Origin of the sequence: Saccharopolyspora sp. NPDC049357 (assembly GCF_040677225.1) — a bacterium.
Classification (GTDB): Bacteria; Actinomycetota; Actinomycetes; order Mycobacteriales; family Pseudonocardiaceae; genus Saccharopolyspora.
The window spans coordinates 1-55867 of the sequence record NZ_JBFAQJ010000029.1; the positions used below are offsets into that span (position 1 = coordinate 1).

Below are 55867 nucleotides of genomic sequence, written 5' to 3' on the forward strand. Positions count from 1 at the left end.
CCGAACGGATCGCCGAGGAATGCCGCCGGCTCAGCCGGGACATAGGCGAAAGCTGGGCGGCGACGTGGGCGCTGTGGGTGCTGGGGCTCATCGGCAGGAGGTGTCCTGCTCCGGGAGTTGTTTCGGCGGCGGTCGGCTTCGCCGTCTCGCCGCCGTTGCTCATCGATTGCCACGCCTGCGCGGTGAGCCCGTACTTCGCCTTCCCGTACAGGCCGGCGAAGGTGGCCAGCCGGAACAGGCGCCCGCCGATGCCGTTGACCGGCGCCGGGTCGAGCCGTTCGGCGAGCCGGAAGTACGTCTCGCGCGCCTTCCTCGGGGTGCGCCCCAGGCCGTCGGTCTCGTGCCGCTCGGCCGCCCACTGCGCGAAGTCCGGGAAGGTCTCCTCGAAACCGAGGGCGTACCTGCGCAGACCGTCGTGGTCGAGGTGGGTGTCGCCGAAGAGCATTCGAGCGCCTGCCCTCGGGGCATGGTCAACGCGAAACGGCGAATTCCGGGTTCCGCGAGCACATGGACACCGCTGACCTGCGCGGACGTCCACCTGAATTGGCCGTGGACAAAGGCCGGTGGCCGCGAACAACGGGTTCCGGTTGCTGGTCTTCTCCTCACTGGACAGTGTCGAATCCACCGGCGGTTCTCCGGTTTCGCCCGGCCGCCGGGCTCAATTCGACCTTCACCGAAAGCGAGTGTGCTCAGATGAGGAAGACCGCTACCGCGTTGATGATGACCGCTCTGTTGTCGGTGTTGTCGGCGAGTTTCTTCGCCGCTCCGGCGTCGGCCGCGACCTGCAAGAGCCGGACGAGCGGGTTCCCGGGCAAGTGGGGGCCGATCTCGAAGGAGTGCTCCTACACCAGCCCGGCCAGCGGCTGGGACGGCAAGCTGCGGATCACCTGGAACGTGCAGGAGAGCACCAACCAGTACGCGTGCGTCGCGGCGCGGATGAGCAAGGCGAAAAACCCCGACAAGTGGCAGTCGGTGGGGTGCGGAACCCTCGGCACGGGCGAGATCAAGTGGCCCAAGAACACCGCGTCGATGGTCGAGGTCCGGGTGCGCAGCGGGAACGCCCACATGGCCAACGTGGACTACTCGATCTGATGAGCACCGGCCGGTCGCCGATTCGCTCGGCGACCGGCCGGGCGACTAGTCCCCCTTGGGCCGGCTGTCGAGGACAGCTGCCTCTTCGGGGGTGGGGGCGGTGCCGCCGAGGTGCGCGGGGAGCCACCAGCGCTCGTCGGCGTCAGCGGGCTGCTCGGGGTAACCGGCCTGCAGTTCGTCGAGGATCACCGACATGCGCTTGCGGAGGTCTTCGGTGAGCACCTCCGGGTCGTCCTGCGGGGTGGGCCAGAACGGCTCGCCCGCGTGGATGTGGATCGGCACGTGGCGCTTGGTGAGCGTCTTCGGCCTGCCCTTCGTCCACAGCCGGTGCGTGCCCCACAACGACATCGGCACGACCGGGACGCCTGCCTCGGCGGCCATCCGGACCGCGCCCGACTTGATGGGCTTGACGGTGAATGATCGGCTGATGGTCGCCTCCGGGAACACGCCGACGACCTCGCCCGCGCGCAGCCTGCGCACCGCCTCGTCGTAGGAGTCCCGTCCCGCCGCGCGGTCGACCGGGATGTGGTGCATTCCGCGCATCAGCGGCCCGGCGATCTTGTTGTCGAAGACTTCCTTCTTGGCCATGAAGCGCACCAGCCGCTTGGCGGGCTGCGCGCCGAGCCCGCAGAAGATGAAGTCGAGGTAGCTGACGTGGTTGCAGGCGATCACCGCGCCTCCGGTGCGCGGGATGTGCTCGGTGCCTGTCACACGCAGCCGGTTGTCCAGCACGCGGAACATGGCCTTCGCCGCCAGGATGACGGGCGGATAGACGATTTCAGCCATTTGAGCAGGTTACGCACCCGTAGGTTCGCGCGGACCACCCGTGCGTCCACAGTCACATTTCCCGAGGCAGAGAACGTGCCTCCATTGGTGCGAACCCCGTCCGACCAAGATCCGCCATACGGGTGCGGCCGCCGCATTTCGCTTCCACGGCCCGGTGCTTCACGGGACCCTTGCCAGGACTTGATCTTCCTGGGGGGAGTTCCCGTTCCGGAGGCACGCGTCATGCATGACAGGACTCAGCAGAGCGATCGACCGGGCAGGAAGGTCCTCACGGGCCTCGCGATCGCCGCAGGCGGCGGCGTGATCGCGCTGCTCTTGGAGTACTTCGTGATCCAACCCTGGCTCGCCCCGGAGAAGCCGGCCCCGTGGCACAGCAACAAAGCTCCCAACGCGGTCGGCAGCGTCTCCGCTCACGGCGACGTCACGCACGCTGACGGGAGGCGCAACGTGACCGGGGTTTTGCAGGACAAAGGCGACGACGACAAGGGCGTGCTGCTCATCTTCACCGTGGATGGCAAGGAATTTCTACGCGTGGCCAATACCGACGGCGCGAACCAGTCGGTCTCCATCGACGGGCGCTTCCCGGACACGGCCAAGAACATCGCGGTCCGCGAATGCCTGACGCACCAGGAGAAGGCAGCCGACATCGAGAAGTGCAGCGACGAGCTGACGATCTGGCCTCAGAGCTCGCCGTAGACGGTTTCGCAGGGGATGCCGTCGGCGTCGTCGTCCATGTCCGAGGGCGCGCCGAGGGAGTACCAGTAGCCGGTGACCTCGGCGAAGGTCATGCCCTGGGATAGCAGCGTCGCGCAGTCGTGGGTGCCCGTCCGCCCAGCAGCGGGGGCGTTCTTCTCGCCGTAGACGGTTTCGCACGGGATGCCGTCGGCGTCGTCGTCCATGTCCGACGGTGCTCCGAGGCCGTACCAGTGGCCGACGACCTCGGTGAAGTCCATCCCCGAGTTCTGCAGCTCTCCGCAGTCGTGGGTGTTGCGCACCGGCTCGTGCTGCTCGACCACGGCGGGCGCCTTGACCGTCGTCGACTGCGCGGGAGCCGGTGGTGGCGGAGGGGACGGCGAGGAGCCCGGCGGCACGATGTTGATCGTGCACCCGCTCGCGGCCGCGATAAGCGCCGCGCAGCACAGGAATCGGACTGCCCCCAGGTTCACGAGATCCAGCATGAGCTGCGGCACCACGACTCACCACGGGCCGAAGTCCTGCCTTCCTCGCAGCTCACCGATGATCTTGCTCCCGCGTCGCCGAGGTGGCCTGCGTCACAGGCGGCACCCTGGATCTTGCGACGATTCTTCCTGGGAGATATCTTTCCGCGAAGAAAACGTCAGAGAAGAAAGCTCCTGGATAGACACTTCCACGTGAGGGTGTTTCTCCAGCTGGGGAGAGAGCCACTGCGAGAGGGGGAGGACGCGCGCCGGCGTCGGTCGTGGGGATGCCCGGCGTCGGCGCGCGTTCACCGAGACCACTCTGAGGGGGTGGGCACGGCGTCGGTGCCGACATGGGGATGTCCGGCACCGACGCCGTGGTGAACGACCCTCAGCGGCCCGCGAGGTAGGCGCGGAACTCCTCGGGCGGGATCGGCCGGGAGAAGTAGTAGCCCTGGTAGGCGTCGACGGAGACCGCGCGCAGCAGCTGGTGCTGCGTGGAGGTCTCCACGCCCTCGGCGATGCACATGCGTCCCAGCGTGCGGGCGAGTTCGGTCATGGCGCGGGCGATGCCCAGGTCGTCGGGGTCGGTTCCGACGCCGCAGACGAACATGCGGTCCAGCTTGATGATCTGCGTCGGCAGCTCCTTGAGCACCGACAACGACGAGTATCCGGTGCCGAAGTCGTCGACCGCGAACTGCACTCCATCGGCTACCAGGTCGTTCATCTCCTGGCGCTGCTCCGGTTCGAGCTGCGCGAACACCGTTTCCACCATCTCCAGCACCAGATCGCTGGGCTCGGCACCGGTTTCGCGGATCACCGAGCGCACGATGTCGGCGAAACCGGGCTGCTCGGGGCGGAGTCCGGAGAGGTTCACCGCCACCTTCACCGGAACGCCGTCACCGCGCTTCCAGTTCATCGACTCGCGCAGGGCGATGCGCAGCACGCACGTGTCGAGATCGGCGAGCATCCCGCCGCGCGAGGCCACCGCGAGCACCACGTCCGGTGTGAGCGGCCCCAGGTCCGGGTGGTGCCATCGCAGCAGCGCCTCGGCGATCACGACGTTGTCGTCGTTGTCGATGACGGGCTGGTAGTGCAGGTCGAGCTCGTCGCGGGCGATGGCCTCGCGCAGGTGCTGCTCCAGCGTGAGCTGGTCGTGGTCGATTCCCGACCGCGACTGGCCGCGCACCCGGGCGTCGAGCATCGCCGACTCCGCGGAGCGCAGCAGCGCCACGACCTCGGTGCCGCTGTCCTCGACCACCTTCACGCCGATCGACGCCGAGACCTGAACCTGCCTGCTGCGCAGCGGAACGGTCATCCGGAACAGCTCCGCGACGCTGTTGACGACGGAGTCCAGATCGTGGTTCCCCTCGAGGTCGCGCAGCAGGATCACGAACTCGTCGCCGTAGAAGCGGGCCACCTCGCAGCGCGGGGGCAGCCCGGCGAGCAGGCGTTCGGCGACCGCGGACAGGAGTTCGTCACCGGCTTCGTGGCCGAGGGCGTCGTTGACCCGCTTGAAGTTGTGCAGGTCGCAGAACAGCACCGCGACGCTGCCTGGCTTTTCCGGCGGCAGCAGCTCGGCGAGCCGCTCCTGGAAACCCCGGCGGTTCAGCAGCCCGGTGAGCTCGTCGTGGGTGGCCTGGTAGCGCAGGGTCATGGCGCGGGCGAGCTGCTCGGTGATGTCGTGGAAGGTGACCATCCAGCTGCGGCCGCCGTCGTCGCGGACGGACGCGGCGGCGTGCACCTCGCAGGGCACGGCAGAGCCGTCCGAGCGGGCCAGCACCCGGTGCGGGACCAGCAGTTCACCGGAGGAGCGGGTGAGACCGCCGACCAGACCGCCGCCGGAGTCGGTGGGGTCGAGGAACTCGACGTCGCGGCGGCCGACCAACTCGTCGAGCCGGTAACCGAGCAGGTCGCAGAACGCGCCGTTGGCATCGACGAAGCGACCGTCGTCGTCGAGCAGCGCGATGCCCGCGGGCGCGAGCTCGAACAGGTCGGCCATCCTGCGCTTGGTGCGCTCGACCCTAGCGGCGGACGCGGTCTCGTTGCGCACCACCTTGATGAACCCGTCGAGCGCGCCATCCGGAGTGCGCTGCGCGGCGATCACCACGTGCGCCCAGTACCGGGTGCCGTCCTTCCGGATGCGCCAGCCCCTGTCGATGTAGAACGCGTTCTCGGCGGCCTGCCGCAACTCCCAGTTCGGGTAGTCCGCGGCGATCTGCTCAGGTGGGTAGAACAGCGAGAAGTGGCGTCCGATGACCTCGTGCGAGTCGTAGCCCCCGAGCCGGGCCGCGCCCGGGTTCCAACTGGCCACGTGGCCCTCTGGATCCAGGGCGAAGATCGCGTAGTCCCGCATGTCCTCGGCCGCGAGGATCTTCTGCGCACCGACGTGCACCGCCCATGGCTCACGCTTCTCGTGGTCCATAACTGGTCCCGTCCCTCGGCGTGTCCGCAACGTACGGTCCCGAGACCAGACCACGCAACTGCTGCGCGCTTGATTGTTCTGGTCAACGGCGCAGGTGGGAGGACCTGAGGGGCCCCGACCCTTCGGCGCAGGTCCTACGGCGCCGGCGTCGGGGCCAAGATCGCCGGGGTCACCCAGCGGTGCAGGAACGCGCGCAGATCGGCCCCGTCTCGCCCCGGCAGCGGGTCGTTGGCGAACGACAGGAGCACGCGCAGCAGGAACTCCAGCAGTTCGGTGAGCTCGTCGCCGGAGAAACCCAGCTCGTCCCAGTCGACGTCGGTGCGGGCGAACGCGATCCTGCAGGCGTCGAAGGCGCGGACCGACGTGGCTCCGCGCGAGAACGCTTCCGGACGACCGAGATCCAGGAAGAGCCCCAGATAAGGGTCTTTGGGCACGTGCTCGATGGCGTAGGCCATGGCCTCGACCACGACGTCGGCGGGATCGCGGCGTCCGGCGAGGTGGGCGACGAGTCGTTCCAGGAAGCTGTTGAGCGCGGCGAACCCGACCGCGATGAACAGCTCCTCGGTGCTCGGGAAGTAGCGGTAGACGGTCTGGCGGATGACGCCCAGCTCGGCGGCGACGTCCGAGAGGCTCGTCTTGCCCGGCCCGTGCCGGTCGATGCACCGCATCGCCGCGTCGATGATGCGGGCCTTGGCCTCCTCGCCGTCACGCGGCGGCGCGCCGTTCCACGCCGGTCGTTTCATGGCTCAAGTATGGCCGAGCGGGCCCGCGACGCTGCCCATTGCCTCGTGACAATCATACATCTACGGTATGACTGTATGACGCGCTTCGGCAAGCCGGACCGCGATCAACCCCGCGATCCGCGAGGAGGCAACGGTGCCTGACCCGACGATCCCGGCCGGACTCGACTTCTCCGATCCAGAACTGTGGGCCCGACGGACCCCGGTCGAGGAGTTCACCTCGCTGCGCCAGACGGCGCCGGTCTGGTGGAACGCGCAAACCGACGGCATGGACGCGCCCTACGACGACGGCGGCTTCTGGGTGATCAGCAAGCACGCCGACATCCGGGAGATCTCCCGCGACCCCAAGCTCTACTCGTCCGAGGCCAACAACGCGATCATCCGGTTCCCCGGCTACACCACGCCGGAAGCGTTCGAGGCGATCCGCACGATGCTGATCAACATGGATCCGCCGAAGCACACCAAGATCCGCGGCATCATCAACAAGGGGTTCACCCCGCGCGCCGTGGAGAACCTGCGGGCGGCGCTGTCCGAACGCGCCGAAGCCATCGTGCGCGACGCGCGCGAGCAGGGCGGCGGCGACTTCGTCGAGCAGGTCGCCTGCGAACTCCCGCTGCAGGCCATCGCAGAACTGCTGGGCGTGCCGCAGGAGGACCGCAAGAGCCTCTTCGACTGGTCCAACCAGATGCTCAACTTCGACGACCCCGAGTTCGGCGACCCGGTCGCCGCGGCCGCCGAAGTGCTCGGCTACGCGATGACCATGGCCGAGACCAAGCGCGCCTGCCCGATGGACGACATCGTGTCCAAGCTGGTCACCGCCGACGTCGACGGGCAGTCGCTGAGCTCCGACGAGTTCGGGTTCTTCGTGATCCTGCTGTCGGTCGCGGGCAACGAGACGACCCGCAACGCCACCACGCACGGCATGAAGGCCTTCGTCGACAACCCCGAGCAGTGGGAGATCTACCGCGAGCGGCGGCCGTCCACCGCACCCGACGAGATCGTCCGCTGGGCCACACCGGTCACCTCGTTCCAGCGCACCGCCACCGAGGACGTCGAGGTCAGCGGCCAGCTGATCCGCCGGGGCGAGCGGGTCGCGCTGTTCTACAGCTCGGCGAACTTCGACGAGGACGTCTTCGACGACCCGTTCCGCTTCGACGTGCTGCGAGACCCGAACCCGCACTTGGGTTTCGGAGGGACCGGAGCGCACTACTGCGTGGGTGCCAACCTGGCACGCCTGCAACTGGACCTGATCTTCAACGCGATCGCCGACGTGCTGCCGAACATCCGGCAGGTCGCCGAGCCCGAGCGGCTTCGATCCAGCTTCATCAACGGCATCAAGCACTGGCAAGTCAGCTACGAGTAGAAGGAATCCCCATGGCTATCGTGCAGCCGCAGCCGACCGCGGAGGACGGGCGGCGTCGCATCCGCCTGGACAGCCCCGTGGACCGCCACCACCTCGGCGACCTGGAGATCAGCACCAAGGCCGAGGTCGACGCGGCGGTCGAACGCGCCCGCAAGGCCCAGCAGGACTGGGCGGCGCGCCCGGTCGCCGAACGCGCCCGCATCCTGCGCAACGCGGTCGACGTGCTGGTCCGGCGGCGCGACGAGATCGTCGACCAGGTGCGCGCCGAGACCGGCAAGCCCCGCGTCGAAGCACTGGCCATCGAGATCGTGCCCGCCTGCGACTTCGTCAACTTCTGGTGCAAGCGCGCCACCAAGGACCTGCGCGACGAGAAGCGCAGGCTGCACGGGTACCTGGCGCCGATGAAGAAGCTGCGCATCCGGTACCAGCCGCTCGGCGTGATCGGGGTGATCACGCCGTGGAACGCGCCCTTCGTGCTGTCGCTGAACCCGGTCGTGCAGGCGCTGCTGGCGGGGAACTCGGTGGTGCTCAAGCCTTCCGAGGTCACCCCGCGCTCCGGTGAGCTCGCGGTGAAGGTGCTGCACGAGGCGGGCGTGCCCGAAGACGTGGTGCAGGTGGTGCACGGCGACGGCGAAACCGGTGCGGCCCTGGTCGACGGCGACGTCGACAAGATCTCCTTCACCGGCAGCGTCACCACCGGCCGCAGCATCGCCTCGGCCTGCGCCAAGAAGCTCACGCCCTACACCCTCGAGCTCGGCGGCAAGGACGCGATGATCGTCTGCGCCGACGCCGATCTGGAACGCGCCGCGGCCGGTGCGGCGTACCTGTCGATGTTCAACACCGGCCAGGTGTGCCTGAGCGTCGAGCGGATCTACGTCGTGGAGTCGGTCGCCGAGGAGTTCATCCGGCTCCTCCGGGAGAAGGTCATCGACCTGCGCTACGGCTCCGAGGACGGCGACGTGGGCCCGCTGTTCTTCGACCGGCAGGTCGACGTGGTCAGCAGGCACCTGGAGGACGCGAAGAAGAAGGGCGCCCAGGTGCTGGTCGGTGGCTCCCCCGCCGACGGCGAGGGACTGTTCTTCCAGCCCACCGTGGTCGTCGACGCCAACCACGAGATGGAGCTGATGACCGAGGAAACCTTCGGCCCTGTCGCCACCGTGATGCGGGTCCGCGACGAGGAGGAAGCCGTCCGCATGGCCAACGACTGCCAGTACGGGCTCGGCGGCAGCGTCTTCACCCAGGACAAGGCCAAGGCCGAGCGCATCGCGGGCCGGCTCAACACGGGATCGGTGGTGCACAACGACGCCGCGGTCATCTACGGCGTCCCGGAGGCGCCCTTCGGCGGGCGCAAGAACAGCGGTGTCGGCCAGGTCAACGGCCTGCAGTCGCTGCGCGGGTTCACCCACCCGCAGCCGATCCTGCTCAGCCGCTTCTCCTCGAAGAAGGAGAGCATCTGGTACCCCTACAACGCCGACACCATCCGGAACCTCGACGGCCTCATCCGCTACGGCTTCGGCAACAAGCTCCTCCGCAAGCTCCTCTCCTGACCCAGCCCCCGAGGTGCCCCGGCTTCAGGGGTGACCCGAATACGGCGGTATTCCGCCCCCCGATTACGGCGGCATTCCGGGTGACCGACCGGATTACCGCCGCAATCCGGACACCGAAAACGGCAGTAATCCGGGTAACCGACGCTGGGTCGGGAGGGCGGGCGGACGGCGCGTCCGGACCGGCGGTGTCGGGCCGGTGATGGTTGGGTGGGCGGCATGTCCGGAGCTCAGCACCTGGTCCAGGCGGCGGCGACGCTCAAGCAGGTCGTCGCCGGGATCTCGCCAGCGCAGCTGTCGGCGCCGACTCCGTGCGCGGAGTTCGACGTGCGGGCGCTGATCAACCACCTGCTGTTCTGGGGACCGTCCTTCGAGGCGGCGGCCCGCGGTGAGCGCGTCGCTCCGCCTGCGGAGGCCGTCGACCGCACGGGCGGCGACTGGGCGAAGGCGCTGCTCTCCCAGCTCGACCGCACCTCGCGCGCCTGGGAGGCACCGGACGCCTGGACGGGCCGGACCCACATGGGCGGCCCGACGACCTACCCGTCCGAGCTGGTGGGCCACCTGATCACCATCGAGTACACGGTCCACTCCTGGGACCTCTCCCGCGCGACGGACACCGAGGTCACCTGGGACACCGATACCCTCGGCCAGACCCTCGCCGAGGTCACCAGAACCGCGGCCAAGGGCCGGGAGATGGGCGCCTACGCCGAGGAGGTCGCGGTGCCGGAGGACGCCCTGCTGCTCGACAAGATCGTCGCGAAGACCGGCCGCGACCCCCGCTGGCGCCCCTGAGCGCACCGAACGGGGGTCGTAGCGGTCAGTCTCACCAGGCCGGACGCGCTCCGGGCGAGGGACGCCGGCGGAACTGGCGCGACGGGACGACACGAGCCCGGTCCACCGCCAGGGCGAACACCAGGCCACCGGCCACGAGCCAGGCGACGAGCTGCAGCACCCCGCCGAGAGCACCGCCGCTGCCGGTGACGATCGCCGAAAGCGCCTGCACCGCACCCTGCGTCGGCAGCACCGCGCTGACGTCGCGGAGGAAGCCGGGCACGGTCGACACCACGCCCGTCGCGGCGGCCAGCACCAGCACCGCGATCGAGATGATCCGCCCGATGCTGCCGAACACCGCCACCAACGCCTGGTTGACCACCACGAACGCCAGCGCCGCCAGCGAGGTCACCGCGGTGAAGGCCAGCCAACCGCCGAAACCGAGCCCCAGGAACGGCGCGAGCACCGCGCTCACCAGCACCGCACCGATTCCGCCCACCGCGACACCGGGCACCACCGAACCGAGCACCAACCGCCAGGTGGAGCGGCGCGAGGTCGACGCATCCGCCGGAACCGCCCTGGTCACCGCGTAGACGCCCATCGCAGCGGTCCAGAACGCGATGGCCACCAGCAGCGCGATCAGCGACTTGCCGAACCCGGGCAGGCTCGTCTCCAGCGCGGCCGGGCTCGCGGCCACGGTCTTGAGGTGCGCGCGCTCGTCGTCGGAGTAGCTGGGGAGCTTGTCGCCCGCCGGAGCCATCTGGTCGGCGAACTGGCGATTGCCGTCGGCGACCTGCCTGCTGCCGTCGGCCAGCGCCTGCACACCCGTCCCGAGCTGCTGCGATGCCCCGTTGAACTGGTTGAGCCCGTCGGCGAGCTGCCGCGCTCCCCCGGCGAGCTGATGCGCACCGCCGTCGAGCTGTTGCCCGCCTTGGGCGAGCTGACCGACACCGGCGACGAGTTCACCCGACTTGTCGGCGAGCATCTGGTTGCCCTGCGCGACCTGCTCGGAACCGTAGGCCAGACCCTGCATGCCGTCGCGCATGTCGCGCGCCGGCTTCTGGATCCGCTCCTTGATGGAGTCCAGCGCACCCTCCTGCCGGCTCAGCCGGTCGACCTCGGCGCGCAACCCGGCGCACACGTCGACGGTGGTCCCTTCCGGCGGGCACTGGGCGAGGAGCTTCTGCAGGTTGGCGAGTGTGCTGGACTCCGTCGGGATCTGGTCGGTGACGGTCAGGATCTGATCGGCGAGCGGCGTGAAGGTGTTGGCCATCTGCCGGTTCCCGGCCGCGACCTGCTTCGCGCCGTCGGCCAGCTGCTGGGTCTGCGCCGGCATCTGCTGGATCTGCTGGTGCAGCTGGGTGAGACCGCCGGAGAGCTGCGAGACACCGCCCGCGAGCTGCCCGGTTCCGCCCGCGAGCTGGTTGCCGCCGTCGGCGAGCTGCCCGGTTCCGCCGGTCAGCTGACCGACCCCGGTGGACAGCTGGCCGATGCCGTCGGCGAGCTGCCCGCTGCCGTCGGCGAGCTTGTTGGCGCCGTCGGCGGCCGTGCCGAGCTGCTCGTGCATCTGCGTGAAGCCGCCGTAGAAGCCGTCGAGCAGCTGCTCCAGGATCTGCTTGTTGAACACCGACACGCTCTGCCGGGCCGCGGCCGACACCGCGGCGGCGTCGGCAGGTGCCGCGGCCGGGGATGTCTTGACCTGGATGCCGGCGCGGGTGGCGTCGAGGGGTTCACCGGTCATGACCGAGGCGGCGTTCTGCGAGAACCGCGGCGGGATGATGACCGCGGCCGAGTAGCGGCCTTCGCTGAGACCTTCGTCGGCGTCGTCGGTGTCGGTCATCTCCCACGAGTAGCCGGACTCGGTGTTGTTGACCAGCTTCGCGGCCATCTCGCGGCCGAGCGGGGCCATCTGCCCGTTGATGGTGGCGGGTTCGTCGTTGTTGACCACCGCGACCTTGGCGGCGCCGTGCTCGGACATCGGCGCCCAGAAGGCCCAGGCCAGCACTCCGACGATGAGCACCGGCACGAGCACCAAGCCGGTCCAGGTGCGCCAGCCGACCGAGCCGCCTGCGCGCCTGCTCGCGTGCGTGAACGGGTTCAGCATGTCCCTCACACCTCCAGGAGGCGGCCGGCGAACGCGGGGGCGTCCGGCCGCGTGGAAAGCCGCATCGTGCTCAGCCGGTGTTCCGGCAGCAGGCCGGAGACCAGGCTCGGGTTCTGGTGGGTGACCACGAAGGCCACCGGCTCACCGTCCGATGTGGACGCTTGCGCGAGCAGCCGGGCGATCTCGCGGCGCTGTTCGGTGTCGGCGACGGCGTCGAGCTCGTCGATGAGCACCAGCCGCACGCCGTCGGCCAGGGCCGAGGCGATCTCGGCGGCGGGCGCAACGCTCTCGCGGCAGCGCACCAGCGCGGTGGCGGACCGCACGGCGCGGGCGCGCTGCGGCAGCAGCAGGCCCATAACGCGCACGTCGCCGCGCACTCCGCTGAGCCGTCCGCCGAGCGCGTGCAGCATCGCCGAGGACAGGTCGTCGTCATCGCCCTGCACCGCCAGCACTCCGCCGGGCCGCAGCGCGATCCGCACGCCTTCGAAGACCGGCTCGTCGCGGTCGTCGTGCACGCCGAACCCGCGCGCGCTGACGACCTCGTCGTTGCCGGGCCAGTTGGCGAGCCGGATCTCGTGCTCCAGCGCCTCGCCTTCGACGTCGAGCGCGGGAAGCTTGCGCGACAGCCACTTCGGCAGCCACCAGGCCCGGTCGCCGAGCAGCGCCATCACCGCGGGCACGAGCGTCATGCGCACGATGAAGGCGTCGACGAACACGCCGACGGCGAGCCCGAAGGCGATGGGCTTGATGTTGGAGTCGCCGTGCGGGACGAACGCGGCGAACACCGAGATCATGATGACCGCGGCGGCCACCACGACGGGCGAGACGTTGGAGAACCCGGCTTCGATGGCGCGCTTGGCGTCGCGGTTGTGCGTGTAGTCCTCGCGCATCCGGGACACGAGGAACACCTCGTAGTCCATGGCCAGGCCGAACAGGATCGCCATCAGCAGCAGCGGCAGGAAGCTGATCACGCCGCCCACGTGGGTGATGTTGAGCTGCTCGGCGAGGTGGCCCTGGTTGAACACGAACGCCGTGGCGCCGAAGGTCGCACCGACCGACAGCAGGTAGCCCAAGGCCGCCTTGATCGGCACCCACACCGACCGGAACACCATGGCCAGCAGCACCAGCGTCAGCCCGACGACGATGACGCCGAAGGGCAGCAGCGCGTCGCTGAGCTTCTCCGACAGGTCGATGCCGATGGCGGTCATGCCGGTGACGGCGATGCCTGCGCCGTAGGTCTGCTCGAAGTGCGGGCTGAGGTCGCGCAGCCGGTGCACCAGGTCCTCGGTCTCCTGCGACTCACCGCCGGAGGTGGGGATGACCTGGATGATGCCGGTGTCGATGGTCTCGTTCGGGGTGGCCATCGGGACCGCGGCGACGCCGGGCAGCGCGCGGATCTCGTCGGCCATGCCGTTGACCTGGCCGAGCGGGTCCTTGGTGCCGATGACGTCGGTGGTGACGATCAGCGGCGCGTTGTAGCCGGGGCCGAACTGCTCGGCGACGGCGTCGTAGGTGTCGCGCGCCGGGGTCCCCACGGCCTGCGCTCCGGCGTCGGGCACCGAGAGCCGCAGGTCAGCGGCGGGGAGCGTGCAGATTCCCAGCGCGGCGATGACGATCACGATCGTCAGCAGCGGAGCCTTGGTGACCGCGCGAACCCAGCGCAGGCTGAACTTGGTGCGCGTGCGCGTGCGGGTGCGGGTCGTGCGCTTGGCGCGCTTGGGGCGCAGCCGCTCTCCGGCGAAGCTGAGCAGCGCGGGGATGACGGTCAGCGAGGCGGCGACGCCGACGGCGATCGACACGCCGGCGAGGATGCCCATGACGGTCAGGAACGGGATGCCGGGAACGGCCAGCGCCAGCAGCGCGATGATCACGGTGACGCCGGCGAAGATCACCGCGGATCCGGCGGTGGCCACCGAGCGCGCGATCGATTCGGGGACGTCGAGTCCAGCGGCGAGTTGTTCGCGATGGCGCGAGACGATGAAGAGCGAGTAGTCGATGCCGACGGCGAGCCCGAGCATCAGGCCGAGCATCGGCGCGGCCGAGGACACCGTGACGAAGGCGGTCGACAGCAGCACGATCGTCATCGACACGCCGACGCCGACCAGCGCGGTGATCAGCGGCATCACGGCGCCGACCAGCGAGCGCAGCATCAGCAGCAGCACGAGCAGCGCCACGATCACGCCGACCGCTTCGGTGGCGCCGACGGCGGGCATGTTGACGGCGAAGATCGAGCCGCCCGCGTGTACGTCGCTGCCGGGGCCGAGCTCGCGTTCGAGGGTGTCGGCTTCGGCGAGGAGATCGTTCTTGACCGAATCCGGCACGGAGGTCGCGGCGTAGCTGAGCTGCACCGTGATCAGCGCGGTGTCGCCGTCGGGCGTGACCTGGTTCTTGACCATGTCCGACAGCGGGTTCATCACCGCCGTCACACCCTCCTGGGCTTCGACGCGGTGGATCACGGCGTCGAGGGCCTCACGCCCCTGCGGCGAGTCGATGCGCTGGCCGGGCGGCATGGTGGCCACGAGCTGAGCGCTGGAGCCACTCATCTGGGGGAAAACGTTGTTGAGGTGGTCGAGCGTGTCCTGCGACTCGGAGCCGGGGATCGCGAGTTCGGTCTCCATGCCCTGCTGGAACAGCGCGGCACCGGTTCCGAGCACCGCGAGCAGGGCTAACCACGCGACCAGCACCCAGGCTCGACCGCGGACCACTGCCCGCCCCAGCCGGTAAAGCAACGAAGACAAGGGGAACACTCCCGGTATTTCGATACACGGTGTATGCGATACAGACTGTATATTTCCCGAGATCCACGTAGCTCGTGCCCGCAGGCAACTGTGAGGCGAAACACCAAGCAGGAGAATCCCGGTCATGACCGACCAGCCGCGCCAACGCGAAACCCGGCGACGGGCGCAGACACGTCGACGCCTGATCGACGCAGCACGCGAGGTGTTCTCCGAGCACAGCATTCGCGACACGCCCGTGGAGCTGATCTGCGAGACCGCAGGCTTCAGCCGCGGCGCCTTCTACTCGAACTTCGACACCAAGGAGGACCTGTTCCTCGCGGTGTACGAGGAGGAGATGAGCCTGCGCATCCAGAAGACGCGGGCGATCGTCGACGACGTGCTCGTCGAGGGCATCGCCGACCGGGAGTCGCTGCACGACGCGATCGTCAAGGTGGGCACGGCCTGCGCGGAGTCGCTGATCGCCGACCAGAACTGGTACATGTTGGTCACCGAGTTCCGCGCGCACGCACTGCGCCACCCGCACCTGCGCAAGCGCGCCGGCGAGTCCCTGGAGCACCTCACGGACTCGATCGCCGAGCTGCTGCACGAGGCCCTGGACCGGCTGAACCTGCGCCTGGTCGTCGACACCCGCGACGCCGTCCGCGCGCTGACCTCGGTCTACGAGGCCCAGCTGGAACACGCGGCGTTCACCGGCGCCTCGTCGACGTCGAAACCGCTCTTCACGCAGATCTTCCCCAGGATGGTCCAGTCGTTCATCGAACCCGGCGATCCCACGTGACGCGTTGCCGCATCATTCCTCTTCATAACCTAAAATGAGATCCGATGCAGGAAGATATGTACTCGGTTGAGCAGGTCGCGGCACTCCTCGGCCTGCACGTGCGCACGGTTCGCAGCTACATCCGCTCGGGCAGGCTCAACGCCGTCCGCATCGGCAAGCAGTACCGGATCTCCCGGACCGACCTCGAACAGCTCACCGGCAGACCGACCGAACCCGCCCACACCGCAGGCGCGGTGGAGGTCTCCAGCATCGTCCAGATCGACGGCGTCGACCGCTCAGCCGCAGACCGCCTCGGCACCCTCGTCCTCGCGGGCGTGGGCGCCGACCGCACCCTGCGCGTGCAAACCATCCACGACGAGGACCGCAAACGCCTCAAGATCATCGTCATCGGAGAGATGGCCGAAACAGCCGAGGTCCTGCAACTCCTCGACTCGGTCCTCAACAGCGAAAGCGGCCTCTTCACGACGGAGAACCCGTGATCCTGCCGGAGGTCCGCGACCCGCGCCTGATCACCGTCCGGCGCGGAGGAACGCTCACGGACTCCGATCACCACCTGCTGGCCCGGTGGGCCGCCGACTGCGCCGAGCACGTCCTGCACCTGTTCGAGCAGACCGAACCAGGCGATCCACGCCCGCGTCAGGCGATCGAGCAGATCCACGCCTGGACCCGCGGTGAGATCCGGATGTGGGATTCCCGCTCAGCGGGCGGACACGCGATGGCGGCGGCACGCCCGCTGTCCGGAGCACCGCGCTTCGCGGCGTTCGCCGCAGGCCAGGCCGCGGTGGTGGCGCACGTCGCGGAGCACGACCTCGGCGCGGCCGCCTACGCGATCAAGGCCGTCCGCGCAGCCGAGGACGAGGCGGCCGGGCGCGAGGAATGCCGCTGGCAACGCGCCCAACTCCCCGACCCGATCCGCACGCTCGTTCTGGAAGACCAGCAGCGGCGCAACGAGATCTGCTGGTCGGTCTTCGACTGACAGGCTCAGTCGAGGCAGAACTCGTTGCCCTCGACGTCCTGCATCACCTGACAGGACTCGTTGAACCCGTCGGCGACCAGGAGCGTGCCCCGGGTGGCCCCGAGCTCTTCGAGACGTGCGCACTCGGCCTCCAGAGCAGCGAGCCGCTCCTCCCCCACCAGACCCGTCCCGACCCGCACGTCGAGGTGCACCCGGTTCTTCACGACCTTGCCCTCAGGAACCCGCTGGAAGAACAACCGAGGCCCCACACCCGAGGGATCAACGCAGGCGAAGGCCGAACCCTGCTGCTCAGCGGGCAGAGACCGATCGAACTCACCCCAGGACCCGAACCCCGGCGGCGGAGGCGGCACCACGTACCCGAGCACCTCGCACCAGAACCGAGCAACCCGCTCCGGCTCCGCGCAATCAAAAGTGATCTGAACCTGCTTAACCGACCCCATCACCCCAGCGTAGCGACACCACGCGCAAAAACGGGCGCATTCGCAGCCGAAACTCTCGCCGCGCTTGGCCACCATCCCGCAGTGTCGCCAACGCGGTCCGGCTCGACGCTCGGGATGTCACGTGCGCCGTGGCTGGCGCACATCGCCGCCTACCCGTTCAAGCTCCGGGGACTGATCGACGAGTTCCACGCGAGCAGCACCGACGGGCTGCGAGCCGCAGAAGCGCAGGGGGACGATCCCACCCGAGCACGGCTGCTGTTCCACCTGGGCGAGGCACACCACTTCCACGACGAATTCGACGCGGGAAGCCACTACATGCGGCAATCCGCCGAACTCTTCTCCGCTCTGGGCGAGAGCTGGTGGGAGGCGCTGGCCCACAACGTGCAAGGCGAGACCTTCCTGGAGCAGGAGCTCTACGCAGAGGCGGCTGCCTCGGTACGGCGGGCGCTAGATCTTGCCAATGACCTCAAAGGCGCCCTGCCGTGCTGGGACTGGCCTTGGCCCACCTCGGTGATTTTCGACGAAGCGTTCTCCTACCTGCGCCACTCGCTCAGCACCAGCGGCAGCGACGGCTTCGCGACCGGTTACACGTTGCACGCCGTCGGAATCGCACATCTCCTCGCGGGCGACACCGAGAACGCGGTTGAGAACCTCCAACGCGCAGTGGAGCACCGTCACCACCTCGGCCAGCGGGTGAGCGAGGCCACGAGTCTCACGGCCCTCGGCAAGGCGCACCAGCCCCTCCCGGTTCAGGGTGTCGTCGTCCGCCGGTGCACCGCTCGCCCAACGATGATGCTGGTCCTCGGGCTCAGACTTGCCGGTCTCCTCGACTTCCTCCAAGGTCGGCTCATCCGTCTCGACGGTCGAGACTTCAGGGAGCAACTCAACGTCGCCACGCACGACGCTCGGCGGAGCCGGAGCCCCTTCCTCAGCAATGGACTTGTCCAGAGGCCACAGCTTGAAGACGGACTTCCCGCCGGTTCTTTTCGCGGTCCAGCGAGTGGCCGAGATACCAGGCAGCACCCACGTGCGTCTCAAACTCGCCGATGTACTCAACGTAAGCCGGGCGAACCTCACGAAATAGGTGGAGTCTTCGGCCTGGAGTCGCGAGCGCCTTGTTCCCAGCTGTGAGCTTCTGCGGCCCCTTTGTCCCCTCACCTGTGTAGTGAAAAGGCGCCGTTTGACCGCCAGCCGTCGTAGTCATAGCCGTACTGGCTACCGCCCTTGCCAGTGAAGATCAGGACGTGCTTGGCCTTGGCGATCGGTGCGATCCCGCTCTGCCGGTTGCCCCCGTACTTCGCCTGCACTTCGGTCCGGCGAAGGACCGTCCCCGGCTTGATGTCCCACCCGTCAACGTCAGTCGCCACGGCGCGACACCCTATTCGGCGTCCCTCCATGGCGTGATCAAAACTGCCGTTCACATGGCGAAATAGCTGATTCTCGCCTGAACGGAGTACCGAGGTTCAGGTGAGCCCACACCGTCTTTCAAAGCGTGCGGGGAGCCCTCAGGCAAACGGCTTGGGCTCACCAGGCTGTGACGAACGAGTGCCTCAACTGCCAGCTTCGATACGTTCGAAGTCGCCGGAAGACACCTCGTAGATGCAGGTGATGCCGTAGGAGTTCAGCAGGTCGACCAGATCCACGGGCGGCTTCTTGGGCACGAGAACGGCAAGCTGCTCGTGGTTGACATGGCGCGCATAGTCCTGGACCTGCCCCAACGCGTATCGGAGGCTGTGCCTCGAAACATTGCTCTTCGCCTCGATCAGCTCGCGGAGCTTCTCGTCGAACAGATCGACGTTCAGCGATGGAGCACCGGGCAAACAAGGGTGTTCACGGAGTTACCGACCGACGCAATCCCAGCCTGCCGGTTACCCCCATAGAGATCGTGAACCTCTTGTCGGCGCATCTCTGCGCCCGGCTCGATGTTCCAGTCCTCGTCGTTCAGTTCACGCGCAGCCACGGCTAGTAACACTAATGGGTGGTACCGACGGAGTGATTACTTCGTCAACGGCAACGTTCTTCCAATCCTCACCCGAGCTCACACGGGGAAGTCTCGGCTATCCCGAGCAGCGCTCTGATGTAGCTGTAGAAGTCGCCGGCATCGATGTCTTCAACAACCGTCGCGTTGGCTTCCAGGCCGTGGACTCCCCAGGACATGGCTGCGTATCCCCTGGTCAGTTCGCCTGCTGTTTCCACGTCGACGTGGTAGTTGGCCTTTCGCGTGATCAGCTCGGGATGCAGCAGCACCGCTGCTGCCAACGAATCCGGGTGGGTAGTTCCGTCGATGCCGACGCTTCGGTCGAAGTCGAGGGTTGCTGCGCAGACTCGGGTGAAGAAGTCGGAGAGCGGGGTTCCGAGGGCGGCGATCGCGTCGAGCTGCGCTTGGCCGAAGACTGCTTGTTCCAACGTGAGCGGTGCCCAGGGGATGACCGTGATGTCGAAGCCCGCTGCGAAGACCGCCTTCGCGGCTTCGGGGTCGACGTAGAAGTTGAATTCTGCTGCGGCTGTGATGTTTCCGCGGGCGTTGTTGCTGCCGCCCATCACGTAGAGGGCTTTGACGTTGTCGACGAACGTGGGGTCTTTGACCGTGGCTGTGGCGATGTTGGTCAGCGGGCCGATGCAGACGATCGTCAGTTCGCCTGGGGACTCCGCGGCTAGGCGGATGAGGGCGTCCACCGCGTGTTCCGGGTCGGCGTCGCAGCCGGTCATGTCCATGGTCATGCCGCCGACTCCGTCGCCGTGGACGTTCTCAGCGCTTTCCCACGGGCGGACCAGGGGGCGGCGGCAGCCGAGGTGGACCGGGACCTCGCCCAGCCTGCCTGCGACGTTGAGGGTGAGGAAGGCGTTGCGGATCTGCTGGTCGAAGCCGACGTTGCCGGCGACCATGGTGATCGCGCGCAGGTCTGCTCGGGGGTCGAGGAGGCCGACGAGCAGGGCGATGCAGTCGTCCTGCGCGGTGTCCGTGTCGATCACCAGAGGCACCTTCGGGGTCGTCATGTCGGCTCCTGTTCGGGCGGATGTCGGTCGCGACCGCAATACTCGCCCCGCGATCAACCGGCGCACCAGGGAGGCGACATGCCGACGCAGATCTCCACGTTCTTGATGTTCCAGAACGGCAAGGCCGAGGAGGCGATGAACTTCTACATCAGCCTGTTCGACGACGCCGAGGTGCTCACCATCAGCCGTTACGGCCCTGGTCAGCAGGGGGCTGAAGGATCCGTGCAGCACGCCACGTTCACCTTGTGCGGGCGGCAGTACATGTGCATCGACTCGCCCGTGTCGCACGCCTTCGACTTCACGCCGTCGGTGTCGCTGTACGTCGACTGCGTCGACGAGCAGCAGCGGGACCGGCTCCACCAGGCGCTTTCCGAGGACGGCGCGGTGCTGATGCCACCGGACGACTACGGGTTCTCGCGGAAGTTCAGCTGGGTCAACGATCGGTACGGGATTTCCTGGCAGCTCAACCTCCCGCACAGCTGAGCGATCTTGCAACGCTAAGGTCTGCGCATCCGTTCCGATTCGATTGGGAGCCGATGACGACCGTCAGCGATCACGCAGCAGAAACGCTCACCGTGCTTCGGCCGGACGTCCGGGAAGCCGCCGAGAACGCCGACGCCGCAGTTCTCCGCCCCGAAGACCAGTCCCAGCTGGGCCAGGCCGATCGGGCGCGGATCGCGCTGCGCGTCGCGCTGGTCAACGAGTCCCCCTCCTACGCCGACTCGGTAGCCGTCGCGCTCGACGACGCCGAGGTCGTGCGGAACGTCGAGCGCTGGGGTGAGCTGCCCGAGTCGACGCAGGCGCTGCTGGCGCACTGCGAGCAGGTCGCGCTCGACCCGGCGGACGTGGGCGCCGACGAGATCGCCGAACTGCGGGAGCACTTCAGCCCCGCTCAGGTCGTCACCGCCACGCAGGTCGCCGCCTACGCGAGCTTCCGGGTGCGGCTGGAGAGCGGGCTGCGGCTGGTGGCCGGCGCCGGGGACGGTCCCGCGTCCCAGGCCGGGATCACCATCGAGGCCGGTGCGGCCGCCGACGGGTTCGCGCTGTCGACGCCCGACCAGGCGTTCCCGTCGATGCGGTGGGCGTCGCGGGTCGTGTCCGGCGGTGACTTCGTGGAGACCCTCAAGCTCGACGCCGGGGTGCTGTCGGCGCAGACCCTGCTGCGCGAGGCGATCATGACCGGTCACGGCGCTCTGGGCCGGGCCGATCGCGAACTCGCCGCGCTGGCGACCTCGCTGATCAACGGGTGCGGCTACTGCACGGCCGTGCACGGCAAGCGGCAGGTGGAGCTGTCCGGGGACCCGCTGACCGCCGTGGTCCTCGCCGAGGCCGGTCCCGCCGCCATCGCCGACGAGCGGCTGCGGGCCGTCGTCGACGTCGCCGGGGCCCTCACCTACACGCCGGCCGCGCTCACCGCCGCCGATGTCCGACGGCTGCACGCCGCCGGGCTCGGCGCCGACGACGTGCACGACCTGGTCGCCGTGTCGTCCATGTTCGCCTGGGACAACCGGCTGATCATGACGCTCGGCAACGCCGTGCGTTCCTAGTTCCTCCTGCGGATCGGCCTCTCTCGGGTGACAGTGGGGTGACCTGCGGCGTGTCGTGGCGGACCCGTCGGGGTAGTCGTTGCGTGCGGAAACCGAGGGAGGCTCCCCATGGTTCAACTCACGACCGAGCCAATGATCGTCAAAACCCCTGCCGGAGAGCTCAAAGGGGACCTTGTGATGCCACCGCCTGCACGGGCGGTGGTTTTGTTCGCGCATGGTTCCGGCAGCTCACGGCGCAGTCCGCGCAACCGCGCGGTCGCCGAGTCCCTGCACAACGCGGGCTTCGGCACCCTGCTGCTGGACATGCTCACGCCTGACGAGGCGTCGATCGACCAGCGCACGCACGAGTACCGGTTCGACATCGACCTGCTGGCCGAGCGGCTCACGCCCGCCATCGACGCGCTCGGTTCCTGGCAGGCCACACGCGGCATGCCGGTCGGCCTGTTCGGCGCGAGCACGGGCGCGGCCGCGGCGATGAAGGCCGCCGCGCGTCGTCCGGACCGGGTCAACGCCGTGGTGTCGCGGGGTGGTCGTCCCGATCTCGGAGGCGACGGGCTGGCCGAGGTGCAGGCCCCGACGCTGCTGATCGTCGGCGGCGACGACCGCGAAGTGCTCAACCTCAACCGGCAAGCCGCCGAGCTGCTCACCTCATTGCCCCTGACCGACGTCAAGATCGAGATCGTGCCGCACGCCGGGCACCTCTTCGAGGAGCGCGGAGCCCTGGAGAAGGTCTCCGAACTCGCCGACCGGTGGTTCTGCAAGTACCTCGGTGCCGGGCACAGCAAGCAGACCGGCCCCGACGGCGGTCACTTCAAGCCGCCGGAACCCCGTCGCCGGCCACCGATGATGTAGTCCTGCACCGCCTGGTAGCCGGGCACGTCCGCCGCCGTGGCACCACCCGCGCGGATCTCCCGCGCCGTGGTGACCGCGGCGTGCAGGGCCGCTCGGTAGAGCAACGAGCCGGTGCTGATGCGCGCGACGCCCAGGGCGGCCAGCTCCTCGATGCTCTGGCCCGGCTTGTAGAGGACGTTGACCGGGACGTCAACCGCCTCGACCAGGGCTCGGACGTCGTCCTCGGCGCTGATGCCGGGGACGAAGACGCCGCTGGCTCCCGCCCCGGCGTAGCGGCGGGCTCGTTCCAGCGCGTCCGGCAGGGACGGGTTCGGGTTGAGCCAGTGGGTGTCGGTGCGGGCGTTGAGGAACAGGCCCGGAGCTCGGTCTCGGATCGCTGCGATGCGCTGCTCGTGGAGCTCCGGGTCGCAGAGCTCGTCCTCGATGTTGATGCCCGCGATGCCGAGATCGGCCAGTTCCGCGGCGAAATCGCCGATCTCGGCCGGGCTGAGGCGGAAACCGGCCTCGATGTCGACCGTGATCGGGACAGGCAGCCCGACGATCTTCTTCGCGAGGTCGAACGTCTCGTCCTGCGTTCCCCCGCTGCCGTCCGGCACGCCGTGAACCGCGGCGACGCCGAGACTCGTGGTGCCGATCGCGGCGAACCCCGCATCGGCCAGCGCGGCGGCGGAGGCGAAATCCCAGGCGTTGGGCAGCAGCAGCGGCTCGGCACCCTCGTGCAGCGCGTGGAAGTCCATGCCCGGCACCGTAGAGGCCGGGGCCGACACGCCGCGCCTTCACCCGTCGGGGTGAGGAAATTCGAATTTCGCGCGAAATTCGAATGGCCGACCCCGTCGGGACGCAGCCTTCGGAGCAAGGCCTGGTCAGGGCGGTGGTGTCTCAGGGCGGCTTCCCCCCAGAGCGCTTGCCCTTGGGACGGCGGTTCCTCGGGTGGCGTTCTCGTCAGCGGGGCATGCGGCGCCAGATGGGCTGGGGGACGTAGTGCATGGCGGCGAAGACCCAGCGGAGGATGCCGGGGACCCAGACGACCCTGCGGCCTCGGTGGAGGGCCTTGTCGGTTGCGTCGGCGACCTGGTCCGGCGTCGACGACCAGGGGGCCGGGTCCATGCCGGTGGTCATCCGGCCGATGACGAAGCCGGGCCGGACGATCAGCAGCGACACACCGCTGCCCACCAGGGCGTCGGAGAGGCCGTTGGCGAAGCCGTCGAGGCCGGCCTTGGCGGAGCCGTAGACGTAGTTGGCGCGGCGGACCCGGACACCGGCGACCGACGAGAACACCACGATCTGGCCGTGACCCTGCTCGCGCAGCAGGTTCGCCAGGTGCGTGAGGACGTTGACGTGGGCGACGTAGTCGATGTGCACGACGTCGACCGCGTGCGCGGCCTCGGACTCGGCGCGCTGCTGGTCGCCGAGGATCCCGAAGGAGATGACCGCGGTGCCGATCGGGCCGTGCTCCTCGCGGAGGTCGCGCAGCAGCGCTTCGTGGGTGTCCAGCCGGGCGGCGTCGAACTCTACCCGCACGACCTCGTCGGCACCCGCTTCGAGCAGCGCCGACTCCTGCTCGTCGAGGTCCTGCGAACGCCGGGCCGCGAGGATCACCTTGCCGTTCCCGCGCCGCACCAGGCGGTCCGCGACCGCCACGCCGATCTCGCTCCGGCCACCCAGGATCAGTACCGCTCCGCTCATCGCGGTCATCCTGCCACTACCCCGACAACACCCGGTGCACCCCCGGTGGCTTGCCGGGCAACGTTTTCCGGTTTCCCGCACGGGCGCGGCCGGTTCAGTCGCGCAAGTCACCCGCACCTCAAACGGAGGGCTGTTTACCGGCTGATGCCCCCGGCATACTCTTAGTACGAGATCGTTCCCCCACGAAGGCAACCGAGCGGATCCCTCTCATGGCTGACGCCCACCCGCAGATCGACACGACCAAGCCCAGCATCGCGCGCGTGTACGACGCGTTCGTCGGCGGCAAGGATAACTTCGAGGTCGATCGCGAGGTATTGCGGCAGATTCAGCAGCTCGCCCCGGAAGCCATCCAGGTCGGCAGGCAGTGCCGCGCTTGGCTGATCCGCGTCGTGCGCTTCATGGCGGGCAACGCCGGTGTCGACCAGTTCCTCGACCTGGGATCGGGCCTGCCGACCGCGGAGAACACCCACCAGGCGGCGCAGCGGATCAACCACGAGACGACGGTCATCTACGTCGACAACGACCCCTCGGTCGCGGCGCACGGCCGCGCGCTGCTGGAGGAGAACGAGTTCACCCACTTCGCGGTCGCCGACCTGCGCGATCCCGAGGAAGTGCTCAACCACGAGTCGGTCCGCAAGTACCTGGACCTGGAGCGCCCCGTGGGGTTGATCCACAGCAACACGCTGCACCACGTCACCAAGGACGAGAACCCCGCGGCGATCATGCGCACCTACCTCGACGCGCTGGCCTCCGGCTCGTACCTGGCGATCTCGCACCTGCACAACCCGGGCGACGGCAGCTCCCGCGCGCAGCTCGCCGAGGAGTCGCAGGTCAAGTTCAACTCGATGATGGGCAGCTGCTACTACCGCAGTCGCGAGGGCATCCAGGAGCTGTTCGCCGATCTGGAGATGATCGAGCCCGGCCTGGTCAACCTCTTCGACTGGTGGCCGGACGGCCCGCGCCTGACCGAGCCCTCGGACGGCGAGTACAACCTGCTCGGCGGCGTCGGCCGGAAGCGCTGACGCCGGAACTCGGCACGAAGGGCGCCTTTCCGGGGTTCGGTGGCGATTCCTCGGTCGGAAACCGCCACCCGTGACCGCAAAGGCGCCCGGTCGAGCTCACATGGCCTGGCGCGAAGTCCAGTGCCGCATCGCGTGTTCCACGAGCGCGATCAGGGTGCGCTTGGTGGATTCCCGGTCCCGGGCGTCCACCGGGCCGATCGGCACGTCAGGCCCGATCGCCATCGCTTCCCGCACCTGTTCGAGCGAGTGCAGCATCTGCCCGTCGAACATGTTCACGCCCACCAGGTAGGGCAGGCCGCGGTCCTCGAAGAAGTCGATCGCCGAGAACGAGTCCGCCAGCCGGCGGGTGTCGACCAGCACGACGGCGCCGATGGCACCGCGCACCAGGTCGTCCCACATGAACCAGAACCGCTGCTGCCCGGGAGTGCCGAACAGGTAGAGGATCAGGTCCGAGGCCAGCGAGATGCGGCCGAAGTCCATGGCGACCGTGGTGGTGGTCTTGTTCGGAGTCGCGTCGAGGTCGTCGACGCCCTTGGAAGCCTCCGTCATGACCGCTTCGGTGGTCAGCGGAACGATTTCCGAGACCGAACCGACGAACGTCGTTTTGCCCACACCGAACCCGCCCGCGACGACGATCTTCGCCGACGTCGAGCTGGTGCCACCCCGGTTGGCAGCCTCCGGCATCGAGCCGAGCTGGGGTGCGCTATAGCCGACGGAGTCCACTCAAAACCCTTTCCATCAACATCATGTGTGGTGCGCTACCGCTTTCGCTCACCGTGCTGTGCACGGTGATCAATCCGAGTTCGGCCATGTCGGCCAGCAGCACGCGGGCGACCCCGATCGGCACCGACAGCAGTGCCCCCACCTCGGCCACCGAACGCGGTTGCTGGCACAGCTCGGCGATCGACTGGTGCTCCAGCCGGACCGGTGCGCCGGGTCGGTAATTCTCGCCGACCGAAACCAGGGTCTCGATGGCCAGTTCGTAGTTCGACTTCGTCCGGCCGCCGGTCCAGGTGTAGGACCGGATGCTGGAGGCTACGGGAGCTTCGGGAACGGCGTCGGCAGGGTCCTGCGACACCGTCCTGGCACGCTGGTCCAGCTCGTGGTCCTGCGGTGATTCCGGCTCCTCGCGCCCCTTGCGCTTGTCCCGCTTGGGCTTGGCGCCGAACGTGAACGCGTTGACGACATCGGCGAAGCTGTCATCGCCCGAGTTCTGCCGTCTTCGGTCTCGACGTGGGTATTCCGAGCGTCTGCTCATCGCGTCCTCACACCAGTTGACCCGACACAGCGCCCGCGCTGTTCTGCAGCTGGGTGCGGATCTCCGGAGTGAGCATCTGGCCGACGCGCTCGACCAGCATGGTCATCTCGTACGCGATCAGCCCCATGTCGCACTGCGGAGCGGCGAGCACCGTCAGGCACGAACCGTCGCTGATGCCCATCTGCAGCAGGGTGCCCCGGTCCATCTCCACGATCGTCTGCACGACCCGGCCGGCCTCGAAGCACTTCGCCGATCCCTGCGTCAGGCTCAGCAGACCAGAGGCCACAGCGGCGAGCTGATCGGCACGATCCCTGGGCAGCGTCGCCGAAGCGGTCAGCACCAGTCCATCAGCCGAGACCACGATCGCGTGCGCCACTCCCTGCACGCGTTCGGTGAAGTCCGTGATCAGCCAGCCGAACCTGCGGGAAATAGTCTGTGCGCTCATGCAACCTCCTGTTCGTTGCCGAGATGATCACGTGTCTTCTCGCGTGTGTCCACCACTCAGCCCTCGTCGGTCATCCGGTGCCGGCCACGGCTGACTCCGCCTTGGAAGTCGGACAGCCTGCTGCGCAACGCGTTCGGGTCGCGCTGGAGCCGTCGTGGCTGGCTCGGCTGCTGCGACTGGTTGGACACGCTTCCCGGAACCAGGTTCGCCTTCGGCTTGCGCCGGGGCAGTCCGGCGCTGGTGAACGACGTCTCCTGCGGGTTCGCCGCGGCTTCCGCCGCCTCGCGGGCCTTGTCCGCGGCGAAGTCCCAGGCTTGCGCCTCCGGGGTCTGCGGGATCCAGGGCTGGGCCTGGGGCAGTTCGGGAGCCTGCTCCGAGGAGTCCGGGGGCCACGGCTTGAACGCCGACTCCGGGTCGGTGTGACCGAACTGGACCCCGTTGTGCGCCAGCTTCTTGCTGATGTCCTCGGCGCTGCGGCTCTTGGGAGCTTCCTCGGAGGCGGGTTCAGCGGCGGCCCGGTTGCGCGGCTTGCGCTGCGGCAGACCGGACGAGGTCAGCTGCGGCTCGTCGTCCTCGGCGGGCTTCCCGGAGGTGAACAGCGCGGAGTCGCCGTCCTTGGTCTCCGGCCAGTGGAACTCGCCGGTCTCCGAGATCGAGTCCGACGCCGCGGGCATGAACCACTGCCCCGCCAGGTCGTTCCGGGCCGGTTCCTCGGCGGGCTCCTCGGTCTCCTCGCGGGTCACGGGTCGGTCGTAGTCGAGCGAGGAACCGAAGAAGCTGTTGGTCTGCGAGTCCTCACCCCCGGCCGGGGAGAAGAAGTCGTTGGCCTGGCCGGAGCCGGAGTCGAAGAAACCGCTCCCGTCGAACTGGCCCGAGCGCTCGGCCTGATCGTGGGGGAAGACCGGCTCGAACAGGCTGGTCGGCGCGTTGGCGTTGTACTCCTCGTCGCCGTGCGCCCAGCCCTGTTCGTCGTCCTGGGCCAGGACCGGCTCGTGGGTCTGCCAACCGTCGTCCTCGGGCCGGTGCTGGTCGGGAACCCGCTGCGGCAGCGGCGAACCCGCACCCGGGAACGAGGTCTGCAATCCGGGCAGCGAGTGGCCGTTGACCTGCGCGGGCGGCGCTGACGGCGGCATCTGCGACTGGCCGCTCGGCTGGGCGGAGACCACGTGCTCGGCCGGGACCAGGACCGTGGCGCGCACGCCCTCGACGTCGGGACCGCCGTGCAGCTCGACGCTGATGCCGTGCCGCGCGGCCAGGCGTCCGGCCACGAACAGGCCCATCCGGCGCGACGTCGAGATGTCGTCCTCGGCGACGCGGGCGAGCCGCTGGTTGGCGGAGGCCAGGTCGTCGTCGCCCATGCCGATGCCGTTGTCGAGGACGTCGAGCACGACCGTTCCGTCGCCGGACTGGTAGCTGGAGACGGTCACGACGGTGTCGGGCGCGGAGAAGTTCGCGCCGTTGTCCATCAGCTCGGCGACCAGGCGCACCAGGTCGCTGGCGGTGTTGCCGCGCAGCTTCACCGACGGGGTCGGCTGCACCGCGACCCGCGGGTACTGCTCGATCTCCGAGACCGCCGAGCGCAGCACGTCGGCGAGGTCGGTGGGCTGGGTGAAGCGGCGGGCCAGGTCGCTGCCGGAGAGGACCATGAGGTTCTCGTTGTTCCGGCGCATCCGGGTCGCGAGGTTGTCGAGCTGGAAGAGCCTGGCCAGCTGGTCGGAGTCTTCCTCGTCCTGCTCCAGCTCCTCGAACAGGCGCAGCTGGCGTTCCAGCAGCGCCTGACTGCGGCGGGACACGCTGACGAACGCGTCGCTGTAGCCGCGGCGCAGGTCGGCCTGCTCGACCGCCAGGCGCAGCGCCTGCCGGTTGACCTCGTCGAAGGCCCGCGCCACCTGGCCGACCTCTTCGGTGGTGTTGACCGGCAGCGGCGGCACCTCGGCCTCCGCGCCCTTGCCCTCGCGGACCGCGGTGACCGCCGAGGGCAGGTCGTACTCGGCCGCGTCCAGCGCGCCGATCCGCAGTTCGCGCAGCGAGCCGAGCAGCTGGCGGGTGATCATGATGATCACGCCGGCGGCGGCGATCAGCGAGGCCAGCAGCATCACCGAGTCCCACCCAGCGCGGTCGCTGGCGTCGTCGGCCAGGCCCTGCGCGATGGTGCGAACCTCGTTCGCCAGCTCGCCGCGACCGCCTTCGATGGTCGCCGCGGAGCCGTCGCTGACGCTGTTCCACGCCTCGCGCTCGACGGAGAAGCCCCGGCTGGACTTGCTGTCGGTGCTCTCCAGAACGATCACACCGAGCATCTGGTTGCGCTGCACGATCGCCGGGACCTGGAGCTGCTCCGCGAGGCGCTGCTGCCAGTGCTTGGCCACACCGGAGCTCGCGTCGTTGATCTTCGACAGCAGTCGGGCGCGGGAACCGGAGAGGTTGTCGAGCGTGGGTGCGTCCAGCGAACCGTCCCGCAGCCCGGACAGCACCAGCGCCTGCTGGAGCCGGACCTCCTCGGTCAGGCTGAGCAGGTCGGTCAGCGCGGTCGCGGTGCTGGAGATCTGGGGGTCGGCGACGCTGGTGGTCAGCGCGCGGTCCAGCGCGAGCGCCGCGCGCACGGCCTGGCTGTAGGCGCCGACGGCCTGCATGGCGGTGACCCGCTTGGCCTGGACGCCGGCGCGCACCGCGGTCAGTCCGTCCAGCGCCTTGCGGGTCTCGGCGAAGCGCTCGTGGACGACGTCGGTGTAGACGTCGTTCTCGGTGAGGATGACCCGCAGGTTCTCGGCCGCCTTGTCGGTGGCTCCGACCTGCTCCGTGAAGGTGCCGATGTCGCCGCCACCGACGAGGTTCTCCACTGCGTGGTTTCGCTCCAGCTGCAGACCGCTGGTCAGCGGTTCCAGCTGGTCTTCGGCGTCGAGCACCTGCGCGACCCGGCCGTACTGATCGGCCTGGTCGACCTGCCACTGGATCTGACCGACACCGAGCGTGATCGCGAACAGCACGGGGACCAGCACGACGGCGGCCAGCTTCGTGGGCAGCGACCAGTTGCGCCACTGCAGGAAGCCGGCAGGCCGCCGGTCCCCGCTCACGAGCGATCTCCCTGTGCGTCTCCGCGCTGGTCAAGCAGGCGTGTCGAACAAAGCGTAGGCGAACGGCGCATGCGTGCGGTCCCGCAATCGTCGTGCTGATGGTCTGGGGTGAAAGGCAGGCCTGCCGGGAGGGCGCGGGGTCGGCGAACCAACGCGAGACTCCCTGCCTTCACGATCTCAACGATACTCAGCGTCACCAATGACTTCCCCGGCCGGTACATTCCGGACACTGGTATCGAACCGTGACCCTTCCCGTTCGCACGACTACCTCTCAGTGCCCAAGCACTATATGCCCCTGCCGCAAGGAAAGCACCGGGGGCTTTTTCGCAATGTGCTACGCCAAACAGGCGAGATCACGCCGAGTGTTCAATCAGTTCGGGAGCGCTTCACGCAATTTCACCCGTTCGGGCTAAAACGACCTCGGAACTCTTCCCCGAGAGAGGCTGTAACGCCTGGTCAGCGACTTTCGATCTTCAAGAGGCAGGTCCCTGACCTGGCCTTACCCGCCAGTAACCGAGAGTCGCCCACCCGTCGCGGACTCCCGGCTCCGGCCCTGCTCAGACGGGTGAAATGGAAGACCGCAGGTGGTGCTCCCCACAGTGTCGATAGCGGTAGAACAGTGGTAAGAATTGCCCGCCTCCGCCAGCTCGGCGACCCCGGCCGGCACACCCTGAAGCCCCAGGAAGGATGCATGAGCAACGCAACGCAATCCGCGCTGCGCGGTTCCCCCCGCGAGCCCGGAAATCAACGCGCGGCGTTCGGCGGAATCGAGAAGAGCGCGGTTCGCACAACCGCCGACCGGCCCGATTTCACCGCAATCCAGCAGAGCGCCGAATTCCGCAGCCTCCGCCGTCGACTTAAATGGTTCGTTTTCCCCGCGACGGCGTTTTTCCTCATCTGGTACTTGGGCTACGTGGTGGCCGCGGCGTACTTCCCCGAGGAGATGGCGAAGCCCGTCGTGGGCGACGTCAACGTCGGATTGCTGCTGGGAATCGGGCAGTTCGTGACCACCGTCGGGCTGACCACCCTCTACGTCAGGTTCGCCCGCCGCCACATCGACCCGCGCGTCGACGAAATCCGTGAGCAGGCCGGAGAGTTCGACCGATGAACCTTGCCCAACCCCACGTCATCCCCGACGACAGCGTCATCATCAACACCAGCGTCTTCGCGGCGTTCGTGCTGATCACGCTGTTCATCGTCTACCGCGTCAGCAACCGCGGCACGGCCAGCGACTACTTCGTCGCAGGCAGCGCCTTCAGCGGTGTGCAGAACGGCATCGCGCTGTCCGGTGACTACCTGTCGGCCGCGTCGTTCCTCGGCATCGCCGGCGCGATCGCCATCTACGGCTACGACGGCTTCCTCTACAGCATCGGCTTCCTGGTCGCATGGCTGGTCAACCTGCTGCTGCTGGCCGAACGCACCCGCAACACCGGCCGTTTCACCATGGGCGACGTGCTCAGCTTCCGGATGAAGCAGCGCCCCGTGCGCGCCGCGGCGGCGACGTCCACCCTGGCCATCACGATCATGTACATGATCGCCCAGATCGCCGGCGCCGGTGGTCTGGTGGCGCTGCTGCTCAACGTGCACGGCGACTTCGGCCAGATGCTGGTGATGGTCGGCGTGGGCGCCGTCATGATGGTCTACGTGCTGGTCGGCGGCATGAAAGGCACCACGTGGGTGCAGATCATCAAGGCCACCATGCTCGTGCTGTGCGCCGTGCTGATCACGATCTTCCTGCTCGGCAAGTTCAGCTACAGCATGTCCGAGCTGCTCCGCGCCGCCGCTGACAACAACCCGCACGGGCGCGCGATCTTCGCTCCCGGTGCGCAGTACGGCAAGTCCGACATGACCAAGCTGGACTTCATCTCGCTGTCGCTGGCGCTGGTGCTCGGCGTCGGTGGTCTGCCGCACGTGCTGATGCGCTTCTACACCGTTCCCAACGCGCGCGAGGCGCGGCGTTCGGTGGTGTGGGCGACCTGGACGATGGCGATCTTCTACCTGTGCACGCTGATCATCGGCTACGGAGCGAGCGCCCTGGTCGGCAGCGACGCGATCCTGGCCGCACCCGGTGCGGAGAACTCGGCGGCACCGCTGCTGGCCTACCAGATCGGCGGCACTGTCCTGCTGGGCGTGATCTCGGCCGTCGCCTTCGCCACCATCCTGGCGGTGGTCGCGGGCCTGACGCTGACCGCGTCGGCGTCGTTCGCGCACGACGTCTACGCCAGCGTGGTCCGCGGCGGTGAGGTCGACTCCGACCGAGTGGTGTGGGTGGCGCGGATGACGGCGCTGGTCATCGGCGTGGTCTCGATCGGCGGCGGTATCCTGGTGATGGGTCAGAACGTGGCGTTCCTGGTCGGACTGGCGTTCGCCTTCGCCGCCTCGGCCAACCTCTCCACGCTGCTGTACACGCTGTTCTGGAAGCGGTTCAACACCACCGGCACGCTCTGGGGCATCTACAGCGGGCTCATCTCCTGCCTGCTGCTGGTGGCCTTCTCGCCGGTCGTGTCGGGCTCTCCGGATTCGATCATCCCGAGCGTGGACTTCGCGTTCTTCCCGCTGAAGAACCCGGGCATCGTCTCGATCCCGATCTCGTTCCTGTTCGCCGCCATCGGCACCTTCGTGGGCAAGTCGGAGCAGGACGTCGAACGTCAGGCCGAGATGGAGGTCCGCTCCCTCACGGGAATCGGCTCGCGCAGCGGCTGACCTGCGCGAAAAGCGTTCGAAGGGCGCTGGCGGACCGAGCGGTCCGCCAGCGCCCTTCGTCGTCGCGGACCGGGTCGATGTTGGGCGTGGGCTCACTCACCCGAGGTGTTGCCGAGTGAGTTCCGACCGCTGCGCGTCACCGGTCTTCGTGCGTGCCCCGCACGAATTCGTCTTACCCGATCGGATACTGCTGGAATCGGGTTCCGGTCAATAAACTGGGAACCGTCCCGACCAACGCAGAACTTCGCCGAAAATCCGGTCGAGAAGCGAGCTGGTGGGCCAAGTGGGGGTTGTGATGCGCAAGCTTCGGAATGCCCTGTTAGGCATGGCGGTGGCCGCGATCGTGCCCATCTCCGGGCTCGGAACTCACATCGCGACCATCGCCCTCGAAATCAGAGATGTCCTGGTCCAGGCCGCGCACGCGGCTCCTGAGCAGGACACCACCGACTTCCTCGCCTTCGGCACCCGGATCCGCTCGGAACCCGGCACGACCGCCTCGGTGCGAGGAATCGGAAATCCCGGGGACACCGCGACGATTCACCGCAGGGTGATCGGCGAAACCATTGTCTGCGGGGACGGACGGGCCGTTTCGGAATGGCTCGACGTGACCAATGAGCGCAGCCAGATTTCAGGATTCGTGAGCGGCTGCTTCATTTGATTCCCTTTTTTCAGCCCACCGCCGCAGCTGCGGCCCTTCCGGCCTGCCTGCCCGAGAACAGGCAGCCACCGAGGAAGGTGCCTTCCAGGGCTCGGTATCCGTGCACGCCGCCGCCACCGAAGCCGGCGACCTCTCCGGCCGCGTAGAGCCCCTCCAGCGGCATCACCCCATCGGTGAGCACCCGGCCGTCCAGGTCGGTCTCCAGGCCGCCGAGGGTCTTGCGGGTCAGCAGGTTGAGCTTCACCGCGATGAGGGGCCCGGCCGCCGGGTCCAGCAGCCGGTGGGGCTCAGCCACCCGGATCAGCCGGTCCACCGCGTAGCGGCGGGCCTCCCGGATCGCGTTGATCTGCAGGTCCTTGCCGAGTCCTGAGGCGACCTGGCGGTCCCGCTCGACGATGGTGCGTTCGAGCTCGGCGGCGTCGATGTGACCGTCGCCGAGCTCGTTCATGCCCTCGGCGAGTGCGGCGACGCTGTTGCGGACGATGAAGTCCTCACCGCGCCGCACGAACTCCATCACCGGTCCGGGGGTCGCCCCGCCGCCGCGCTGCAGCAGCTGGCGGACGCTGCGGCCGGTGAGATCGGGGTTCTGCTCGGAGCCCGACAGGGCGAACTCGCGGCTGATGATGCGCCGGTTGAGCACGAACCACGTGTGCTCGTGGCCGGTGCCCACGATGTGCTGCAGCGTTCCCAAGGTGTCGAATCCGGGGAACAGCGGTGCGGGCAGCCGGTTGCCGTTCGCGTCCAGCCACAGCGACGAGGGGCCGGGCAGGATGCGGATGCCGTGCCTGGTCCACACGGGAGCGTAGTTGCGGATTCCCTCGGTGTAGTGCCACATCCGGTCCGGGTTGATGATCCGGCCACCGGTCTTGGCCACCACTTCGAGCATCCGCCCGTCGACGTGGTCGGGAACTCCGGCGATCATGTTCTTCGGCGGCTTGCCCAGGCGCTTGGGCCAGTTCTTGCGCACCAGCGGGAGGTTCCCGCCGATACCGCCGGAGGTGACGACCACCGCCTGCGAGGCGAGTTCGAACTCCCCCTTGGTCTTTCGGGGACTCGGCTGACCGCGTTCGGCGTCGCTGGGGATGAGCACCTTGCCGCGCACGCCGGTGACGGCTCCGCCGGTGGTGACCAGTTCGGTGACGCGGTGCCGGAACCGCAGCTCGACGAGGCCCTTGGCCTCGGCCTCGCGGACCCGGCGGAGGAACGGTTCGAGCACGCCGGGGCCGGTGCCCCAGGTGACGTGGAAGCGCGGTACGGAGTTGCCGTGGCCGCAGGCGAGGTAACCGCCGCGTTCGGCCCACTGCACGAGCGGGAAGAACTTGACGCCCTGCGCGGTCAGCCACGCGCGCTTCTCGCCGGAGGCGAAGTCGACGTACGCCTCGGCCCACCGGCGGGGCCAGTGGTCCTCATCGCGGTCGAAGGCCGCGGTGCCCATCCAGTCCTGGAGGGCGAGTTCGTGCGAGTCGCGCACGCCGAGCCTGCGCTGCTCCGGGGAGTCCACCAGGAACAACCCGCCGAAGGACCAGTGCGCCTGGCCTCCCAGGGAAGCCTCGGGTTCCTGGTCGACGAGCACCACGCGGCGACCGGCATCGGCCAGTTCCGCAGTGGCGACCAGGCCTGCCAGGCCCGCGCCCACCACGATCACATCAGCGTCCAGCGCCATCGCCGACCTCCGCTATTACCGACGGGTAGTGGTGGACTTTATACCTCAATCGTGGTGTATCCGGCAGGGATCGCGAGTCGATCTCCGGGTCCTCCGGAATTGCTCTCCACGCCTGAGGAACCACCCATAGGTGGTGTATCCGGCCAATTCGCTGGAAACGCTTCCGCGGTGCCGCCAATCTTGCTCCAACGCGGCGATCGACGCCGCACCCGGAACGAATCCCCCTCCAGCGAAAGGGTTTCCACCATGTCCTCCTACGTCCTCCCCCGGTCGGCCGCCGGTCGGCTCCGATCCCGCTGGCCGCTCGCGCTGGGGCTGGTGATGACGGCGGTGCTGTCGCTGGCCGCGCTGCTGGCCGGCCCACCGGCCGACGCCGAGGTGAGCCGGAACAGTTGTCCCGCAGGGTCTTTCTGCGTCTGGCCCGAGACCGGGTTCGGCGGTCAGTCGCGCGAACTCGCGCTGCGGGCCACCGGGGTCGAGCAGTGCGTCACGCTCGAAACCGGTTGGGAGGCGAAGTCCTTCGCCAACAACACCGGCCATCCGGTGACCGTCTACCAGGATCCGCACTGCGATGAGGAAGCCGACTTCGACACCCACCCATCAGGATCGCAGACCCCGCAGGCCGGTTACGTGGCTCGGGCCATCCAGGTCTGGAGTCACTGACCGCGGCCGGTCAGGCCCCGCACCAGGTCCAGGAGTCGTTCGGCGGAGTTCTGCCAGGTGAACTTCGCCGCCTGGGTCCGGGCCGCCGCGACCAGGTCGGCGCGGGCGTCGTCGTCCTCCAACATCCGCACGGCATCGGCGAAGTCCTTCGGCCTCCCCGTCTCGAAGAACTTCGCGTGCCCACCGGTGACCTCGTGGAAGATCTCCAGATCGCTGCAGACCACCGGCGTCCCCGCGTTCATCGCCTCGATGACCGGCAACCCGAAGCCCTCGTCCCGCGAGGCGGTGACCAGCGCGCTCGCCCGAGCCAGCAGCTGCTGGTACTCGTCCTCCCCGATCCCCCGCCAGAACACCACGTCCGCTCCCGGCGGCAGCCGCTCGCGCAGTTCGTCCTCGCGCTGCGGCGCGATCCGGCTGACCAGGTGCAGCCGGTGTCCAGGAAGGAAAGCCATGCCCGCCAACAACGTTTCCACGTCCTTGTACGGCATGAACGAACCCATGTACACCAGCTCGCGCGGGCCTCCACCCGGTCCTGGTGGTGCCGTCCGGACGGTCTGCGGCTGGGGTGCGTTGTGCACGACGGTGACCGGCCTGCGCGTCAGCCGGTACCGCTCGATCAACCGACGGGTGGTGTCGCTGACGGTCACCACGGCGTCGGCGCGGTTCAGCATCACGCGCTGCGGCCAGAACGCCTTGTGGTAGAGCCGCCAGGCGATCTTCACCGGCAGCGGCAGGAACCCCGGCGGCTCCGGGTGCCGGTAGTAGATGAGGTCGTGCAGCGTGAGCACCAGCCGGTAGTCGCGACGGAACCCGCCGATGATCTGCATCGGGCTGAACACCACGTCGGCGCCCAGCCGGTTCAGGGTGCGCGAGACCCACAGCTCGCGCGGCGAGAACGGGCTGTTGATCAGCACGTGCGGAACCCCGTCGGGCAGCAGGTCCAGCTGCCGCTCGTCGTGGACCAGCATCGTCACGGGATGGAGGTGGTGCAGTGCTTCGATGAGGCTCGCGCCGTAACGGCTGATGCCGTCGTGCTGATCGGTGCGCGTCCAGCGCGCGTCGACCACGAGGTTCATCGGCTCTGCTCCGGGATCGCGAACTTCTCGCGGTGGTCGCTGCGCCCCAGAAACCGCACGATCTCGGCCGACGCGGCATCCGGGGTCTCGTAGTGCACCAGGTGTCCCACGTCGGCGATGACCACGAGCTCGGCGTCGGGCAGTCGCGCAGCCAGCGCGCGCTGTCCCGCCAACGGCGCGATCTCGTCGTGCTCACCGGCCACCAGCAGCACCGGCATGGGCAGCTGCTCGGCGTAGTCGGTCACGGTGTGGGTCACCGAGGCCTGGAAGGACTGGTTGACCACGGTCGGTGAGTGGAACCGGCTGAAGTGCCGCAGGTGGTTGTCGTCGATGAACCCGCGCAGCTGCTTGTCCCGGGTCCGGGTCATCGCCCGGCTGGCCGCCAGCACCACCCACCGGTTGGTCAGCAACGACCGCCCTGCGCGGGAGGGCAACCGCTCCCCGAGCGTGTAGTAGGCAGCGGTCAGGCCCGCGAGGGCCGCGTGCGGACCGCGCAACGCGGACTGGGCGATGGGGTTGATCAGCACCAACCGGCGCACCAAGGACGGGTTCAACGCTGCCAGACGGGAGGCGATGATCGAACCGAACGAATGCCCGATCAGCACGAGCGGCCGCTCGGCGCCACCGAGCCGACCGATCAGCTCGGTGATCACCTCGGCATAGCCGGCGACGTCGTGCCGCGCGTTCATCGGCCCGGAATCCCCGAATCCGGGCAAGTCCGGGATCACGACGCGCCGACCGGTCAGGCCGGCGGCGATGAGCTCCAGGCCGTGGTGCGTGCCGCGCAGCCCGTGCACGATCAGCACCGTCTCGGCGGTGGGCCCGAGCTCCTCGCGGTAGACCCAGTAGTGCAGGTCGGAGCCGTTGATCCGAGCTACACGCTCCATTGGGTGCAGTTCCGGAACGATCATGGTCAGCTCGCCAGCTCGGTGCTGATCTCGTCGAGTTCCACGGCGCTGTCGGGGTCGATCACGTGGTGGTAGAGCGACTCGAAGCGACCCAGGACCTGGTCGATGTCGTGCCGGGAGACCAACCGCTGGCTGGCCTGGCCCATCCGGTCGATGGTGGTGCGGTCGGCGAGCACGTCGCCGATCGCACCCGCCAGCGCGTGCACGTCACGCGGCGGGTACAGCCAGCCGTTCTCGCCAGGGCGGACCAGGTGCGGCAGCGCCATCGCGTTGGCCAGCACCACCGGGGTTCCGGCCGACATGGCCTCCATGGTGGCCAGGCTCTGCAGCTCGGCGATGCTGGGCATGCAGAACAGGTCGGCGCGGGCGTAGGCCTCCAGGAGCTCCTCATCGCTGAGGAAACCGTGGAAGTGGACCCGATCGGCGATGCCGAGGTCGTCGGCCAGCTGCTCGAACGCCTCCCGGCGGGCGCCGTTGCCGACGATCTCCAAGCGGGTCCGGACCTCGGTGCGCAGCAACGACATGGCACGCAGCAGGTCGTCGATGTGCTTCTCCTCGTCGAGCCTGCCGACGAACAGCACGGTCCGCGTCTCCGGGTCCGGGTTCTGCTCGCGGTAGCGCGCGGCCGGGCGCCGGTAGCGGTCGACGTCGATGCCGCAGGACACCGGCAGCGCGGTGCGGTCAAAACCGTTGTCCTGCAGCAGTTGCACGGCGCGCGGCGTCGGCGCGGTGACCATCTGCGCCTTGCGGTAGTGCTTGACCAGGTTGTGCCAGAGCAGCCGTCCGGCGGCGTTCTGCAGGAACGGAGGGATCTTGAAGTAGCCGAAGATGTTCTCCGGCATGAAGTGGTTGGTGGCCACCACTCCGATGCCGCGCTTGCGAGCCGAGTCGATCAGCCCGCGGCAGATGAAGAAGTGCGACTGCACGTGCACGATGTCGGGCTGGATCTCCTCCAGCATCGCGTCGGCCTGCCGCGCCTGCCACGGCATCAGGCCGCGGATCGACGGGTGGAACGGCGAGCTGTAGGAGCCCACCCGGTGCACCAGAACACCGTCTTCGACCTCGGTGCGCGGCTCGCGGGTGTCGGAGTGGCACACCACGTGCACCTCGTGCCCGCGTGCGGACAGGCCGGTGGCGAGCCGGTGCCCGAAGTTGGCGGCCCCGTTGACGTGAGGCGGGTAGGTGGTCGCACCGACCACGATCCGCAGCGGGCGCCTGCGCGACGGTTGCGAAGTCAAGAGGAACTCCCGTTAGGACGAGGGGACGTGCGGTGTCCGGCGGTACCGGCGGGAACTTCTGTCGGGGACTGGTCGGCGTCCAGCCTGTCCGACGTGCGGTGTTCGGTGTTGTCCGGGTGGTGGCGTGCCAGGGCGAACACCCCGGCGCAGGCCACCAGCGCGCAGAGCGCTTCAGCGGCGGCGACCCAGCCGCTGACGTGGTCGGCCTCGCCTAGCAGGCCGATCCCCAGGCCGACGGCCACCAGCGGGTCGATGACGGTCAGGCAGGCCACGACCAGGTCGGGCGGGCCGCTGGCGTAGGCGTGCTGCAGCAGCCAGCCACCCGCGACCATCGCCACGGCGATGCCGAGCACGGACAGGAGGTTGATCGCCAGCAGGTCCCAGGTCCCGACCTGCTGAGCGACGGCGCGAGCCATCAGCGACACGTACCCGTAGGCCACCGCGCAGCCGGCGGCGAAGAGCACGCAGCGCACCTTCGAGCGGGTCGCGACCGCGACCACACCGAGCAGCAGGACCGCCACCGCGACGATCTGGGTGGCGGTGAACTGGTCGTCGTCGCCGACCGGCGTCGGCGTGGCGCTGCCCGCGGCCAGCAGGACGAACACGGCGAGGCCACCGGTCGCGGCCAGCACCGCCAGCACCATGCTCGGGTGGACGTCGCGCCGGCCGTAGCCCTGCTCGCGCAGGTTGAGCAGCACGGTGATCGGCAGCGCGAGGACGCCGATCGGCTGCACGACGCTCAGCGGGGCCAGCCCCAGCGCGCAGACGTGCAGCAGCGCGCCGCTGCCGAGCGCGGCGAGTCCGGCCAGCCAGCGCGGGTTGCGGACCAGCAGGGCCTGGTTGCGCAGGCCGAGCCCGCCACCGTCCATCGTGGCGTGCACGGCCGCGTGCTGCAGGCGCGCGCCCAGCGCGTATCCGCAGGCGCCCAGCGCCGCCAGCACCACCGCAAGTGCGGTCATCGCGCATCACGCCCTAGCGCGTGTTGCATGGGACTCTGTCCGTTCACACCGTTCAATCTCGCGTCTCGCGAGCCCGGCGCACATCCGGGGCCGGACCCCCAATTTCCCTGAGGCGATCCTCTCTCGCATTCCAGCGACGGCGGCCGGCCGCGAACCGCCGTCGTGCTGAGCTCCCGCTGCCTGGCTGCGGGGACGTGCTCCGGAGCCGCCCGGAGTGTTCCCGGGCCTACCCCGGGTGAACCCAGGGTGATCCCGTAGTGCCGGGGCCCCGGCGTCACAGCAGACCACGAATTGTCCGCCACCAGTTCGACGTCGAGTGGAATTCGCGGGAACCGATCCGGTGAACACTGCTCGACGGCCCGGCGAATCGCGCACGGGGGTAGCGCACTTCAGGTGCACAAGTGCGCTCGCCGCCGGAATCACGCCGCTGACTCTAGAACAACAACGCTGAGGACTTTGTCAGCAACACATCGCTCAACGGCATCGGCGACGCCGCAACAGGCCCGGGACAAATGGACCGGATTGGAATCATTCCACCGAACACGCCTTTGGAGCAGGAACATCCACGAAAATGAAGATCAACATATGCGGCGGGAAACGGTGATCCAAACGACATGGGGAGAACATCACGCCGTCCACCCGCCCTCGCGCTCAGGAACAATTCCGTCACGAGGCGTGATCTGAGGCGAGCCGTGTGCTCGCCGAACCACCTTCGGGTGAGACCATGCGGAACGTGGCTGTTCACGAAGCGGTGTCCGGGAGCGAGCAGACCGAGCAGAAGCGTCCGCGCAACGCCAGAGCGCTGGTCGTCGTGGCTCTGCTGGGTGCCGCGCTGCTGACAGCGCTGGCGGCCACGGCCTACACCGACGTCGGCACCATCCCCGGGCTGCCCGCGCTCCCTCCCGTGGTCCGCTTCGGCATCCCCGTGATGCGGGCGCTGCTGGACCTGGCGGCGCTGGCCACCGTCGGGCTCTCGATGCTGCCCAAGCTGCTCGGCTTCGACCAGCCCGCGCGCACCGAACCCGTGCTGGCCAAGGCCCGCCCGATCGCGGTGATCACCGCGCTGGTGTGGATGCTCAGCGCGTTGTTCTCGCTGGTCCTGCAGGCCATGGAAGCCAGCCCGGGAGCTCCGGCCACCACCTCGCTGGTGATCAGCTACGTCAACGACGTGCCCGCCGGCCCCGGCCTGCTGGCCAGCGCCGGCGGCGGACTGCTGTGCGCGGTCGTGGGCCTGCTCGCGGTGCGCTTCGGCGAGTCGGTGCCCACCGAGCTGCGCACCATCGTCGCGCTGCTCGGGCTGCTGCCGATGCCGCTGACCGGCCACGCCACTGACTGGCAGTACCACGACTTCAGCATGATCTCGATGGAGCTGCACGTGGTCGGCGCGGCCATGTGGGTCGGCGGCCTGGTCGCGGTGGCGCTGTTCGTCGCACCGCAGCGCGGCCTGCTCGCCGAAGCGCTGCCCCGCTTCTCCAAGCTCGCCGGGCTCGCGCTGCTCGTGGTCGGCGCATCGGGCCTGTTCAACGGCCTGATGGAGCTGGTCATCACGCCGAACGCGGGCCTGGTCGGCCTCGTCACCACCCAGTACGGCCAGATCCTCCTGGGCAAGGCGCTGTGCCTGGTGCTGCTGGCCGTGGTCGGCGCCCAGATGCGGTTCCGGCTCCTGCCGCGCATCGCACGTCACGAGCGGACCGCCCTGCTGACCTGGGTGACCTTCGAGGTCGCCGTCATGGGCGTGGCCTTCGGGCTCGGCGTCGTCCTCTCCCGCGCCCCCGTCATCGTCTGATTCAGCCGCGGACGCGCCAGTCGCGCACCGCGGCCAGGTGCTGCTCGATGCGGCGGACCCCGCCGGAGCCCAGGTGCTCGAACAAGCCCCACAACCCCGCCAGCAGCACCACCACGTACAGCGCGGAGGCGAAGTCCGACGGCGGCGCGGCGATGTAGGCGTGCTGCAACCACAGCGCCGCGTAGGCCGCGGCCGTCACCGCGGCCGCGCCGACCAGCGGCCGCATCCGCGTCACCAGCTGGCAGGACAGGTCGATGGCCAGCGCCCCCACCAGCAGGAAGAACGGCACGGTGGAGATCGGGAACCCGGCCGCGGCCAGCAGCACCCAGGCCACGCAGCGGAAGACCAGGTAGCCGACGGTGATCGTGGTGGCCGTCCAGCGACGCCCGACGAGGATCCGCGCGAGCAGCAGCGTGCCCAACCCGGTCAGCACCGCCCAGCTCGGGTACAGCCAGTCGGGCGTGGGCAGCGTGAAGTTCTCCACCGCGATGTAGTCCAGCGGCCGGTGCAGCTGATCGGCGGCGAACTGCAGCAGGCTGTCCTCGGCGTAGGGCGTTCCCCGCTCCCACGCGGCGAGCCCGAGCACGCCGTACTCCTGGTGCTGGTTGAGGAACATGAAGTTGTCCAGCACGGTGAACCACAGGAAGCAGGTGACCGGGTAGAAGTACCGGTCGGCACGGCCGTAGCGGTTCCAGCCCACCAGCAGGCCGATGCTCATCAGCCCGGTTCCCAGGTAGAGCAGGGCGTGCGACGGGCTCCACGCGGTGATGTCGAGCCCGTTGACCCGGTGGTTGATCACGTCGAGCGGCGCGGCGACCAGGAAGATCCCCAGCCCCCACTGCATCCAGCGCAGCGTGGCCTTGTCGACGCCGATGCCGGTGTAGCTGTGGATGACCACCAGCCCGATCACCATCACCGTGCCGATGGTGTTGAGCAGGTGCGGCGGCGCCAGGTCGTCCCGCAGCCACCGGAAGTGCCAGCAGATGTCCCACGTGGCGCCGAGGATCTTGAGCACCATCGCGACGACCCACCAGCGGTACAACGCCGTGACCAGTTCGCCCGGCGCGTCTCGGCCGGGGGCACCGCGGGTCCAGTGAGCCCGGACCAGCGCAGCGACGTCCGCCATCGCGTTCACCTCCACCTCGGGTGATGTTCACGAAAACGGTAACCCGTGTTGATCGAGGGAGAACCAGGAACCGGTTATTCCGGGCGAACCTTTTCCCAAAGGAAATGTGCGCCGGGCGGAAAGCGACTCCCGGCACCTGCTTTCGCGTTCCCTCTCGATTCAGCCACTCGCGCATCGTGATGGCCCGGGCGGCGCAACCACCCGGGCCACCGCGAGAACGTCGCTCTAGCGCGGAATCCTGAGGACCTGACCGACGTAGATGAGGTCGGGGTCGGCGATTCCGTTGACCCGCGCGATCTCCCGCCAGTCGACGCCGAGCTTGGTGCCGATGTCGGACAGGGTGTCGCCGGGCTGCACCACGTAGGTCTCCTGCGGCGGTGCGGGCGGCGGTGGCGGCGGAGCCCCGGCTCCGGTGAGCACCTCCAGCGGCACCAGCGAGACGTTGAGGTCGGTGTTGCCGCCGATACCGGGAACCTGCCCGTCGGACGCGTGCTGGTGGATCACGACGCGATCGGTCATGTAGCCGGGCTCGCCGGGGTTGCGCCCGTAGTGCGCGACCCACAGGAACACGCCCGGGTCCACCCAGGTCTCCGGGGCGATCTTGTCCTGGAACCAGGAGCTGGACGCGTAGACGACGATCTCGTTGCGCCCGGTGTGGGCGCGGAGCGCGTCGATGAAGCCCTTGATCCAGCCGCCGAGGTTGGGCGCGTCGGTCTCCATGTCCAAGCACGGCGGGAGGTTGCCGGGGCCTGCGGAGTTCGTCCGCGCCAGCTGCGCGGCGAAGTCGGCGGCCTCCTGCTGCGGCGTGTTGGTGTCCGGTCGCGCGAAGTGGTAGAGCCCGGTGACCATGCCGGCCGCGCGCGCCCCGTTGAGCTGGGCGTCGAGCGTGGGACTGACGTATCCGACGCCCTCGGTCGCCTTGATGTAGGTGAAGACGTATCCGGCGCCGCGCACCGCTCCCCAGTTCGGCTCCCCTTGGTATCGCGCTACGTCGATACCGGGAATGCGTTCGGCCATGTTTTTACCCCCTGAACTTCTGGCCTCTGCCGCTGCTCAAACTATCGAAGTCCAACAAACCGTCAGCTCCGCCATTCGGGTTAAGATCGCCGCCCGAAAGCGCCAGGAGATCGGCACGCAATGCGATTGGTGCGTATTTCCACTCACCTGTTCCAGTGAGTCACTGATCCTAGTCGCGAGTTTTCTTCACCAGATGCACAGTGGAAGCCGGGCCCGCGAACCACCGCCGTTTTTCCGGCGCGGGGCAACCATTTCCGCCGGAGGGCGTCTTTCCAACAGCAGAGCAATGACCGAACCAACCCGCTGGGGCGGCGGGAACGGGGGTGATGGCCGTGAACCGGCACATCGGAGCACGCATTCTGCGGACGTCCGCCGGACTGCTGGCCGCTGGAGCGCTGGTGGGCTCGGGCCTGCCCGCTCACGCGCAGGACGCACCGGACCAGCCGCGCGATCCGCGCTGCCACACCTCGCAGCTGACCGGCAGCATGTCGCCGGTCGACGCCGGGGCCGGCCAGCGCTACGCGGACGTGTCGCTGACCAACACCAGCGGTCAGTTCTGCACGATCTACGGCTACGGCGGAATGCAGCTGGTGGATGCCGCCGGGAACCCGCTGCCCACGAACGTCACCCGCGCGGCCGACCCGGGGCCCGCGCTCATCGGGCTCTCCCCCGGCCAGTCGACCGAGGCGACGCTGCACTGGAGCGCCGTCCCGCACGGCGACGAAGGCGACCCGTGCCAGCCCACACCGGTCGGCCTGCAGGTCATCCCGCCGGACGAGACGGATCCCCTTCCGGTCGAGTGGACCGGCGACGTCGTCTGCGGCACCGGCGCCATCGAGGAAACCGCCTACCACTAGCCGTCGAGGAACGCGGCGGAGCCGCTGCGTCAGGTGTGGGACTCGCACCGCCGCAGGTTCTACAGCGGCTTCGCTGTGAGCGCGCCGCGACGCCGGGCGCTGGCTCTTCCAGGGCGTGGCCGCAGCAGCGGAGGATCACACCAGGGGTGGTGGCCGGAACGGCGCCGGTGTGCTGGGGTGGCGACATGATCGAGTCAACGGACCGCGAGGTAGCGGGGAGCCTGGGAACCCTGGCAGTGCGCGAGTGGTCGGCGGACAACCCGGGCTGGATCGCGCTGATCGCGCACGGCTACGGCGAGCACTCCGGCCGCTACGAGTGGGTCGCGGAGCAGTTGGCCCACGCACGCGCCGTGGTCTGGGCACCGGACCACATCGGCCACGGACGCTCGCCGGGCGACCGCGTCCACTTCGAGGACGCCGAGGTCCTGGTCGCCGACCTGGAGGCGCTGCGCCGCGAAGTGACCGCGCAGCACCCGGACCTGCCGGTGGTGCTGATCGGGCATTCGATGGGCGGGATGCTCGCCGCGCGCTACGCCCAGGAGCACCAGCGCCGCCTGGCCGCAGTGGTGCTGTCCGGTCCGGTGCTGGGCACCTGGCACGTGCTCGACCTGCTGGAGCACGACGAGATCCCGGACACCCCGATCGACCCGGCGACGCTGTCCCGCGACCCGGAGGTGGGCGCGGCGTACCTGGCCGACGAGCTCGTCTGGCACGGCCCGTTCAAGCGGCCCACGCTGCGCGCGATCGACGACTGCCTGCTGGCGATCAACGAGGGCCCGGCGCTGGAGATCCCGACCTTGTGGGTGCACGGCGAGGACGACGAGCTGGTGCCGGAGGCCGACACCCGGACCGGCATCGACCGCATCCGGGGTCACGAGTTCCACGAGCACATCTATCCGGGCGGGCGCCACGAGCTGTTCAACGAGACCAACAAGTCCGAGGTCATGACGGATGTCCGCAACTTCATCGGCCGAGCACTGAATTCTTAGATCGGCTGATAATACTGACGATCATTACCTGATCGAGTGAGGCGTGTCGCTTGCGCGGTTGCAGGCGTCCGCTCTTCCGGGCAGCTTGAAGTCCGACGGAGCGGGGGCTGCCATGAACGTCGAGCGTGCGCAGGACTTGATCGGGACACCGGTTTTCGACAGCGACGGCAACCGCGTCGGCCGGGTCGGCAACGTCTACGTCGACGACCACACCAACCAGCCCGAATGGGTCACGGTGCGGCTCGGCATGCTCGGGATCAGGGAGACCTTCGTACCGCTCGACGGCGCGATCAAGGCGGAGAACCGGCTGGAGATCCCGGTCTCCCGGACCCGGGTCCGCAACGCCCCGAGCGTCGAGGCCGAGGGCGGACGGCTCACCGACGCCGAGGGTCGCGACCTCTACGCCTACTACGGCCTCGCCGAACCCGACGAGAGCGATATCAACTCCTGACCCTCTCAGGCGTTCGAACTCGGGTGCGGATGCGGAAGAATCTTCCGCGATGGACGCACACAGCGAGCTCGAACTGCTCATCACGGTGGTCGTCGGCGCGCAGGACGAAGCCTCCGCCCGAGCAGCCTGCGACGACCTGGTCAGACGGGTCGACGGGCGGGTCGTGACCGTCGGCGACTGCTCCGACGAGGAGCCGGGTTGCTGGTCGCTGACGATGAGCCGCGGCACCGGGGAGACGGGCTGGCACGTGGCGGCCCTCTCGCGCGTGGTGCGCAACTTCCTGCGGGAGCTGGGACCGGGCTACGCCCGCCACCGCGTCGCCTGCGCGCCGCCGACGGCCTGGTCGGTGGTGGACGATCCCGAGCTGGTCGGCGAACTCGTCCCGGCCGGCGAACGCCTGCTCATCGAGGCGAGGTCGGAGGAGCCGGAGGACGCCCCGGATCATCAAGAATCCACAGTAGACAACTGACTCCAACATGCCTGCCAGGTAAGACCGAACAGTGATCAACAAGGGGTGGCCCGGCCGCGCGCTGATCTCGCTCGGGCACTACCTTGTGAATCCTTGCAGAGTCGTACCGCCCTGGGAGAGGACCGCAATCCACATGGCAGGCGTCGAAGAAGTTCGCGCAGGCATTTCGCTGGCCAACCAGAAGATGCAGGAAGGCGTCGCAGCCCTCCAGCAGACGACGCTCGTCCTCGAAGAGGCGCAAGCCGCGCTCTCCGGCGCCATCCAGGGCACCGCGCAGGACGAGATGCAGCACGCCTACGGCATGCTCGCCGAAGTCCTGCAGACGATCGGTGGCGCGCAGGGCACGCTGTCGGCGACGATCTCCTCCACCGAGAGCTACGCCGGGCGGCTGTAGCGGTGTCCTCGCTCGACGAACTCCTCCAGGTCCTGCAGGGCATCGAGCGCCAGCTCGAAGAGGCCGGCGCGCACCTGGGAACCTGCCAGGGCAAGCTCGACGAAGCGCGTCAGGCGCTGGTCCGGCTCGACCCGGAGCACCCGGAGACCGTCCTCCCGCCGGGACTCCCCCGAACGCATGACCAGGTCGAGCGCGCCCAACGGCTGATCGACCTCGTCCTGAACACGATCCGCGACTTCGCCACCCGTTTGTAGGACGGTCGGCGGAGCGCGGAACACCGTCCCACTGCGCGGTATTCGCGCCTGCGCATGGGTTAGGCGGGGCTTATTTCGAGGTGGTACCTTGATCACGTTCCGTAACTCGGTCTCCGAGGTGTGTTGTGAAACGCAGTGACCGGCGAAGTCGCATCGAATCGGCCTTCGAGCACCTGCGCCGCAGCATCTCCGCCGCCCTCGGCGCCGCCGAGAACGCGCACCAGGAGGTGCTCGACACCTGCGCCGAGCAGGAGTACGCGCTGCGCATCGCGCAGCTCGGCGCGGCCGAGGCCGAACGCGAGCCGGAGAAGATCGCCGACCCGGCCGACCCGCACTTCCAGGCCGCGCTGGCCAGGGCGCTCGCCGACCGCGACGAGATCTTCCAGGACTGGACCGAGCAGGGCCCGCCGTCCCTGGAGAAGCTGGTCGCCGCGAACTCGCCCGGCAGCGCATCGGACCCGTTCGAAACCTGGCTCGGCGGTTTCGGCGGCGGTGACGTCGCGCACCCGCCCGAGCTGTGGCGCATCGGCACCGCGAACGTCCCCGACTCCCCGCTGTCACCGTCGTTCCCCGCGGTGGTCCCGGCGCTGGACTTCACGCACTTGCGCATCACCACCGACGAGATCCCCGAAACCGCCGAAACCCTGGTGCAGAACCTGCTGCTGCGGATCGTCAGCCACTTCGAGCCCGGCCAGGTGCGCATCCACAGCTGGGACGTCGCGAGACTGACCGGAACGCTTCCCGACCTGCACCCGCTCAGCAGCGCCGGACTGCTCACCGCCCACGACCCGACGCGGCTGGGCGACATGCTCGACGTGCTCTCCGACCACATCAAGCGCATCCACTCCGGCGCGCTGCTCGGCGAGCACACCACGCTGCGCGCGCTGGCCGCCGCCAACGGCAGGCGCGGCGAACCGTGGCGGATCGCGGTGCTGTTCGGCAACGGCCAGCCGCTGCGCGAGGAACAGCAGCAGCAGCTCCAGCGCATCGCCCGCAACGGTCTGGCCTGCGGGCTCCAGCTGATCACCGTCGACCTCCCGCTGACCGTCAACAGCTCCATCGAGTCGATCACGCTGATCGGCGAGAACCGGGCCCGCACCAGCATGACCGGGCCGGAAGCCGTGGTGGCGCTGGACGAACCGCCCACGCGCGGCAAGGCGTCGAAGGCGTGCGCGGCCATCGCGGCCGAGTTCGAGTCCCGCCGCGCGCGGGTCCGCAACTTCGACGACCTGCTGCCCGACGAGCTGTGGCAGTGCCACTCGCGTTCCGAGCTGCAGGCTCCCGTCGGGTTCGACGAGGGCGAAGAGGTGTGGATGCGGCTCGGCGACGCCAGCCCGCACACGCTGATCGGCGGGCCGAGCGGCTCGGGCAAGACGAACTTCCTCTACAGCATGCTCGGCGCGATGGCCGCCCGGTACTCGCCGGACGAGCTGGAGCTGTACCTGCTGGACTTCAAGGAAGGCGTGTCGTTCGCGCAGTTCACGCCGGGCAAGCGCGATCCGAGCTGGCTGCCGCACTCCAAGCTGGTGGGTGTCAATGTCAACACCGACCGCGAGTTCGGGCTGGCGCTGCTGCGGTTCCTCGCCGACGAGATGCGCCGTCGCGCCGACAAGGCCAAGGAGCACGAGGTCACCAAGCTCGAAGAGCTGCGCGCCGAGGACCCCGAGGGCCGGTGGCCGCGGATCGTGGCGGTGATCGACGAGTTCCAGTACCTGTTCGCCGACCGCGACCCGGTGACCGCGCAGGCCACCAAGCTGCTGGAAGACGTTGCGCGGCGCGGCCGCTCGCAGGGGATCCACCTGGTGCTGGCCAGCCAGGACGTCTCGGGCATCGAGGCGTTCTGGGGCAAGCCGGCGATCTTCGAGCAGTTCATCCTGCGCATCGCGCTGCCCAAGGCGCGGCGCGTGCTCACCGAGCACAACCAGGCGGCGATGGACCTGCCGCGCTGGCACGCGGTGGTCAACCACGAGTCGGGCGTCAAGCACGGCAACGAGATCGCCCGCATCCCCGACGCCACCGCCCGCGACACGTTCCACCAGCTGCAACAACGGCTGTGGCAGCGACGCGCGGCCGGTTCGCACCCGCCGCGCCTGTTCGACGGTTCCAACCTGCCGAAGCTGTCGGCCCTGGAGGACTTCCGGAAGCTGACCGCGCCGGTGAGCACGCCGCGCGCGCTGCTCGGCCAGGTCATCGACGTCGAGGGGACGGCCGCCGCCGTTCGGCTGTCGCGCTCGCCGGGACGCAACATCGCGGTGATCGGCTCGGTCCGCGAGGACACCACCAGCGCGCTCGGCGCGGCGGCGCTCTCGCTGTCCCGCCAGCACGAACCGGGCAAGATCCGGTTCACCATCGGTGTCCTGCTCGACGACGTCGACGAGGACGCGCGGGCCGTGGCCGAGGAGCTCCGCGGGCGCGGCCACGAGGTGGACGTGGTGGGCCTGGACGAGATCTCGGCGACGCTCGACGGCATCGCCCACGACATCGACGCGGGCGCGTCCCCGGTCCGGCACTGCGTGGTGCTCTACGCCGTCGACGCGGCGCAGACGACGCTGGAGCGCAAGGACCCGGTGACCCGCGCGTGCGCGCTGGACTCCCTGCGCAAGATCCTCAAGCAGGGCCCGGAGTCCCGGGTGCACGTGATCGGCTGGTGGCGCAGCGTGCAGCGGGTGAAGAACACCCTCGGCATGGGACCGGTGGACGACATCGGCGCGTGGGTCGCCTTCGACGTGCACGGGCAGGAGCTCAGCACGTTCGCCGCGGGCCAGCCGGTGAACTGGTCGCCGCGCTCGCGCCGCGGACTGTTCTTCGACCGCTCGGTGCATTCGCGTCCCGAAGTGGTCCTGCCCTTCGACCTCGGCGGGGCGCCGCCGGTGCCCGCCCAGCGTTCGACGGAGTCGGACGCCAACGTCCGGGAGGAAGCCGGTGACTGAGACCGCGGCCGAGCGCTACCGCGAGCTGACCGCCCTGGCCACGGCCGCGGGCAAGGAGATGCGCAAGCACGAGCGGGACAGCGCCGAGAAGCTCGGCGAGAAGGTCGCGGCAGGCGAGCGGCGCGCGGAGGAATCGGAGAAGGTCCGCGACGAGCTGGTCGCCGAGGTCAAGCAGCGCTGGACGGCCGCGATGCAGGTCGTCTGGGACGAGCGCTGGCTGCGCTCCTCCGGCCTCCCGGCCGCTGACCGGAAGGCTCCCGACGCGTCACCGTCGGAGTCCCGCCTCGCCGTTCACGAGGCGTTCGAGGACCTCCGCGACGCCATCACCAAACCCCGCCTGCCCACCGGCTTCCTCTCCCGCCGCAAGAAGTCCTGAGCCCCACCCCGGCGGGGACGGGATTCGAATTTCGCGCGAAATTCGAGTCGGAACTTTCGCGTTCGAATTTCGCGCGAAATTCGAATCCCTACGCTGCGCGTGTGCAGGAGCTGAGGAGTGCGGCCGAGGTCGCGGAGGTCACGTCCGACCTGATGGTGCGATGGGCGGCCCAGGCGTTGGAGCCGGGATATCCGCACGAGCGCGGGGCGGCGTGGCGGTCGCGGAACGCGGTTGTCGTGTTCGCGCCCCGGCTCAACCGCGCCGACCGGGTGGTCCACGCCGGTGACGAGGAGGACGTCGTCGCGCTGCTGCGGGAGGTCCTGCCCGGTCTGACCGGCCAGAAGGTCCGGTTGCTGGCCGCCGCTCCGCTGGCCTCCCAGGTCTCCGAGCGGTTGGGCCACGAGGTCCTGGCGACGTTCGGGTGGCTGCACCTGGACGCCGCAGCGCCGCAGCGCGCCACCCCCGACGTCGAGTGGCTGACCGGTGCAGACGTGCCGGCGATCGACGCGCTGCTGCGCGAGGCCAACCCCGGCTCGTACCTGTTCCCCGACGACCCGGGAGCCGTGCGGTGGGCCGGGATCCGCGACACCGACGGCACCCCGATCTCGATCGCCGGGGACTCCTGGCCGGCACCGGGACTGCGCTACGTCTCCGGCGTCGCCACCCACCCCGCGCACCGGGGCCGGGGCCTGTCGACGCAGGTCTGCACGTTCCTGACCAGGGAGCTCGCGCCGCTCGGCGCGGTGACGCTGATGGCCGACGCCGACAACGAACCCGCGCTGAAGGTCTACCGGGGCCTCGGCTTCCGGTACAGCCCCATCTGCGCTAGTCGCGAACGAGCTTGCCCGGGTTGAGGATTCCCGTCGGGTCCACCGCCCGCTTGGCCGCGGCCAGGACCGCCGTGCCGATGTCGCCGATCTCCGCCTCCAGCCACGGCCGGTGGTCGACGCCGACCGCGTGGTGGTGGCTGATCGTGCCGCGACCGGCGATGGCGTCGCAGGCCGCTTCCTTCGCGCGCTGCCACTGGGCGAGGGCGTGCTCTGAATCGCGAGGAGCCAACACCGTGAAGTACAACGAGGCACCGGTCTCGTAGGCGTGCGAGACGTGGCACATCACGATCGGCGGCTTGCTGCCGGCCTGCAGGTTGCGCACCAGGGCCGTGCGCACCGCGGAGCGCAGCTCGCTCAGCCCGCTCCAGCTCGTCGCGGTCTCCAACGTCTCGACGCACACTCCCCGGTCGAGCAGGGCGTCCCGCTGCCGAGGGCCGGAGAAGCGGTGCGACTTCCACGACTCCCCGGCCGCCCTGCCCAACCGCACGGTCCGGACGTCGCGCAGCGCGCGCACCGCGGCCGCCCGGCGCTGCTTGAGCTCGGTGCGGGAACCCGCGTCCCAGCCGAGCACCAGCAGGCACGGGTTGCGGACGCCCTTGGCGCGCAGGAGGTTCCCGAGCGCACGCGCCTTGAGCTGCCCGGACAGCGCGAGCTGCACCTCGGTCTCGGTCGGGTCCGACAACCTGGTGACGTCGGCGAGCACCCGTTCCTGCGCGAGCGCGCGCACGGCATCGGTCCCGGCCTGCCAGCCGTCGATCACGAACGCCTCGTAGCGGCTCCGCCTCGGCGCGGGCCGCACCCGGACGGCGACCTCGGTGATGACGCCGAGGCTCCCTTCGCTGCCGATGGCGAGCTGACGCAGATCGGGTCCCGCCGCCGACGCGGGGGCGACACCGAGCTTCCACTCACCGGCCGGGGTCGCCAACCGCACGCCCTCGACCATGTCCTCGAAGCGCCCGTAGCCGGAGGACGCCTGGCCCGCCGAGCGGGTCGCGGCGAACCCACCGATGGTGGCCCGCTCGAACGACTGCGGGAAGTGCCCGAGCGTGAATCCGTGCGCGGCCAGCAGTGATTCGGCCTCGGTCGCGCGCATCCCGGCCTGCAGCACGGCGATCCGCGAGTCCGGGTCGAGCGAGATCAGCCGGTCCAGCCGCACCAGGTCGAGGGCGACGACGGCGTTCTTCCCGCCGCGCAGCGCGTCGACCCCGCCCACGACGGAGGTCCCGCCGCCGAAGGGGACCACCGCGATGTCGTGACGGGCGCAGATCTCCAGCACGCCCTGCACCAGCTCCGGGTCCGAGGGCAGCAGCACGGCGTCGGGGACGGCCAGTTCGGCGCCGGCGCGCCGGCGCACCAGGTCGATGTAGGACATGCCGCCCGCCCGTCCCAAGCGCGCCGCGGCGTCGACGAGCACGTGCCGCTCACCGAGCAGCGCCTCCAGTTCGGCGCGCGGGGTGTCGGCGAGGGAACTCCCGGGTACGTCGAGGAGCGACGACGGGACCGCCGGCGTGGTGGTCTCGGTGAGTCCGATGCGGTGCCGCAACCAGCGCAGCGCGGCCGAGGACAGTGGCGCGGACGCGGCCCCTGACGGGGTCCAGCTGCCGCGAAGGGTGTGTTCGATCTCGCCGTTCACGGCTAGAGTGTGACACATGGAGTCGGATTGTCACAGCATCGAGCGAGCTGATCCGCATCGCGCCCGCACCGGCAAGCGGCAGGCGGTCAACCGGGTCGCCGATGGGGATCTGCTCAGCGCGGCGCGCGCGTGCGTGCTGGCCAACGGCGTCCGACGAACCACGCTGACCGAGGTCGCCCGCACCGCAGGCGTCAGCCGGATGACCCTCTACCGCCGCTTCCCCGACGTCGGCAGCATGGTCACGACCCTCGTCACGGTCGAGTTCGGCGACGTCCTCGACCAGGCCCGCCGAGCGGCGGTGATCGGCCACGCGCGGCAGCGCCTCGTGCACGTCATGGTGCGCGGCATCAGACTGCTGCACGAAGCTCCCCTGCTGCAAAGAGTCCTGGAAACCGACGCCGAACTGCTGCTGCCCTACCTGGTCGAGCGGCTGGGCAGCACCCAGCTGGCGGCCGACGGGTTCATTCGCGAGCATCTGGCCGCCGGGCACGCCGACGGATCGATCCGCCCCGGCGACGTGGCGGTGCAGGCCCGCTCGCTGCTGTTGCTGACGCAGTCGTTCGTCATCTCGGCAGGCCCGGCGACCGAGGACGTCGACCTCGACTCGCTGACGGACGAACTCGCCCACCTCCTCGACGGCGCTCTCCAGCCAAGGAGCCGTTCATGATCACCACGCCGCTGCCCGCCGGTTCGCTGCGCGCCACCTCGCTGAACTCCGCCCGGCTGCGAACCGACCTGCACGCGGCGGCGGAGCAGGAAGTCGACCTGCTCGTCGTCGGCGGTGGCGTCACCGGCACCGGGGTCGCCCTCGACGCGGCGGCGAGAGGGCTGTCGGTGGCGCTGGTGGAGGCCGAGGACCTCGCATGGGGAACGTCCCGCTGGTCCAGCAAGCTCGTGCACGGAGGTCTTCGCCACCTCGCGCACGGCGACTTCGCGCTGGCGCGGGAGAGCGCGGTCGAGCGCAACGTGCTCATGACCCGCACGGCCCCGCACCTGGTCCGGCCGCTGCCGCAGCTCATCCCCCTGCACGAAGGGGTCTCCCGGCGCCAAGAAGTCCTCCTGCACGCGGGCCTGCGGGCCGGGGATGCGCTCCGGCGCGCGGCGCGGACGCCCTCCGACGTCCTGCCCTCGCCCAAGAGGATCCCTTCGGCCGAGGCCCTCGCGCTGGTTCCCGGACTTCGCCCGGCCGGGCTGCGAGGTGGTCTGCTGAGCTTCGACGGGCAGCTGGTCGATGACGCGCGGCTGGTGGTGGCGCTGGCGCGCACGGCGGCCGGGTTCGGCGCACGCATCCTCACCCGCTGCGCGGTGACGTCCCTCGACGGCGGTGGTGCCGACCTCCTGGACGCGCGCAGCGGCGAGTCGCTGCGGATCCGCGCGCGTTCGGTGGTCAACGCCGCGGGCGTGTGGGCAGGTGATCTCGTGCCGGAGGTCCGGTTGAGCCCGTCGCGCGGATCGCACCTGGTGGTCGACGCCGACACGGCCGGGATCGCCGGAACAGCCGTCGTCACGCCGATGTCGGGGCGGTTCCTGCTGCTGATCCCGCTGCCCGACGGTCGCGCGATCCTCGGGTTGACCGACGAACCGGTGCCCGGCCCGATACCGGCCGTCCCGGAGGTCCCCGAGTCCGATGTGGACTTCCTGCTGGCCGGGATCCGCGACGTCCTGGGAGTGCCGCTGACCCGCGAACACGTCCTCGGTTCGTTCGCCGGTCTCCGGCCGCTGCTCCAGCAAGACGGCAAGGACTCGGCCGATCTCTCCCGCCACCACGCGGTGCTCACGTCGGAGGAAGGGATCATCACGGTCATCGGCGGCGAGCTCACGACCTACCGGAAGATGGCCGCCGACGCCGTGGACGCCGCGGTGGGGGCCCGCGGCCTGTCGGCCGGGCCATCGCGGACCACTGAGATCGCGCTGGTCGGCGCGGCCCCTCGGCGTCACCTCACCGACATCGAGGCTCCCGCCACCCTCGTCGCCAAGTACGGCACCGAAGCCGCCCGCGTCGCCGCCCTGACCGAGTTCGACCAGGACCTCGCCGAACCGGTGGCGGAAGGCCTTCACCTCACCGCGGCCGAGGTCCTCTGGGCGGTCCGCCACGAAGGTGCCCTCGACGTCGACGACGTCCTCGACCGCCGCTCCCGCCTGGGCCTCGACCCCACCCAACGCGCCGCAGCCCTCCCCCAGGTCGAGGACCTGGTCACCAGAGCCCTGGCAGGAATCGAACCCTGACCCCGGCTCTCCCGAATACCGCCGTAATCCGGTCCGCCCGAATACTGCGGTAATCCGTCGACCGATTGCGGCGTTAATCCGGGTTCTGCGTCGGGGTTGGGTGCGTTGAGGTGCAGAAAGGCCCCGGGGCCGGCCTTGTCGGCCGGGCTCTCCGGGGCCCATTGCGCGGTCGGAGGCCGTGGCCTCAGACTTGATTCAGGTAACGATTCAGATCAGCGCTGGTCCATCGGCTTGTACGGGCGCTCGGCGGCACCGGTGTAGACCTGACGCGGACGGCTGATCTTGCGGGCCGGGTCCTCGATCATCTCGCGCCAGTGCGCGACCCAGCCGGGAAGGCGACCGAGCGCGAACAGCACGGTGAAGAACTTCGTCGGGAAGCCCATCGCCTTGTAGATCAGGCCGGTGTAGAAGTCCACGTTCGGGTAGAGCTTGCGCGAGACGAAGTAGTCGTCGGACAGCGCCCGCTCCTCCAGCCGCAGCGCGATGTCCAGCAGCGGGTCGTTGGCGCCCAGCTTGGACAGCACCTCGTCGGCGGTCTTCTTGATGATCGCCGCGCGGGGGTCGTAGTTCTTGTAGACCCGGTGGCCGAAGCCCATCAGGCGAACGCCGGGCTCCTTGTTCTTCACCCGCTCGACGAACGCGTCGACGTCGCCGCCGTTGTTCTTGATGTCTTCCAGCATCTCCAGCACCGCGCTGTTCGCGCCGCCGTGCAGCGGGCCGAACAGGGCGTTGATGCCGGCCGAGACGCTGGCGAACATGTTCGCCTCGGACGAACCGACCATCCGGACCGTCGAGGTGGAGCAGTTCTGCTCGTGGTCGGCGTGCAGGATGAACAGCAGGTCCAGCGCGCGGGCCAGGGTCGGGTCGAC

The 55867-nt window shown here is 69.1% G+C and carries 54 protein-coding genes and 1 pseudogene (1 of these 55 cut by a window edge); 29 read left to right on the top strand and 26 right to left on the bottom strand.

Annotation, left to right across the window (positions count from 1 at the left end; all coding sequences use genetic code 11):
- Positions 1-445: pseudogene (locus tag AB0J91_RS22410) on the bottom strand (hypothetical protein); the annotation flags it as partial.
- 248 nt (positions 446-693) lie between these two features.
- Between AB0J91_RS22410 and AB0J91_RS22415 the strand changes: the two are divergent.
- On the top strand, positions 694-1092 hold the full coding sequence (locus AB0J91_RS22415) for a hypothetical protein (protein ID WP_363789355.1): 399 nt from the start codon (positions 694-696) through the stop codon (positions 1090-1092).
- A 45-nt stretch (positions 1093-1137) separates the two neighbouring features.
- Here AB0J91_RS22415 and AB0J91_RS22420 read toward each other — a convergent pair whose 3' ends face one another.
- Complete coding sequence (locus AB0J91_RS22420; RefSeq protein WP_363789354.1) at positions 1138-1878, bottom strand: lysophospholipid acyltransferase family protein; 741 nt, start codon at positions 1876-1878, stop codon at positions 1138-1140.
- 180 nt (positions 1879-2058) lie between these two features.
- Between AB0J91_RS22420 and AB0J91_RS22425 the strand changes: the two genes are divergently transcribed.
- Positions 2059-2574, top strand: coding sequence for a hypothetical protein (locus AB0J91_RS22425; RefSeq protein WP_363872011.1), 516 nt, complete (start codon positions 2059-2061; stop codon positions 2572-2574).
- Here the strand turns inward: AB0J91_RS22425 and AB0J91_RS22430 are convergent.
- The 3 genes from AB0J91_RS22430 to AB0J91_RS22440 all read right to left on the bottom strand — a co-directional run bounded on the left by AB0J91_RS22430 (position 2559) and on the right by AB0J91_RS22440 (position 6203).
- Positions 2559-3044, bottom strand: coding sequence for a hypothetical protein (locus AB0J91_RS22430; protein ID WP_363872014.1), 486 nt, complete (start codon positions 3042-3044; stop codon positions 2559-2561). The genes AB0J91_RS22425 and AB0J91_RS22430 overlap by 16 nt on opposite strands.
- Before the next feature lie 382 nt (positions 3045-3426).
- Complete coding sequence (locus AB0J91_RS22435; RefSeq protein ID WP_363872016.1) at positions 3427-5460, bottom strand: EAL domain-containing protein; 2034 nt, start codon at positions 5458-5460, stop codon at positions 3427-3429.
- A gap of 134 nt (positions 5461-5594) precedes the next feature.
- Positions 5595-6203: a helix-turn-helix domain-containing protein gene (locus tag AB0J91_RS22440; protein ID WP_363872018.1), complete on the bottom strand. Its 609-nt coding sequence runs from the start codon at positions 6201-6203 to the stop codon at positions 5595-5597.
- A gap of 133 nt (positions 6204-6336) precedes the next feature.
- Here AB0J91_RS22440 and AB0J91_RS22445 point away from each other — a divergent pair, with 133 nt between their 5' ends.
- The 3 genes from AB0J91_RS22445 to AB0J91_RS22455 all read left to right on the top strand — a co-directional run bounded on the left by AB0J91_RS22445 (position 6337) and on the right by AB0J91_RS22455 (position 9899).
- Positions 6337-7563 carry a cytochrome P450 gene (locus tag AB0J91_RS22445; RefSeq protein ID WP_363872020.1) on the top strand — a complete coding sequence of 409 codons (1227 nt, stop codon included), beginning with the start codon at positions 6337-6339 and terminating at the stop codon, positions 7561-7563.
- A gap of 11 nt (positions 7564-7574) precedes the next feature.
- Entirely contained in the window at positions 7575-9110 is a 1536-nt protein-coding gene (locus AB0J91_RS22450; protein WP_363872022.1) for an aldehyde dehydrogenase family protein, read from the top strand.
- Positions 9111-9326: 216 nt separating this feature from the next.
- A complete protein-coding gene (locus tag AB0J91_RS22455; RefSeq protein ID WP_363872024.1) occupies positions 9327-9899 on the top strand; it encodes a TIGR03086 family metal-binding protein in 573 nt (190 codons plus the stop codon).
- A gap of 31 nt (positions 9900-9930) precedes the next feature.
- Here the strand turns inward: AB0J91_RS22455 and AB0J91_RS22460 are convergent, their stop codons facing one another.
- Entirely contained in the window at positions 9931-11982 is a 2052-nt protein-coding gene (locus AB0J91_RS22460) for a YhgE/Pip domain-containing protein (RefSeq protein ID WP_363872026.1), read from the bottom strand.
- A gap of 5 nt (positions 11983-11987) precedes the next feature.
- On the bottom strand, positions 11988-14720 hold the full coding sequence (locus AB0J91_RS22465) for an MMPL family transporter (RefSeq protein WP_363872028.1): 2733 nt from the start codon (positions 14718-14720) through the stop codon (positions 11988-11990).
- A gap of 124 nt (positions 14721-14844) precedes the next feature.
- Between AB0J91_RS22465 and AB0J91_RS22470 the strand changes: the two genes are divergently transcribed.
- From AB0J91_RS22470 to AB0J91_RS22480, 3 genes are read left to right on the top strand one after another with little or no spacing between them, the layout of a single operon-like run.
- Entirely contained in the window at positions 14845-15498 is a 654-nt protein-coding gene (locus AB0J91_RS22470) for a helix-turn-helix domain-containing protein (protein WP_363789344.1), read from the top strand.
- A 44-nt stretch (positions 15499-15542) separates the two neighbouring features.
- Positions 15543-15977 (top strand): helix-turn-helix domain-containing protein, encoded by a 435-nt coding sequence (locus AB0J91_RS22475; protein WP_363789343.1) that lies wholly within the window; start codon positions 15543-15545, stop codon positions 15975-15977.
- Positions 15974-16474 carry a putative immunity protein gene (locus tag AB0J91_RS22480; protein WP_363872030.1) on the top strand — a complete coding sequence of 167 codons (501 nt, stop codon included), beginning with the start codon at positions 15974-15976 and terminating at the stop codon, positions 16472-16474. Before AB0J91_RS22475 ends, AB0J91_RS22480 begins: the two co-directional genes overlap by 4 nt.
- A 5-nt stretch (positions 16475-16479) precedes the next feature.
- Here AB0J91_RS22480 and AB0J91_RS22485 read toward each other — a convergent pair whose 3' ends face one another.
- Entirely contained in the window at positions 16480-16914 is a 435-nt protein-coding gene (locus tag AB0J91_RS22485; protein ID WP_363872032.1) for a VOC family protein, read from the bottom strand.
- 81 nt (positions 16915-16995) lie between these two features.
- Between AB0J91_RS22485 and AB0J91_RS22490 the strand changes: the two genes are divergently transcribed.
- A complete protein-coding gene (locus AB0J91_RS22490) occupies positions 16996-18045 on the top strand; it encodes a tetratricopeptide repeat protein (RefSeq protein WP_363872035.1) in 1050 nt (349 codons plus the stop codon).
- Positions 18046-18068: 23 nt separating this feature from the next.
- On the opposite strand, the gene AB0J91_RS22495 is transcribed toward AB0J91_RS22490, so the two are convergent.
- The 3 genes from AB0J91_RS22495 to AB0J91_RS22505 form a co-directional block, all read right to left on the bottom strand.
- Positions 18069-18281 carry a hypothetical protein gene (locus AB0J91_RS22495; protein WP_363872038.1) on the bottom strand — a complete coding sequence of 71 codons (213 nt, stop codon included), beginning with the start codon at positions 18279-18281 and terminating at the stop codon, positions 18069-18071.
- A gap of 183 nt (positions 18282-18464) precedes the next feature.
- Positions 18465-18734, bottom strand: coding sequence for a hypothetical protein (locus AB0J91_RS22500; protein WP_363872040.1), 270 nt, complete (start codon positions 18732-18734; stop codon positions 18465-18467).
- Between the two features lie 208 nt (positions 18735-18942).
- The gene (locus AB0J91_RS22505; RefSeq protein WP_363872043.1) at positions 18943-19911 is read right to left on the bottom strand and encodes a nucleoside hydrolase; all 969 of its coding nucleotides are present in this window, start codon (positions 19909-19911) and stop codon (positions 18943-18945) included.
- Between the two features lie 78 nt (positions 19912-19989).
- Here AB0J91_RS22505 and AB0J91_RS22510 point away from each other — a divergent pair, with 78 nt between their 5' ends.
- The 3 genes from AB0J91_RS22510 (at position 19990) to AB0J91_RS22520 (ending at position 22310) form a co-directional block, all read left to right on the top strand.
- On the top strand, positions 19990-20394 hold the full coding sequence (locus AB0J91_RS22510; RefSeq protein ID WP_363872046.1) for a VOC family protein: 405 nt from the start codon (positions 19990-19992) through the stop codon (positions 20392-20394).
- Between the two features lie 53 nt (positions 20395-20447).
- Positions 20448-21458 carry a peroxidase-related enzyme gene (locus tag AB0J91_RS22515; protein WP_363872049.1) on the top strand — a complete coding sequence of 337 codons (1011 nt, stop codon included), beginning with the start codon at positions 20448-20450 and terminating at the stop codon, positions 21456-21458.
- Between the two features lie 177 nt (positions 21459-21635).
- On the top strand, positions 21636-22310 hold the full coding sequence (locus AB0J91_RS22520; RefSeq protein ID WP_363872052.1) for an alpha/beta fold hydrolase: 675 nt from the start codon (positions 21636-21638) through the stop codon (positions 22308-22310).
- Here the strand turns inward: AB0J91_RS22520 and AB0J91_RS22525 are convergent.
- Positions 22265-23047 carry an isocitrate lyase/phosphoenolpyruvate mutase family protein gene (locus tag AB0J91_RS22525; RefSeq protein ID WP_363872055.1) on the bottom strand — a complete coding sequence of 261 codons (783 nt, stop codon included), beginning with the start codon at positions 23045-23047 and terminating at the stop codon, positions 22265-22267. The two genes, AB0J91_RS22520 and AB0J91_RS22525, sit on opposite strands and share 46 nt — an antisense overlap.
- 205 nt (positions 23048-23252) lie before the next feature.
- Positions 23253-23996: an SDR family NAD(P)-dependent oxidoreductase gene (locus tag AB0J91_RS22530; protein ID WP_363872057.1), complete on the bottom strand. Its 744-nt coding sequence runs from the start codon at positions 23994-23996 to the stop codon at positions 23253-23255.
- Positions 23997-24205: 209 nt separating this feature from the next.
- Here AB0J91_RS22530 and AB0J91_RS22535 point away from each other — a divergent pair, with 209 nt between their 5' ends.
- Positions 24206-25018, top strand: a complete 813-nt coding sequence (locus tag AB0J91_RS22535) for an SAM-dependent methyltransferase (RefSeq protein WP_363872060.1) — start codon at positions 24206-24208, stop codon at positions 25016-25018.
- Between the two features lie 96 nt (positions 25019-25114).
- Here AB0J91_RS22535 and AB0J91_RS22540 read toward each other — a convergent pair whose 3' ends face one another.
- From AB0J91_RS22540 to AB0J91_RS22555, 4 genes are read right to left on the bottom strand one after another with little or no spacing between them, the layout of a single operon-like run.
- Positions 25115-25741: an ATP/GTP-binding protein gene (locus AB0J91_RS22540; protein ID WP_210971170.1), complete on the bottom strand. Its 627-nt coding sequence runs from the start codon at positions 25739-25741 to the stop codon at positions 25115-25117.
- Positions 25722-26276 (bottom strand): DUF742 domain-containing protein, encoded by a 555-nt coding sequence (locus AB0J91_RS22545; RefSeq protein WP_363795326.1) that lies wholly within the window; start codon positions 26274-26276, stop codon positions 25722-25724. Before AB0J91_RS22545 ends, AB0J91_RS22540 begins: the two co-directional genes overlap by 20 nt.
- 7 nt (positions 26277-26283) lie before the next feature.
- On the bottom strand, positions 26284-26721 hold the full coding sequence (locus AB0J91_RS22550; protein WP_132673877.1) for a roadblock/LC7 domain-containing protein: 438 nt from the start codon (positions 26719-26721) through the stop codon (positions 26284-26286).
- A 56-nt stretch (positions 26722-26777) separates the two neighbouring features.
- Positions 26778-29792, bottom strand: a complete 3015-nt coding sequence (locus AB0J91_RS22555; RefSeq protein ID WP_363872063.1) for a nitrate- and nitrite sensing domain-containing protein — start codon at positions 29790-29792, stop codon at positions 26778-26780.
- Positions 29793-30357: 565 nt separating this feature from the next.
- Between AB0J91_RS22555 and AB0J91_RS22560 the strand changes: the two genes are divergently transcribed.
- The 3 genes from AB0J91_RS22560 (at position 30358) to AB0J91_RS22570 (ending at position 33153) form a co-directional block, all read left to right on the top strand.
- Positions 30358-30900, top strand: coding sequence for a DUF485 domain-containing protein (locus AB0J91_RS22560; RefSeq protein WP_363872066.1), 543 nt, complete (start codon positions 30358-30360; stop codon positions 30898-30900).
- Positions 30897-32495 (top strand): cation acetate symporter, encoded by a 1599-nt coding sequence (locus AB0J91_RS22565; RefSeq protein WP_363872069.1) that lies wholly within the window; start codon positions 30897-30899, stop codon positions 32493-32495. Before AB0J91_RS22560 ends, AB0J91_RS22565 begins: the two co-directional genes overlap by 4 nt.
- A 295-nt stretch (positions 32496-32790) precedes the next feature.
- Entirely contained in the window at positions 32791-33153 is a 363-nt protein-coding gene (locus tag AB0J91_RS22570) for a hypothetical protein (protein WP_363795334.1), read from the top strand.
- 10 nt (positions 33154-33163) lie between these two features.
- On the opposite strand, the gene AB0J91_RS22575 is transcribed toward AB0J91_RS22570, so the two are convergent.
- Positions 33164-34816 carry an FAD-binding dehydrogenase gene (locus AB0J91_RS22575; RefSeq protein ID WP_363872072.1) on the bottom strand — a complete coding sequence of 551 codons (1653 nt, stop codon included), beginning with the start codon at positions 34814-34816 and terminating at the stop codon, positions 33164-33166.
- Positions 34817-35062: 246 nt separating this feature from the next.
- Between AB0J91_RS22575 and AB0J91_RS22580 the strand changes: the two genes are divergently transcribed.
- Positions 35063-35479 (top strand): peptidase inhibitor family I36 protein, encoded by a 417-nt coding sequence (locus AB0J91_RS22580; RefSeq protein WP_363872075.1) that lies wholly within the window; start codon positions 35063-35065, stop codon positions 35477-35479.
- On the opposite strand, the gene AB0J91_RS22585 is transcribed toward AB0J91_RS22580, so the two are convergent.
- Genes AB0J91_RS22585 through AB0J91_RS22600 form a run of 4 tightly spaced genes read right to left on the bottom strand, consistent with a single transcriptional unit; the run spans position 35473 to position 39660 of the window.
- A complete protein-coding gene (locus AB0J91_RS22585) occupies positions 35473-36555 on the bottom strand; it encodes a glycosyltransferase family 1 protein (RefSeq protein WP_363872078.1) in 1083 nt (360 codons plus the stop codon). The genes AB0J91_RS22580 and AB0J91_RS22585 overlap by 7 nt on opposite strands.
- Positions 36552-37442 carry an alpha/beta hydrolase gene (locus AB0J91_RS22590; protein WP_363795342.1) on the bottom strand — a complete coding sequence of 297 codons (891 nt, stop codon included), beginning with the start codon at positions 37440-37442 and terminating at the stop codon, positions 36552-36554. Before AB0J91_RS22590 ends, AB0J91_RS22585 begins: the two co-directional genes overlap by 4 nt.
- Positions 37443-37468: 26 nt before the next feature.
- On the bottom strand, positions 37469-38701 hold the full coding sequence (locus AB0J91_RS22595) for a glycosyltransferase (protein WP_363872081.1): 1233 nt from the start codon (positions 38699-38701) through the stop codon (positions 37469-37471).
- Complete coding sequence (locus AB0J91_RS22600) at positions 38698-39660, bottom strand: hypothetical protein (RefSeq protein WP_363872084.1); 963 nt, start codon at positions 39658-39660, stop codon at positions 38698-38700. The genes AB0J91_RS22595 and AB0J91_RS22600 overlap by 4 nt, the downstream gene beginning before the upstream one ends.
- A gap of 733 nt (positions 39661-40393) precedes the next feature.
- Between AB0J91_RS22600 and AB0J91_RS22605 the strand changes: the two genes are divergently transcribed.
- Positions 40394-41446: a CopD family protein gene (locus AB0J91_RS22605; RefSeq protein ID WP_363872087.1), complete on the top strand. Its 1053-nt coding sequence runs from the start codon at positions 40394-40396 to the stop codon at positions 41444-41446.
- A 1-nt stretch (position 41447) separates the two neighbouring features.
- On the opposite strand, the gene AB0J91_RS22610 is transcribed toward AB0J91_RS22605, so the two are convergent.
- Both AB0J91_RS22610 and AB0J91_RS22615 read right to left on the bottom strand, forming a co-directional pair.
- On the bottom strand, positions 41448-42572 hold the full coding sequence (locus tag AB0J91_RS22610) for a hypothetical protein (RefSeq protein WP_363872090.1): 1125 nt from the start codon (positions 42570-42572) through the stop codon (positions 41448-41450).
- Positions 42573-42797: 225 nt separating this feature from the next.
- On the bottom strand, positions 42798-43589 hold the full coding sequence (locus tag AB0J91_RS22615) for a GH25 family lysozyme (RefSeq protein ID WP_363795352.1): 792 nt from the start codon (positions 43587-43589) through the stop codon (positions 42798-42800).
- A 332-nt stretch (positions 43590-43921) separates the two neighbouring features.
- Here AB0J91_RS22615 and AB0J91_RS22620 point away from each other — a divergent pair, with 332 nt between their 5' ends.
- From AB0J91_RS22620 to AB0J91_RS22660, 9 genes are all read left to right on the top strand, one after another.
- Positions 43922-44446, top strand: a complete 525-nt coding sequence (locus AB0J91_RS22620) for a DUF4232 domain-containing protein (protein WP_363872093.1) — start codon at positions 43922-43924, stop codon at positions 44444-44446.
- Positions 44447-44631: 185 nt separating this feature from the next.
- The gene (locus tag AB0J91_RS22625; RefSeq protein ID WP_363872096.1) at positions 44632-45435 is read left to right on the top strand and encodes a lysophospholipase; all 804 of its coding nucleotides are present in this window, start codon (positions 44632-44634) and stop codon (positions 45433-45435) included.
- Between the two features lie 112 nt (positions 45436-45547).
- Complete coding sequence (locus tag AB0J91_RS22630) at positions 45548-45886, top strand: PRC-barrel domain-containing protein (RefSeq protein WP_363872099.1); 339 nt, start codon at positions 45548-45550, stop codon at positions 45884-45886.
- A 49-nt stretch (positions 45887-45935) separates the two neighbouring features.
- The gene (locus tag AB0J91_RS22635; RefSeq protein ID WP_363872102.1) at positions 45936-46355 is read left to right on the top strand and encodes a hypothetical protein; all 420 of its coding nucleotides are present in this window, start codon (positions 45936-45938) and stop codon (positions 46353-46355) included.
- Between the two features lie 133 nt (positions 46356-46488).
- The gene (locus AB0J91_RS22640; protein WP_145745060.1) at positions 46489-46749 is read left to right on the top strand and encodes a hypothetical protein; all 261 of its coding nucleotides are present in this window, start codon (positions 46489-46491) and stop codon (positions 46747-46749) included.
- 2 nt (positions 46750-46751) lie between these two features.
- The gene (locus tag AB0J91_RS22645; RefSeq protein WP_363795362.1) at positions 46752-47003 is read left to right on the top strand and encodes a hypothetical protein; all 252 of its coding nucleotides are present in this window, start codon (positions 46752-46754) and stop codon (positions 47001-47003) included.
- A 125-nt stretch (positions 47004-47128) separates the two neighbouring features.
- On the top strand, positions 47129-49933 hold the full coding sequence (locus tag AB0J91_RS22650; protein ID WP_363872105.1) for an FtsK/SpoIIIE domain-containing protein: 2805 nt from the start codon (positions 47129-47131) through the stop codon (positions 49931-49933).
- Positions 49926-50309, top strand: a complete 384-nt coding sequence (locus AB0J91_RS22655) for a hypothetical protein (protein ID WP_363872108.1) — start codon at positions 49926-49928, stop codon at positions 50307-50309. Before AB0J91_RS22650 ends, AB0J91_RS22655 begins: the two co-directional genes overlap by 8 nt.
- Positions 50310-50410: 101 nt before the next feature.
- Complete coding sequence (locus AB0J91_RS22660) at positions 50411-51163, top strand: GNAT family N-acetyltransferase (protein ID WP_363872111.1); 753 nt, start codon at positions 50411-50413, stop codon at positions 51161-51163.
- On the opposite strand, the gene AB0J91_RS22665 is transcribed toward AB0J91_RS22660, so the two are convergent.
- Positions 51135-52772: an FAD-binding oxidoreductase gene (locus AB0J91_RS22665; protein ID WP_363872114.1), complete on the bottom strand. Its 1638-nt coding sequence runs from the start codon at positions 52770-52772 to the stop codon at positions 51135-51137. The two genes, AB0J91_RS22660 and AB0J91_RS22665, sit on opposite strands and share 29 nt — an antisense overlap.
- A gap of 16 nt (positions 52773-52788) precedes the next feature.
- Here AB0J91_RS22665 and AB0J91_RS22670 point away from each other — a divergent pair, with 16 nt between their 5' ends.
- Both AB0J91_RS22670 and AB0J91_RS22675 read left to right on the top strand, forming a co-directional pair.
- A complete protein-coding gene (locus AB0J91_RS22670; RefSeq protein WP_363872117.1) occupies positions 52789-53439 on the top strand; it encodes a TetR/AcrR family transcriptional regulator in 651 nt (216 codons plus the stop codon).
- Positions 53436-54998: a glycerol-3-phosphate dehydrogenase/oxidase gene (locus AB0J91_RS22675; protein ID WP_363872120.1), complete on the top strand. Its 1563-nt coding sequence runs from the start codon at positions 53436-53438 to the stop codon at positions 54996-54998. The genes AB0J91_RS22670 and AB0J91_RS22675 overlap by 4 nt, the downstream gene beginning before the upstream one ends.
- A 212-nt stretch (positions 54999-55210) precedes the next feature.
- Here AB0J91_RS22675 and AB0J91_RS22680 read toward each other — a convergent pair whose 3' ends face one another.
- Positions 55211-55867, bottom strand: the 3' portion of a protein-coding gene (locus AB0J91_RS22680) for a citrate synthase (protein ID WP_363795376.1). It continues 648 nt past the right edge of the window; only the last 657 of its 1305 coding nucleotides appear in the window; the start codon falls outside the window, past its right edge; it ends in the stop codon at positions 55211-55213.

Excerpts from the sequence above, each read along its gene's own strand:
- AB0J91_RS22415 (WP_363789355.1), top strand. The coding sequence starts at position 694 with ATGAGGAAGACCGCTACCGCGTTGATGATGACCGCTCTGTTGTCGGTG.
- AB0J91_RS22420 (WP_363789354.1), bottom strand. The coding sequence starts at position 1,878 with ATGGCTGAAATCGTCTATCCGCCCGTCATCCTGGCGGCGAAGGCCATG.
- AB0J91_RS22435 (WP_363872016.1), bottom strand. The coding sequence starts at position 5,460 with ATGGACCACGAGAAGCGTGAGCCATGGGCGGTGCACGTCGGTGCGCAG.
- AB0J91_RS22440 (WP_363872018.1), bottom strand. The coding sequence starts at position 6,203 with ATGAAACGACCGGCGTGGAACGGCGCGCCGCCGCGTGACGGCGAGGAG.
- AB0J91_RS22450 (WP_363872022.1), top strand. The coding sequence starts at position 7,575 with ATGGCTATCGTGCAGCCGCAGCCGACCGCGGAGGACGGGCGGCGTCGC.
- AB0J91_RS22455 (WP_363872024.1), top strand. The coding sequence starts at position 9,327 with ATGTCCGGAGCTCAGCACCTGGTCCAGGCGGCGGCGACGCTCAAGCAG.
- AB0J91_RS22460 (WP_363872026.1), bottom strand. The coding sequence starts at position 11,982 with ATGCTGAACCCGTTCACGCACGCGAGCAGGCGCGCAGGCGGCTCGGTC.
- AB0J91_RS22470 (WP_363789344.1), top strand. The coding sequence starts at position 14,845 with ATGACCGACCAGCCGCGCCAACGCGAAACCCGGCGACGGGCGCAGACA.
- AB0J91_RS22475 (WP_363789343.1), top strand. The coding sequence starts at position 15,543 with ATGCAGGAAGATATGTACTCGGTTGAGCAGGTCGCGGCACTCCTCGGC.
- AB0J91_RS22485 (WP_363872032.1), bottom strand. The coding sequence starts at position 16,914 with ATGGGGTCGGTTAAGCAGGTTCAGATCACTTTTGATTGCGCGGAGCCG.
- AB0J91_RS22505 (WP_363872043.1), bottom strand. The coding sequence starts at position 19,911 with ATGACGACCCCGAAGGTGCCTCTGGTGATCGACACGGACACCGCGCAG.
- AB0J91_RS22510 (WP_363872046.1), top strand. The coding sequence starts at position 19,990 with ATGCCGACGCAGATCTCCACGTTCTTGATGTTCCAGAACGGCAAGGCC.
- AB0J91_RS22515 (WP_363872049.1), top strand. The coding sequence starts at position 20,448 with ATGACGACCGTCAGCGATCACGCAGCAGAAACGCTCACCGTGCTTCGG.
- AB0J91_RS22520 (WP_363872052.1), top strand. The coding sequence starts at position 21,636 with ATGCCACCGCCTGCACGGGCGGTGGTTTTGTTCGCGCATGGTTCCGGC.
- AB0J91_RS22525 (WP_363872055.1), bottom strand. The coding sequence starts at position 23,047 with ATGGACTTCCACGCGCTGCACGAGGGTGCCGAGCCGCTGCTGCTGCCC.
- AB0J91_RS22530 (WP_363872057.1), bottom strand. The coding sequence starts at position 23,996 with ATGAGCGGAGCGGTACTGATCCTGGGTGGCCGGAGCGAGATCGGCGTG.
- AB0J91_RS22535 (WP_363872060.1), top strand. The coding sequence starts at position 24,206 with ATGGCTGACGCCCACCCGCAGATCGACACGACCAAGCCCAGCATCGCG.
- AB0J91_RS22545 (WP_363795326.1), bottom strand. The coding sequence starts at position 26,276 with ATGAGCAGACGCTCGGAATACCCACGTCGAGACCGAAGACGGCAGAAC.
- AB0J91_RS22550 (WP_132673877.1), bottom strand. The coding sequence starts at position 26,721 with ATGAGCGCACAGACTATTTCCCGCAGGTTCGGCTGGCTGATCACGGAC.
- AB0J91_RS22565 (WP_363872069.1), top strand. The coding sequence starts at position 30,897 with ATGAACCTTGCCCAACCCCACGTCATCCCCGACGACAGCGTCATCATC.
- AB0J91_RS22570 (WP_363795334.1), top strand. The coding sequence starts at position 32,791 with ATGCGCAAGCTTCGGAATGCCCTGTTAGGCATGGCGGTGGCCGCGATC.
- AB0J91_RS22575 (WP_363872072.1), bottom strand. The coding sequence starts at position 34,816 with ATGGCGCTGGACGCTGATGTGATCGTGGTGGGCGCGGGCCTGGCAGGC.
- AB0J91_RS22580 (WP_363872075.1), top strand. The coding sequence starts at position 35,063 with ATGTCCTCCTACGTCCTCCCCCGGTCGGCCGCCGGTCGGCTCCGATCC.
- AB0J91_RS22585 (WP_363872078.1), bottom strand. The coding sequence starts at position 36,555 with ATGAACCTCGTGGTCGACGCGCGCTGGACGCGCACCGATCAGCACGAC.
- AB0J91_RS22590 (WP_363795342.1), bottom strand. The coding sequence starts at position 37,442 with ATGGAGCGTGTAGCTCGGATCAACGGCTCCGACCTGCACTACTGGGTC.
- AB0J91_RS22600 (WP_363872084.1), bottom strand. The coding sequence starts at position 39,660 with ATGACCGCACTTGCGGTGGTGCTGGCGGCGCTGGGCGCCTGCGGATAC.
- AB0J91_RS22610 (WP_363872090.1), bottom strand. The coding sequence starts at position 42,572 with ATGGCGGACGTCGCTGCGCTGGTCCGGGCTCACTGGACCCGCGGTGCC.
- AB0J91_RS22615 (WP_363795352.1), bottom strand. The coding sequence starts at position 43,589 with ATGGCCGAACGCATTCCCGGTATCGACGTAGCGCGATACCAAGGGGAG.
- AB0J91_RS22625 (WP_363872096.1), top strand. The coding sequence starts at position 44,632 with ATGATCGAGTCAACGGACCGCGAGGTAGCGGGGAGCCTGGGAACCCTG.
- AB0J91_RS22630 (WP_363872099.1), top strand. The coding sequence starts at position 45,548 with ATGAACGTCGAGCGTGCGCAGGACTTGATCGGGACACCGGTTTTCGAC.
- AB0J91_RS22635 (WP_363872102.1), top strand. The coding sequence starts at position 45,936 with ATGGACGCACACAGCGAGCTCGAACTGCTCATCACGGTGGTCGTCGGC.
- AB0J91_RS22640 (WP_145745060.1), top strand. The coding sequence starts at position 46,489 with ATGGCAGGCGTCGAAGAAGTTCGCGCAGGCATTTCGCTGGCCAACCAG.
- AB0J91_RS22670 (WP_363872117.1), top strand. The coding sequence starts at position 52,789 with ATGGAGTCGGATTGTCACAGCATCGAGCGAGCTGATCCGCATCGCGCC.
- AB0J91_RS22675 (WP_363872120.1), top strand. The coding sequence starts at position 53,436 with ATGATCACCACGCCGCTGCCCGCCGGTTCGCTGCGCGCCACCTCGCTG.